The sequence below is a fragment of the Pseudomonas sp. stari2 genome (assembly GCF_040760005.1).
Classification (GTDB): domain Bacteria; phylum Pseudomonadota; class Gammaproteobacteria; order Pseudomonadales; family Pseudomonadaceae; genus Aquipseudomonas.
Map to the genome: position 1 here is coordinate 3,381,152 of NZ_CP099760.1, position 56,703 is coordinate 3,437,854.

Sequence of the window (56,703 nt, forward strand, 5' to 3'; positions counted from 1 at the left end):
GGACGGGGGCAAATTATTCTTCGCGATCCGGTCAGCGGCGTGTTGTGTGGCGGGACTGAGCCGAGGGCGGATTCGCATATTGCGGCTTGGTAAGGCTGAGAGTTTAAATGTAGCGAACTTCTTCGAATGTGGCGGTATTTTAGATTAACTACACTAAATGAGCCTTTAGTTGAGCTATACGAAAATCCGCTGCTTATTCAATGGAGAAGGTCATCAAATGAACGCCAAAGACGTCATTGCCGCCCTTGAGCTTGAAGCTCATGTCGAGGGCGGCTATTTCCGCAGGACATTTCAGGCAGATCATCGAGATATGCTCGAAACCCGGGCCGGCCCACGTTATTTGATGACGTCCATTTATTACCTGTTGACTGAGGAATCACCAATTGGCCAGTTCCATTTCAACCAGTCGGACATCCTGCATTATTTCCATCTGGGCGACGCCATCGAGTACAGCCTTATTCATGCTGACGGTTCGTTGCAGACGCTAGTGATGGGCAGCGACATTCTGGCAGGACAACATTTGCAAATGCACGTACCGGGCGGAATCTGGAAAGCCTCCAGGCTGCTCAATGGCGAAAGCGGATTTGGCTTGATCAGCGAAGCGGTTTCACCGGGATTTGATTTCGCGGATATGGAAATGGGGAATCGGCGGAAGCTCACAATGCAGTATCCACAGCATAGAGAGCTGATAGAAAAGCTGACGCGTCACGAGGATTGAGAGCCGTACATTTGAAATAGAGAGATCGCCGCGCATCAAAGGCAAGGTGCGTTGGAGAGTCACGGTGGAGATTGAAATCGGGTGCGCAACCGGACGGATCTCGTAATATTTTGTTACGTGTAATGTATATTATGTTAAACCAGATGCTATGTCAGAAATGTTCATGAGCAGCCTAAGGCCCTGATTCGACAATCCCGCTTCTGACGTCCACTCTCTCAACGGGCCATGTACGTTGTGTTCATGGTGAACCATTGTCAGTGCCGTTACGCTTCTGGTCAGCGTGTCCCGCTGCTCGTGCAGACCGGAGATGCGGCGCCTTTACCCAAGCTCGTTCCCTTCATCTATGTCCAGCTCAAGCTCAGGCATCGTGCATTTAACACTACCGCGGCGCACCTACGTGCTATCCAAGCTCACCGACAGGTCTTTACCCGAAGTGATGTCCTTATCTTTGGCATTGACCACGATCACCGCAGGTGACTGGTAATACTCGACCGGAAAATCGAACACCTCGGGACGCTGGGCAACCGCCTTGGCCACATCCACGTCGAACCCGTCCAGCTGATTTTGCTCATTGAGATCAGCGTCCGCGTTCCCGCTGGCGTCGTCATCACCCTCGTTGAAAAACGGGCGCTTTGCAAATACTCAGTTCATAGGTAACGTAACGCTCACTACAAAATAAATTTCTTTCTCTGCATGAAAAACTGGCTGGCGCTAATACTCGGTTTACCTACTGCCAATGCCACCGAACGCATGCGGGCGTGGCGTGCCTTGAAAGCATCGGGTGCAGCGGTGTTGCGCGATGGAGTCTATCTCTTGCCCGACATCGGCACCTGTCGTGAAACGCTGGCCGCTGTCGAACGCGACATTCTGGCCATCAATGGCACCGCATTTATCCTGCCCGTCGTCGACCCTGGCGGTGAGCGTTTTGTCCATTTGTTCGATCGCAGCGATGACTACGACAAGCTGCGCGCTGAAATCGAAGCGTGCGCGGGACTTCTCAATACTGAAAGCGTCTCGGCCATTACGAAACAGGTTCGCAAGCTGCGTAAAACTTACGAGCAGTTGACCCATATCGATTACTTCCCAGGCAGGCCGAGGCAGCAGACGGACCAAGCCTTGCGGGGGCTTGAAGTTGCCATCAGCCGCGCCCTGTCCCCGGACGAGCCACACAGCAGCAGCCAGCCTGTCACGGTGCTTAATTGTGATGATTACCGGGGACGTGTCTGGGCAACCCGCAAACGTCCGTGGGTTGATCGCCTGGCTTGCGCCTGGCTTATCCGCCGTTTCATTGACCCTGACGCCCGGATCCTCTGGCTGAACACGCCGCAGGATTGTCCGGCCGATGCCTTGGGGTTCGATTTTGATAACGCGGATTTCAGCCATGTCGGCAACCGCGTGAGCTTTGAAGTTTTGCAAGCCAGTTTTGAACTCCAGGACTGCGGCCTGAACCGCATTGCGGCGCTGGTGCATTACCTCGATGTTGGTGGTGTTCAACCTGAAGAGGCTGCCGGTATCGAGCGCGTGCTCACGGGGCTGCGCGAAACTATCCTCCATGACGACCACCTTCTTGCTGCTGCGAGTGCTGTCTTCGATGGCCTGCTCGCCGGGTTTGTGAACGATGACCAATCCAACGAGTAAAGTGATGGCACCCACGATTGAAAACCAATTGCCGAGGCCGCAAACCGTCAGTCTGCGTGAGGCGTTCTGGTTTTGGCTGAAGCTCGGCTTTATCAGCTTCGGTGGGCCAGCCGGGCAAATTTCGATCATGCACCAGGAGTTGGTAGAGCGGCGGCGCTGGATCTCCGAACGCCGCTTCCTGCATGCGCTCAACTACTGCATGCTGCTGCCCGGGCCTGAAGCCCAGCAGTTGGCGACTTACATTGGCTGGCTGATGCATCGAACCTGGGGGGGCGTGATCGCGGGGGCACTGTTCGTGCTGCCCTCCTTGTTCATTCTGATCGCCCTGTCCTGGATGTATATCGCATTCGGCGAAGTGCCCGTGGTGGCCGGGCTCTTCTATGGGATCAAGCCCGCCGTGACGGCTATTGTGGTGCAAGCGGCCCATCGGATCGGATCTCGGGCGCTGAAAAATAACTGGCTGTGGGCGATAGCGGCGGCGTCATTCACTGCGATTTTCGCGTTCAACGTTCCGTTCCCCTTGATCGTGCTGGGGGCGGCATTGATCGGTTATGCCGGCGGCCGCCTGGCACCCGAGAAATTCAGGACCGGAGGCCATCGCGCCGACAAGAAATCCTTTGGCCCGGCTCTGATCGACGACGACACCCCTCCCCCGGAACACGCCCGTTTCAGCTGGATGAAACTGACAGCGCTGGCACTCATCGGCGTCGGGTTGTGGGTACTACCGATGGGCGTGTTGACCGCCGTTTTTGGCTGGGAAGGCACCTTCACCCAAATGGGCTGGTTTTTTACCAAGGCGGCGTTGCTGACCTTTGGTGGAGCCTATGCGGTATTACCCTATGTGTATCAGGGCGCGGTCGGTCACTATGGCTGGCTGACACCCACACAGATGATCGACGGCCTGGCGCTGGGGGAAACCACGCCCGGGCCGTTGATCATGGTGGTGGCCTTCGTGGGGTTTGTCGGGGCCTATGTCTCACAGGTATTCGGGGCCGATCAGGTCTTCCTGGCCGGGGCTGTGGCCGCCACCGTAGTGACATGGTTCACGTTCCTCCCCTCGTTCCTGTTCATCCTCGCAGGCGGTCCATTGGTGGAATCCACCCACAATGAACTCAAGTTCACTGCGCCACTGACGGCCATTACCGCTGCCGTGGTTGGCGTGATCCTCAACCTGGCTTGCTTCTTTGGTTATCACGTCCTTTGGCCAAAAGGCTTCAGCGCCAGTCTCGACTGGCCTTCAGCGCTGATTGCGATATCCGCCGCCATTGCCTTGTTTCGCTTCAAGCGGGGCGTTATCCAGGTGTTGCTGGGCTGCGCGCTCGTGGGCCTGGCAGTGCATCTGCTGCGCTAGTGCTCTTTGACACTGGGAGCATCGATCAGCAGGTCGATGCCCCATGCCCGCAAAGTGTTTTCAGCAACGGCTCTCTTGGTCACGCGATTGGAGCGTGATGGCCTGCTGGCCCGGCACGAGTTCGGTGAAATTCCGCCTCGTGTCGAGTACGAACTGACGCCACTGGGCATGGGACTGTTGATCCGCATGTCTCCCATGTGGACCTGGGTAGTCGAACACGTCGAAGACTTCCGCAAGGCGCGGCGAACTTTCGATAGCCGGGGCGGCAAAAAGCCTTCGTGGCAAATCCCCACCGCCATTCCAGCAGATTCAGACGCCTCTCAATAATCGCCTGCACCATTATCTTCAGGCTGCCGTCCCTACCCTACGGCATGTCAACACCTTCTGGATGCAACCGGTACCGGTATAGATGATACTGAAGGCTCACGAGATGGCGACAACCGCCACCCTCTTGAACATTGCAGGATCGTGGCGCGGGCTACAGGGCCATGAGCCGGAGGATTCGTCCATGACCAAGCGCGTGCTATCAGAACCAGATTCCTCTTTTAAGCGTTTCCGGGTGCAGTGGGCACTGATGAATGCTTATGAGAAGTTCGAGCAGATAATCGTTTTCGCCCTGAGCCTTATCATCGCCAGTGTGATCCTCATGTCGATGCTCCAGCTCTGTCGGCATTTGTTCCCCATGTTGATATCGGGAACAATCGATCCGCTCGAGCATGATGTGTTTCAGTCGATTTTTGGCTCGATCTTCACTGTCCTGATTGCGTTGGAGTTCAAGCATTCAATCGTTCGCCCGGCGTTACGACGTAACAGCATCGTCCAGGTGAAAACGGTTCTGCTGATCGCTCTGTTGGCCCTCAGTCGCAAATTCGTGATTCTGGATTCAATGACCACACCCGCCCTGACTATTGCCGCGCTGGGTTTCGCTACACTCGTGCTTGGCATCGTGTGCTGGCTTCTCGGCAAGCAGGTTGCCGATTCAAAGGTAGATGGAGACTAAGTAGATACGCGCTTGACTCTGATGCCCAGGCTGGAGCCTGGGCATCAAAATGGCGAATTCGCGTTGGGCTTGTTGGAAAACATGGCGCATGATGAGGTAGTCCTTAAGGCAGGAGACACGTCATGGTCAAAGTAGCGTTGTTCGTTCGCCTGGAAGCAAAACCCGGGAAAGAGAAGGAGGTAGAGAGCTTTCTCTTGGGCGGCCTTTCAATAGTGGAGGAGGAGCCAGCCACAACAGCTTGGTTCGCTATCCGCTTGGGGCCTTCCACTTTTGGCATATTTGACGCCTTCCCGGATGAAGCAGGCCGGCAGGCTCATCTTTCGGGCAAGGTCGCAGCGGCGCTTATGGCGAGGGCTACCGAGCTGTTTGCCGAACCACCTGCCATCGAAAAAATTGACGTCCTTGCGGCTAAACTACCTGGCTAAGGATGCCCGACAATGCGCTCCAACCCACTTCCTTGGTGCTGCTTTGCAGCGTCAGGGAAGCGCCTGACGCAAGGTGGTACGTCAATGCTGCCGCCCACTGTCGCCATTCTCGCACTGCTCGCTTTTGTAATCGCACTGGCAGCGCTTTGCACACCTTCTGAGGATTATCAGGCACCTGGATTGGAGACCTGGATATAGATTGCCCAACCGGCAAGCAATACCCAGAATGCTGCAAATATCCACGGAGTACGTACTGAAAAAAGCAGTGCCTGACGGTATCCCTTATGGCTGGATTCACGCTCGCAAAACAAAGGCGACTCATCATAGGCCAGCCCCATCACCGGTTCACTCCTCAGCAGCTCGTTTTGCTTGTAATACCAATGATCGATGATGTCATACGCTGCGCGAATGCCGGGCCAGGCATTCAATGAACTGAGAATGCCCAGAAGCGCGAGGAACGGAGGCACCACTAGCGTAAACAACTTGCCCCACTCCGGATTGACGTTGGCCATGCAAGAGGCGAAGGCGATCACTAAAAAAGATTGCGCAGTCAGGTACGCGTTTGTTCGGTTGGACAAGATGGCGGTCTCGTACTGGATTTCTCGACGGTAGAAGTCCAGCCGCTCCTTGGGAGAACCAAACATCTTCGCATCGCGCGCAGTGAGCTCAGTGTCGCTCACTTGAGAGGTCAAAATTCTAGGCAAACCGGATTCGTCCTGCTGTGATGACTGGGTTAATTCCAAATGAAAAAAACGATGACGGCGACACATGTCGTGCACTGGGTTGATCCCAATCAGTTCCATTACAATGGATCAACCTGCCAGTAAAACTGGCCGTGCATGGAAACTGACTCACCTCAAAGGTTGATTTCAAAAACCTTCAATATCGACCAACGGGCGCTACTTATCCTTTGCTGTGTTCGGGCGACGATGGCCCTTCTTTGATTCCACGAGGCCCTGCAACACCCCAAACGATTAACCCGACAACCGGAAAGACGATAAGCCCAATAGCCCAGGCTGCTTTGGCCCCTACCGTCTTGTCGCTGCGAAACACGCTGACGATAGCCCACAGGTCAACCAGCAAAATGATCACCGCGACGGCAATCGCGAAATAGCTGAGCGCTTGCGACATGATTAACCCCTCCTCTGACTGATAACGCTTAGGCTCCACGCCGCCAGAGGTGTTCAAGTAATCTTGCAAATCGACACCGGCGAGTCAGCCCTCCTGGCCGATAACGGAAATCTTGCCATTGCCCAGCAAAGCTTGCTGGGGCGCCTCCCCATCAGCCCCAGTAGCACCAGTGAAACCAACACGTACCAGCCAACGGCTTTTGTCACAGGTAATGAACAGTGTCGTCGGCGATAGACATAAGCTGAATGACCTCAACGACAGTCGTCACCGTCGAGCAGGTCGAATTTGAAGTCATGAGGCAAATTAGTTTTCGCCGTCAATCTGATCTCTGGCGTAGTCAAAAACGGCACTTGCGTCTCGAACCAGTTGCCTCCACTCCTTGGCGGTGACAAGTCCTGTTTCTTCCATGTCGTCGGCCATCCTCAGAAGCTCGTCATACTGATCTTCAACAGACATTTGGGGTTCGGGATTTCTGGCCAGTTGCAACCACTGAGTCATTGCTTTTTTCTTTTTATCCGCGAACATCGCAGCTGTCCTGTTTTACCGTTGTTTACAGTGGACGAAGAGCACTTTCTCCTTGTTCCGATAGAGCGACTAGCGGCTATCCGCCATTTGACTTTTGCATGTGCACCTGGCGCTTCCGAACATCCATCATTTACCCTGCTCGGGCGCCTTGTCCTTTTGTATTTGCAAGGACGCCTTGCTTTTGTCGCCATCCTTGTTCGGCGCGTCATTTGAGCCTTCGAAGCAGCCCTGCAATAAAAACACCGAGCACAGTCCGATACAGACACAGATTCTTTTCATGATCCTCTCCCGAGCAATGATTCTTTGCCGCCAGCGTTCCGCCGGCATAAAGGTCTCTTCAGGTTCGGAAGGATTCACCCAAAGGGAGTTCACTTTGCTTTGTGTGTTCCGGATCAGCGGAACGGCGTCGGCAGCGATCGACAGATTGATAATCGAGCGGTCGTTACGCTCTCAACGTTGAGGCGGAGTACCGATCTTGCCACTGAAAACACGGAAACCGTAGGTGTTGTAGATCAAGGTGATCGGTACCAGTACTGTGAAGCCTGCCAGCATGAACACTTGGCTATTGGGGCTCGACGTCGCCACTTGCAGCGTCAGGTCAGGAGGAATGATCAACGGGTAAAGCGCCGCCAGCACCAGGCCAAACGCCAGGACAAAAACGCCCAACGCCGCGAACAGCGGCATGCAATCGAAGCGGCTCCGAAACCCCAGCGCAAAACCCGCAAACAATCCGCAAAGAATCGACAACGCAGGCAAACCAATCCACGGCGATGTCAGGCGTCGGGCATATTGCGCATGCAATGTCGTCGTCCAGACCACCAGAACGATCAGCAACCCTGCAGTCACCAACGCCAGCACCCGGGCCTGAAGCGCAGAGCGTTGCTGCAGCTCATCGACAGTGCGCCAATACAACCAGCACGCTCCGAGCCACGTATAACCAATCACTGAGCATGGCCAGGAAACCTGCCGGGGTCATGAGGATGCACATCCATAACCAACGGCGCGAGGTGAAAAGCCGCTTGCGCCTGCGCAGTACCAGACTGACCAGCCCCTGCCCCAGCATCAGTATTCCCAGGCCGACCATGAGCCGGAACGCGAAAAACACCGGCACGACCGGAGGGATATCCTGCGGTGCGAACTCGTCAAGCGCAGCGATGGTGCCGCTCAGGTCGTGGCGCAGGTATAACGAGCCGATACGCGGGATGGCCAGCTCCCAGTGATTGCGCCGCTCACTCATGTCGGGCCAGGCGAAAATACGCAGCGGCTCCCCCGCTCCCTCGGCTGGCCGCGTCCAGGACCCTTCAATAGCCGCTACTTTTTGTGGCTGTACCCGCACATGCAGATCCCCGACGACGATTTGTACAGGCGTCAGCAGGACAAGCACCCACAACGTCATGGAAAACTGCACCCTTGCGCGGGAATTTTGCGCGTTCTTGAGCAACTGCCAGGCACTGGCGCCCGCCACAAATGTCGCCGTGCCAAGCAATGCGGCAAGCGTCATGTGCGCCAAACGATAGGGAAACGAAGGATTGAAGATGATCGCCCACCAGTCCTCGGCGATGAACCGTCCATCCGCGCCCGTCGAAAAACCTGCCGGGGTGTGCATCCAGGAATTGGCTGAGAGGATCCAGAAGGCGCTGATCAGCGATCCGCAGGCCACCGCGCAAGTCGCAAAAAATGCAGGCGCGGGCCGACCTTCTTCAAGCCGAACAACATGATGCCGAGGAAACCCGCCTCGAGAAAAAACGCGGCGAGCACTTCGTAAAACATCAATGGCCCTAGGATATCTGCGGCCTTGACCGACAGACGCGACCAGTTAAGGCCGAACTGATACTCCAGAATCAGTCCGGAGGCCGTGCCTACCGCTATGGTCAAGGCAAACACCTTCAGCCAGTAGCGGTAGATATCCAGATAGAGGGGGCGTCCACTCCTGAGCCACAACGCCTCAAGCACCATCAGGAAATTCGCCAGCCCTATAGTGAAAGCCGCCAGCACGATATGAAAACCGATGGTGATCGCGAACTGGATTCGAGCGGCCATGAGCGCGGACTCGAGAGTGTCCATGAACAGAACTCGACCTCGCTATTTGGATTTGCCGGGCAATACCGCTCCCAGGACCTGTTTGGCCGTTTGCACGATGACGCCCACTTCGTCGGGGTCGCCCTTTAGCAAAGTGGTAGCGAATTTCTTCGCTTGTTCCAGCTTGATATGGGGTGGCAACGGCGGCACATTCGGGTCGGTCTTGAACTCGATGACGACCGGTACGTCCGAAGCCAGCGCCTGTTCCCAGGCAGCGGCCACATCTTCCTCGCGATCAACGAAGATGCCTTTGAGGCCGATGGAAATGGCGAACAGGTGGTAAGGCACATCCGGAATACTCTGCGAGGCTACGAATTTCGGATCGCCCTCCATCACACGCTGTTCCCAGGTGACCTGATTCAAATCCTCATTGTTGAACACGGCGCAGATCCACTTCGGGCTATCCCACTGTCGCCAGTATTTGGCGACCGTTATCAGTTCAGCCATGTTGTTCATCTGCATGGCACCATCGCCCACCAAGGCAATCACCGGGCGTTGCGGGAAGGCGAACTTTGCCGCGATGGCGTACGGCACGGCGGCGCCCATGGACGCCAGACCACCGGAAAGCGAGCACTTCATGCCCTTGCGGATTTTCAGGTCACGGGCGAACCAGTTGGCGCAAGAGCCGGAGTCGCTGGTGATGATGGCTTGCTCGGGCAAGCGCGGTGACAACTCATACACAACCCGTTGCGGGTTGACCGGGTCTGCTTTGGCCATGGCGCGCTTCTCAAGAGTTTTATCCCACGTCGCCCGCCAGCCTTCGATCTTTTTACGCCACTTGCGCAGCGGCTTGTGTTCGAGCAACGGCGCCAGTGCCGCCAGGGTCTCGGCCGCATCGCCGGTCAGGTTCACTTCCATCGGGTAGCGCAGGCTGAGCATGTCTGGCTGCAAGTCGATCTGGACACCGCGCGCCTGCCCTTCTTTCGGCAGGAATTCGGCGTAAGGAAAGCCCGATCCGATCATCAGCAAGGTGTCGCATTCAGACATCAGTTTGTAGCTCGGTTCTGTGCCGAGCAGACCGATACAACCCGTGACCCAAGGCAACTCGTCCGGCAACACGGCTTTACCGAGCAGCGCCTTCGCTACCCCGGCACCCAGTTTTTCGGCAATCGCGAACACTTGATCGCTGGCGTGCAGCGCACCGGCGCCCACCAGAATCGCAACCTTCTCCCCCGTATTCAGTACATCGGCGGCACGTTGCAGATCCGCGTCGTAAGGCAGCACCTTCGGCTTGCTGTAACCAATCCCCGAATGCGCGGTGCCGTGAGCCCGCGCCGGCGCTTTGTACTCGATATCCTGCAAGTCGTTCGGCAGTATCAGCGCCGTCACCCGCCGCTCGCCAACCGCTGTACGTACTGCGCGGTCCAGCAAGTGTCGAACCTGGGAAGCCGCCGAGGCCTGTTGCACAAATGCCCCGGCGACATCCTTGAACATCGAGACCAGATCGAGTTCTTGTTGATAATGGCCGCCCAGTGCCGTGCGCGCCTGTTGCCCGACAATCGCCAGCACCGGCATGTGGTCCAGCCGGGCGTCGTACAGTCCGGTGATCAAGTGGGAAGCACCGGGGCCGGATGTGGCGATGCACACCCCCAGTTCGCCGGTGAATTTGGCATGGGCGGACGCCATGAACGCCGCCATTTCTTCGTGCCGTGCCTGAACGAATTCGATCTTGCCGCCCGCCCGGCTCAACGCACCGAAGACACCGTTGATACCGTCGCCCGGATAACCAAAAATTCGCGTCACACCCCATTGGCTGAGACGCTCGATCAAAAAATTACCCACTGTCACCGTCATGTCCAACCTCAATTTTTTCATTGCGTATGACATCCCGGTGCGCCGACATTTACAGCGCATACGGGAGATGTAAAGGTCTGGACAGCCCGGCGGACAGCGAAGTTTCGATTAGTTTCGAGTCACCGTCAGCAGCGTCACGGCGATACGCTCGACCTGTTCGTAGCCAGGTTTGAGCAGTTCTTCACCAAAGACATCCGGATCGAGCTCTGCATAAGTCCAACTGAAATCATTGCCGGGCAACGATTCGATCATGGCCAGAAAAGGGTCAGCGCCGCGCACCATGGCGACGCCGGTGTACAGCAGCAACGTTCCACCAGGACTCAAACGCGGCAACGCCTCACGCACGATGCGCACTGATAAGGCTTCACCCAGCACCCCGCCGCCGTGCCGATAGGCGCGTTGTTGTTGGTCGTTCATGTACGGAGGATTGGCTACCACCAGGTCAAACTGCCCTTCGACACTGGCGAGCAAATCACTATGGTAAATGGCGATATTGTCCGTGCCGGCCAACTCGGCGTTGACGGCCGTCAACCGTAACGCACGCGGGTTGATATCCACTGCAACTGTCTGAGCCTGCGGCTGTGCCCTTGCAATCAGCACCGCGCCGACGCCGGCGCCACAGCCGATGTCCACCGCACGCTTGACGGGTGCCGTTCGCTGTTGCAGGTGTGCCTCGATCGCATGGGCAAATCGATAAGTGTCCGGCCCAAAAAACACCGCGTCATTTTGCGTAGTCGGAAAAGACGAGTGAACGAACAACAGGTCGTTCAGCGATGACCAGCGAACGGTGCTTCGCCACTGCCCGTCTTGCTGCTCGAGAATGCCCGCGCGTTCCAGTGCCTGAAATTGCTCGGTCCCGAAAAGCCGTTGATCGAACGGCATCGACCACCCGAAAACATCGCGCTGATCCTTGGCCATAAGCCTGTCCGCCCGTTGCATGACCCGCTCATGCGTCAACGGTGTCGGGGTGATGAATCGGTAACCGTTCTGGCGCAAGCGCACGCCCAGCTCGATCAATTCACGGTCGACTCGCTGTTGTATCGACATGAAGCCTCCTGAAAAGTCAGCGTATGAGTTTGCGCAGTTCAATGAAGCGGCGGGTGGCAAACAGTCCTGCCGGACGCCAATGGTGTTGCGGCGCGAGCCATGGGATCAGGGTTTTCATCTGTTCGGCCGGTGACTGCGCTTGCAGAGACTTCTGCAAGGCCTCGGTCTCGCTATCGCTGGCCTCTTCAACTCGATCACCCACAGACTTGAGTGGCACCCGTGCGCGTTTTCCAAGGTCCTGCCAGCCGACGGCGATCCAGTCGTGCATCAGTTGTTTTTCGTAAGGACTGAACACACCGAACATCACCGCGTGGCTACCGTCGATCAGTTGCCAGAAACGGCTTTCGGCTGGATCCTCACCCCGCTTGATCCAGCCTTTGTGGATCAACGCATCCAGAAAGGCGTCCATCTGCCCAGGTGTCGCCAGCCATTGATTGATGGTGCGGTTTTCGATTCGGCAGTAGTCCGAATGCATATGGCGCCCGAACACGGCTTTGCGTTCCAGCATCGTCAGCACCTCGTGCTGCAAGTCGAAACCCTGAATGACGGCTGTCGAACCTGATCCAAGATCGTTCAAGCGATAGCCCTGGGTCACGCGTCTGTAGAATGCAGCCCGCTGCTGCCCCGGCGGCAACAGATCGTGCAGCGCCCGCACCGCACGGTGTGCATGCCCGGTGCTGGCGTTATCGATGGTCACATGCAGGCGGAAGTAATGCGGGTCGATGCCCAGCTCACGCAGTTCGTAAGCGCTGATCAGCAGATGCAGCGGCAGTTGCTCATAGCCAAGGTTGTACCCGATGACCTCAGGCAGCATCGAATCGGTGCAACGGCCCAGCGCCAGTTGTAGCGCGCCTTGCAGAAAATATTCATCACCCAGGTCAGACAGGTCGTCGCAGGTATGCCCGGCCAGCAGTTGACGGTAGATCCGCACATGATTTTGGCTTGGTACGCCATCACCCAGTTCTTCGAGATAGATCTCCAGCAAGTGATCGAAGCGGACGTCCTGCCAGTGTTGCAGCCCCCCCGCCAACCAAGCGCCATCGACCAGTTTCGTCGGGCCGACATGCTTCAAAAAATACAGCGCATGGGATGTGCTCTGGAAGTATTGGCGCCCTGCCCCAGCCTGACGTGATGCCAGATAGCTTGCGTACTGTTCAGCAACGGCGGCGCAACGGTTTTGCGACCATGCGAAAAGTTGCTCCGGATCTTCGGGCAACTCATTGGCAATGTTGTGGGTACTCGCTAAATGTCGCTTGAGAAACGCGGAGGCAATGGCATCGGCCTCGGGTTCCTCCTTGAGCAGGCGTTCATAGACCTCGCGATTTGGTCGGGTCAACCCCTCGCGGGGCGCTACTCGTGTTTCGCTCAGGCACTCTATTGATGTCATGAAGCTCTCCCCGTAAGAACCGTAGATGGGTCATAGACAGAAGAGGAAATGCGTGAGGGAAAATTCCTTTTATTTTCGCAGTAACGAGCGCGGCTTGAGATGACATTCCTTGAAAATCAAAAGCCCGGCATGAGCCAGGCTTTTGATGCTTTGCAGATCCGACTATGGACTCAGGCCGCCATATTCGACCCGCTGAGACTTTTCTTGAGAGAAGCCTTCATCACTTCCATTTCCTTACCCAGCTCTTCGAGCTTTGCCTTGCCCAGAAGCTTTCTGGCTTGGGGAAACATCTCGGTTTCCTCTTCTTCGATATGGTGTTCCAGAAGTTCTTTGACCACTTTCACACGGCCGGCGAATTCGGGTGTGGAGGGGTCAGTGGATTTCAGGTCAGGCAATACCAGTGAATCAACGGTGCGATGTTCCTCCTTCGCCTCGTAGTACATCTCATCCTGCTCTTTACCCCCTGCTTCCTTGAAAGCCGGATACAGAATCTGCTCTTCGAGCTGAGTATGGATCGTAATTTCAAGCTCCAGCTTGTCCAGCAAATCGGCGCGTTTTTTTAACGCGCGATCCGTGGAATCACTGAGTTGGTTAAGGATGCCTTTTACTTTTTCGTGGTCTGTTTTGAGAAGGTCGATGGCGTTCATTTAAGGCCTCTTTCACGGATGGTTGTTCGCCGATCTTCATCGGCAATCCTTGCAATATTCCACTTAGGCCTCGCATATTGTGTGCCAGTCACTCGCCTCTAAAATGACCTTGAAAATCAAATGGTTAAGTAGAGTGGTGGCCAAATAGAGGCATGCACTCTGCATGAGTAGGGGGTTGAGGTTCTTGCAAAATTCATTCGGTGCAGGTGGTATCACGGTGACGTTCCCATGCTGGCAGTACGACGGCCCGGCATTCACCGAAACCGATCGAGCCAACCCCGTCACGTTCGCAGCGCGCCTTGAGGATGATCTCGTCACCGTCCTCCAGGAAGATGCGCGTCTCACCGTTCGGCAGTGTAATCGGATATTTGCCTCCCTCGGTCATTTCAAGCAACGAACCCAGCGACTCCGGTGTTGGACCTGACAGCGTTCCCGTGCCGAAAAAATCACCAGGATTGAGCTGGCAACCGTTCACCGTGTGATGTGCAACCAACTGTGCGAATGTGAAGTACATGTTCAGTGTATTGCTGAGGCTAAGGCGGAACGGGGTAGCGCCCTCCTCTCGCATTCGAGCGGTGAGGATCAATACTTCGAGCTGGATATCGAAGGCACCGCTGTTCTGGTCTTCCACGTCATACAAATATGGTAACGGGTCAGGGTCGCCCGCCGGTCTCAAAGGCTGGGCACAGCGGAATGGCTCCAACGCTTCAGCCATTACGACCCAGGGTGAAATGGTCGAAGCGAAGCTTTTCGACAGGAACGGGCCCAGTGGCTGATATTCCCAAGCCTGGATATCACGTGCCGACCAGTCATTGAGCAGGCACAGTCCGGCGATGTGCTCGCGTGCATCACGAATATCGATGGGCTCGCCCAGCTCATTTCCGGACCCGATCCAGAGTCCGACTTCAAGCTCGTAGTCCAGGCGCCGGCTTGGCGAGTAGATCGGCAGCTCGTTGTCGGGAAGTTTGATCTGCCCGCAGGGGCGAACGAACGCCTGGCCAGAGGCAATGATTGTCGAGGCGCGACCGTGGTAACCGATGGGTACGTGTTTATAGTTGGGCATCAACGGGCTGTCGGGTCGAAACAGCTTGCCGACGTTCTCGGCATGATGGATGCCAACGTAGAAGTCGGTGTAGTCCTGAATACAGGCCGGCACATGCAACTGGCAGTTGGCGGCCGGCACCAACAGGACCTCTGCCAGCCGCTGTTGAACCTGAATGTCCTGGGCGTCCTCACGAAGCAGTGTGGTCAGACGATCGCGCAATGCTTTGCGGTCTTGTCTTGAGCGCGCGAAAAAACCGTTGAGAGAACCGCCCACTGCCGCCGTGGCAACCTCTTCGGCTACACCGGTGAACAAGCCTGCCTGTAGCGCAACCTGAAGGTCATAGATCCGGTCACCGATCGCGACACCCGTACGGCGTTCACCTCCAGCAACACTGAATACACCGAATGGCAGGTTGGCAAGTGAAAAATCAGGATGGCCGTTGGCCGAAGATACCCAGCTATTCATGTGCATCGTTCTCCATAAACAATCTTGCTTGAAAATGGGCGAAGCCGCCCTTCTCCATCCAGATCATGATTTCAACCGGCGCGCTCGCAAGCGCCCGCCAATGCTGACCATCAGATAGAGCAGTAAAATTCCTCCGGCAATACCCAGCGTGGCCGGTGCTCCAAAATGCGCGGCGACCAGGCCTGCCAACATCCCGCCTACCGCTTCGAATCCGAAGCGCATGGCGATGTAGAAAGCGACAACTCGCCCCCGAAGCACGCCTGGCGCCCCGCTCTGCAGTTGCATGTTCGTACTGACGTTGCTCAGCGTGATGCCGAAACCCAGCAGGACCAAGCCTGTCAGTGCCATAGGAAGGTTCGCAGCGAGGAACACGCCCAGCAACGCGAAGCCGCACACAAGCGCGCCGCCGTCCATGAAGTATCGCAACCGTGACAGCGTTCCATTGAAGGCTAAAACCAGGGTAGCTACGAAGGCACCGGCGCCGGCGGCTCCCCATAACCAGCCGAGAATCCTTGCATCACCGGCATAAACAGTCTTGGCAAGAATGGGTAAAAGCGAGGCGTAGCAAGATGCCAAAAGGTTCACCATGATCACGCTGATCATCAGTTGCCGGACGCTCACCGTACGCCAGAGGTACGCCAGCCCTTCGCGGAAAACCTGAGAGGTCGAACCGCTCGCTTTGGGTGACACCGTCGCCCTGACGTTGATCAGCCCGAACATCAGGGCCAGATAGGCAAATGCCGTCAGGAGAAAGCAGCTCGCTTCGCTGGTCATCGCGATAAGGGTGCCCGCCAGAGGAGGTCCTGCAAATCTCGCCGCGTTGATCAACATGGCATTGAGCACCAACGCATTGGGCAAATCGGCCGGATCATCAACGAAGCTACCGATCAACGCCTGTCGCAACGGCGTTTCTACAGCATTCAGCAACCCCAGCAGCAATGCCATGCATGCAATGGAGGTTCCATCGTTCCAGCCGAACTGAGTCATGACGGCAAGTGTGAGCGATTGGGCTATCAGCATTATCTGGACGCCGATCAGTAGTCGTCTTTTGTCATGACGATCGATCCAGGCACCCGCGAGCGGTCCGATGAGAAGTTGAGGTGCGAGGGAAAGAAAAGTGATCAGACCGAGCAGTACCGCCGAGCCGGTCAGATGATAGGCCAGCCAGGCCAGAGCGACCTGCTGCACCCATTTGCCCAACGTCGAAATGCCTTGCCCGACGAAATAGATCTGGAAATTTCGACTGGCCAGCGCCCTGACCGGAGCCGGCCAGCGTGCAGAGCGGGAAGAATGCGGGTTGGACAAGAGTACGTTCCTTAAAAGGCCCCGCGACACTCCTGGCACAAGGTCTACCGCGCATCGCAGGGCTGGATGCGCGGTAGTCGCATGGATCAGAGCGGCAGTTGGCAGCCTTTCTTTTTCAAAGATTCCAATACCCAAGAGCGATCGTTTTTGCCTTGGGCGATTTGCTCCATCTGTTTGTGCTCGGCTGCGTATTTCGCCGTCGCACGTTCAAAGACTTCATCGACATGGTCAAACGGTATGCACAGCAAGCCGTCCTCATCGCCAATGACCAGGTCGCCCGGTTCGATCACCATACCATCGATAGCAATCGGCACGTTGATTTCCCCAGGGCCGTCCTTATAAGGGCCTCGATGCGATACGCCGGCAGCGAACAGCGGAAAGTCACCGCTACCAATGTTGGCTGCATCACGAATGGCACCATTGATGACGATCCCGGCGATGCCGCGTTTTACCGCGTAAGCGACCATCATTTCACCGATCAGCGCATTGGTTAAATCGCCACCCGCATCCACCACAATCACATCGCCAGGTTCAGCGATATCGATCGCGTAATGCACCATCAGGTTGTCTCCCGGACGCGCCTTGACAGTCACTGCGGGACCAGCAAGCACGCCTTCGCGGTGCATGGGACGCAGGCGAGAACCGCCTGCCGTCATGCGATTCATGGAGTCGCTGACGTTGGCTACCGGCAGCTCACGATAGCGTGCAACCCATACTGCGCTGACTTTGCGTGCGCGCTCCAGCACCTGAAATCCAATGCTCATGTGACATACCTCTGTTTGATTTTATTCGATCACATCGAATGGCGCCGATGCGTATTTTTAGAATTGCATTTCATTTTAATAAGCGCAACGGTGATTTTCACGGCCAAAGCAAGATTTGAAGAACGCTCAAATATCTATATTGAAACGTCGTTTCATTATGCTAGGGTTGTCACGTCGCAATCTCTGCACACGCCAGCGTTTGTCTCCACGATAAAAACAAGGTAATGACGATGTCCCTGACCCTTCTGCTGACCGGCCCTGAACTTGCCCCGGAAGCCATGAACCTGGCCGCCGCCTCTGGCGTGCGGGTTATTCCAACCACGCCCTATCTGCCGGCCGAAGAGCTGGAAGCCATCATTCGCGAGCAGCAACCTGATGCGATCATCGTCCGCCAGGGGCAACTGACCGGGTCGATGATCAAAGCCTCGAAAAACTTGAAAGCAATTGCCAAACACGGCGTCGGCTACAACACCATCGACATCGAAACCGCTGCCGCTTGCGGTATTCCGGTCAGCATTGCCGTTGGCGCCAATGCCCAGTCAGTGGCCGAGCACGCCTTCGCCTTGATTTTCAGTGTCGCTAGACAAACGGCGCTGCTGGATGCGCGGATGCGCGACGGTCATTGGGACAAGACCGAGGCGAACGGTGTGGAGTTGTTCGGCAAGACACTGGGCCTTGTCGGGCTGGGCTCGATCGGCAGCATCCTGATGGATTTGGTCGCGCCCCTGCGTATGAAGGTGAAGGTCTTTGACCCCTACCTCAAAGAGCTGCCAGCGCGCGCGCACGTGGAACGCGAAGAAGACTTCAATCGTTTACTGGCCGAGAGCGATGTCATCAGCCTGCACTGCCCGCTGACCGAGACCAATCACAATCTGATCGGCGCGGCGCAACTCGAACTCATGCGTCCCGGCAGTATCCTGATCAATACCGCAAGAGGTGAACTGATTGATACCCAGGCACTGGTGCAAGCACTGAGCGAGCGTAAAATTGCCGGTGCCGGACTGGATACTTTCAATCCCGAGCCACCACCTGCAGATAGCCCTTTGTGGGGTCTGCCTACGCTGGTGGCGACTCCCCATGTCGGCGCCAACACCTCGGAGGCCCGTGATCGCGTCGGTGTTGTCGCGTTGCGCCAGATCCTGGACGTCTGCGCAGGTCGGCCATTGGAGCCACGCAGCGTGGTCAACCGACACCTGCTCAACTGCTGATTGATTGCGTGCTCCTTTGCAGTCAGAAGGAGCCCATCCGTAACGCGACACTCCACAAAAAGAACAAATGGAGAGCCTTATGACTTCCACCGCTTCCACCGTGAGCGAACTCGAACGCAAAACGATGCATCGGGTTGCCTGGCGCTTGCTGCCCTTTTTGATCATCTGTTATCTGATCGCGATCATTGACCGCGGCAACATCGGCATGGCCTCGCTACAGATGAACGAAGACCTCGGCCTGACTGCAAAAGTCTTCGGTTTTGCCAGCAGCCTGTTTTTCTTTGCCTACTTCCTGGTGGAAGTGCCCAGCAACCTGGCGATGCAGAAATTTGGTGCCCGGATCTGGATCGCGAGAATCATGATCACCTGGGGCATCATTTCGGCGGGTACCGCTTTCGTCACAGGGGCCAACTCTCTGTACGTCATGCGTTTTCTGCTGGGTGCGGCGGAGGCCGGTTTTTTCCCGGGTGTGCTTTTGTACCTCACCTACTGGTTGCCGTCGGCCTATCGTGCCCGCATGGTTGCACTGTTCATGGTGGCCATTCCGGCGGCCAACTTCATCGGTTCTCCGCTTTCCGGGCTTTTGCTCAGCCTCGATGGGTGGATGGGCATGCGGGGCTGGCATTGGTTGTTCATCATCGAAGCGATTCCGGCCGTGATGCTGGGCATCGCTTGCCTGTTCGTACTCACTGATCGTCCCGAGCATGCCAAGTGGTTGACCGATGAACAGCGCAACTGGCTCACCCGGCGACTGGCAGAGGAGTCGTCGAAGAAAACCGCCATCGGCCATATCTCGTTGTGGAAGCTGTTGCGCCACAAGGATATCTGGGTGCTGGCACTGATCTATTCCGGAGCTTCTGCGGCCGGGAGCACCATGAGCGTGTGGGCGCCTCAATTACTCAAGACTTTCGGTCTCAACTCCATGGAGATCGGCCTGGTCAACGCCATTCCGTACGGCGTCGCGTCGGTGCTGATGATTCTTTGGGGGCGCAGTTCTGATCGTACAGGCGAGCGTCGCTGGCACACGGCAATGACCTTGTTGCTGATTGCGGCAGGCTTGCTCATGACCCTGTTCACTTCAGCTTTGCCGGCCACTATCGTCATGCTGACCATGGTTTTGGTGGGTGCCTATTCGATGAAGGGGCCGTTCTGGGCGCTGGTGTCAGGCTGGTTGTCGTCATCTACTGCAGCAGCTGGACTGGCAGCCGTTGGCGCCATGGCCAACCTGATCGGTGGCGGACTGATGGTGAACGCCTACGGTGCTATTCATGATGCGACAGGCAGCTATGCATTGGCACTGATGCCGTTGGCGTCGCTGTGCACGTTGGCTGGCGTCATGGTTCTGTTCATCGGTCGCAAACGTCAGCGTGAGCGAGGTGATCTGGCAGTCAGCGTCAAATAGAGACGGCTCTGCCTTACGACGATGCCCATTTTCCTTTGGGGGGGACATGGGCATCGTTGTTTCAATCGAAGACCAATAGACGCCCCGTTGGACCTGCTTGAAGTTTGGAAGTCGGACAAGAACAAACTCACCTTGATCCTTCGCGACAACGCCGTCTTACTTCAAGGGCGCTGATTCGTCCGCTGGCTTCAGGCCCAGGCTGCGCATCAGTTCACGGGCGGTATCGAAAAAGGTCGTTTTTATGCTTTCAGCGGCTTCTTCAGTCAATCGGCTCGAGGGGCCGGAGATGACCAGCGCGCCCATCAGCTCTTTCTGAGCGCCATATATCGGCAGTGCAATGGAAGACGCATGGGGATCCGTCGCGCCGCGCGAGTAGTACGGTTTTTCCAGCGCGATGCCAACCTGAAACGGTGCCCGCAATGCCTGTGCTCCCGCCGCTTCGTCCATGGGACGCATATCGCCTGGCTGCATGTTGAGTCGCAGTCGATGGGAGGAATTCACTCGGTACTGGCACATCCGATAGGCGCCATGGCGCACATAAAATGATGCGGTTTCGCCGGACTGCTCGGAAAGATACTGGAGCCGTGGCATCACATGACGCTCAAGATCCAGGGCTTCCTGATAAACAGCATTAAGCCTCATGACTTCGCTGGCCAACTGATAACGGCCATCGGCCATTCGGTTGATCAGTCCATGATTTTCCAGCGAGACCATCAAGCGCATGACAGTGCTTTTAATCAGCCCGGTACGTTCAACCAGCTCCACCAAACTCAATGCCGTATCGCCGACCTGAAAAGCCGTGAGCACGGTCAAGACCCGGTCAGCCGAAGCCACACCGTTTACCGCTGGACGCGGCCGCGCATTCGCCATCAGAAAAAACCTCTACTATTGGGACCGTTATACAAATCATTGTGAGGGCCGGAAATCCGATTATCCGGCAAGGGCGGTTTTCTAGCCATCCTTGTGGCGAATGTATTCGCAAGCTGATGCGCCCATCCTGCGCTGCGAAGCCTTCATCTGCGCTACAGCTGGATTGATCGCCTGATTCCACTACAGCTTACGCGGCAACGTTCATCCGCTCGAGCAACCTGTACAGGGGAATAATTGTGAAGCTACCTGAGATCAGTACGTTTATTGCCCGATGGTCCCTGCTGGGCTCGCTACCACCAGTTGCTTGGCTGATTACTCATGACTGCGAAAATCAGATTCTGGCCTTGCTTGATCGCCTCGGTGCGGGTTATCGACGCAACGGTAACTGTGCGATTCACGAAAGTGCCTTTGTGGAAGACGGGGCAGTGCTTAAGGGGCCGATCATCATCGGAGAAGGATCATTTGTGGCGGCGGGAGCTTACCTGCGTGGCGGAGTTTATCTCGGCGACAATTGTATTGTTGGCCCAAGCTGCGAAGTTAAAAGCAGCATCCTGCTTGCAGGAAGCAAGCTTGCACACTTCAACTTCGTCGGCGACTCACTTATTGGCGAGCGCGTAAACATTGAAGCAGGTGCAATTATTGCCAACTACCGCAACGAACTGGACGGCGTGGATATCAAAATCCGTTACGCAGACAGTGTGATCGAGACGCGGGTCAACAAATTCGGTGCCTTGGTAGGTGACGACTGCAAAATTGGGGCAAATGCAGTCATAGCTCCCGGAGCAATACTACACCCCCACACCCATGTTCCACGCCTGGGGCTGATTGACCATTTCGCCTACGATTGAACCCGGCCAGAAGTCGATAGCGCGCAGTCGCGCCTGATCGAGGCGCCCTCTTCAAAACCGTTGAACTGCATCTGTCGTTGGCTGTTCAGGATGCGAGTACTGTTCATTACCCGCCACGGGAACCCAGTCTTTTAGAGGTGTCAGGTAATGGAGTTCAAAACGTCTTGATTTGAACGCCCATTTGCCATCACGGCGTTCGAATTTGTCGTGGTACAACCCGCTGACTTGAACCGGACCTTTTTCAATGTCATGGAACAGGCAATTCGCGGCTACGGTTCCCGTTGCATTATCACCTTCGATTTCGAGCATAGGGTTGGCCATCCAATGGTGCATATGCGGCATTTGCCGCCAACTATTTTCAGCCATCGCCAAGATTTCATCTCGATTCAAAGCACTTCCGAAGCCTGGTAAATCCAGCGATGAATCTGCGTGCCAGATTTCCTTCAAGAGAGACGCATCAATGCGGTCAAATGCGTTTGCGTAAGCGGCTATAAGCGTCTCTATGGCGGCACGACTTTCCAATGCTGCAAGTCGTGCGATTAAAACTTCAATATTCATGATGATGTTTCCTGTTTGATCACACCGGGTGCCAGTTGACCGGTTACAAGCGATGGTTAACGGACGATGCACCTGCGCATAAGCACAACTCCCTATCTGAAAATTGCACCGGGGTTGAACCTGAACAGCCCTCGACGAAGGCTGATCAGGTCAAACAACCATTCAGATCTGCGAAAGGCCGCCATCGACCATCAGCTCTACCCCGTTGACATACCTGGCATCGGCAGATGCCAGGAACAGTGCTGACGTGGCGATTTCTTCGGGCTGGGCCATGTAGCCAAGCGGCGTGATCTGCTCGACGTGTTGGCGAAGCGCTGCAATGTCGCTTTCGCTCATCTTCAAGCCGTTGTCCATCAGAGGGGTGCGGGTGAAGCCCGGACTCAATACGTTCGCTCGAATTTTTCGGCCTTTGAGTTCGTTGGCCCAGGTTCGTGCGAAGGACCGCACCGCTGCCTTAGAGGCGTTGTAAAGGCTCAGCCCTTCCATGCCGTTGCTGGAGCAGATAGAAGCCGTCAATACGATTGACGAGCCGTCTTTCATCAACGGCATAAGCGTTTGAACAGTAAAAAAGACACCCTTCACGTTTATGTCAAACATGGTGATGTATGCGGTTTCGCTGGTCTCGCCAACAGGGTTTTTTTCGCAAATTCCCGCATTGGCAAACACTGCATCCAATTGATCATTTCGAGCTTCTATTGTCGCCTTGAGCTTATCAAGATCCCCTTGGCGCGAGACGTCGGAAACGACTGCGACCGCCTTGGTGCCCAGTTTGGCCACAGCAGCCTTCAGCGTGCCCGTTGAACGGCCAGTGATGTAAACACGTTTGGCGCCCTCGGCAATTAAACCCTGCGCAATCGAAAATCCGATTCCGGTGGATGCACCTGTGACAACTGCGACTTGATTAGCGAATTTACCTGACATGTCTGACTCCTCGGTCCTCGATTTGGATCGTTTGAAACCACGCCGGGACCATTGTGAGAGTTACCGGGGAGACAGCGGCACTGCCATAAATGAACGTTGGTCGTTCATTTATGTGAGGCGTAAGACGGAGTTGAATCGTTTAGTTTGAAGGTGACCGATTCAGTCCAGCTCCATTCTCAGGAAGCCAGATCAGCGCCCCTCAACGGGCCAGTGTGTCCGCAGACGTTTGAACTGGAAGTGGCATCCGGAATGTGATGAACGCCTGTGGGGTTCGACTGATTTCTAACATACAGAAACGTTGGGACCGAACGGCCCCGTATAGGACTTCCGCATGAACAAGAACGAAGTGGTGCCCCTCGAACGGCGACGCTGGTTGATGTTCGCAATACTTCTGGTCGGCGCGTTTCTCCCGCCTCTGGATTTTTTTATCGTTAACGTTGCCCTGCCCTCAATCCAGGCGTCATTGGGTACGTCCTCTTCCGCTGAACAGTTAATCATCTCCTCTTACGCAGCACTTTATGCCGTGACACTGATCACCGGTGGACGGCTTGGCGACCTTTACGGTCGCGTAAGAATGTTTTTCCTGGGACTGGTGGGTTTTGCAGTCGCGTCACTGCTCTGTGGCCTCGCGTCGACGCCCTGGGCGTTGGTTGCCGGGCGCGCGCTGCAAGGCATCACAGCCGCCGTAATGGCGCCTCAAGCGCTGGCCTCGGTGCAAACCATTTTTCCCGAGTCCGAAAAATCTTTGGCGCTCAGCCTGTATGGGGCGGTGTTTGGGCTGGCTGCCGTAGTCGGACAGGCGCTCGGCGGAGTTCTGATTTCGCTGAATCTGATGGACATGGGTTGGCGGGCTATTTTTCTGGTGAACTTGCCAATTGCTTTGCTGGTGATTGTGTTCGGGATTCCTGTGATAAAGGAGACCCGCGCGCAACAGACCATCAAGCTTGACCTTGGCGGGACCGCGCTGTCGATGGCAATGATTGGCGCATTGATTGTGCCATTGATTGAGGGGCGTGAGACGGGCTGGCCTTGGTGGGCCTTGCTTTCGCTTGCCGCGGCACCGTTGTTGGCGTGGCTGTTCTGGCGGTACGAAACCCGCTTGCATATGGCCGGCGGTGTGCCGTTGTTCAACCCTGCCGCATTGCGGGCGCCAGGCATCGGCCGAGCGTTGGTGGTCGCCCTGACTTTCTATGCGATCGGCGTGTTTTTCTTGCTGCTTTCGATCTATTTGCAGTCGGCCCTGCATATGAGCGCACTCGATGCAGGTCTTGTGTTCCTGCCTTTCGGTGCCGGATTCCTGCTGGGACCACTGTCGATTCGTCAATTCGCACGCGTGTTCGGTGCTTACGTGAATCCCGTTGGCATGACACTGGAGGTCGTGGGGTTCCTGCTTATGGCCTGGCTGATAACCGTGACGCCGACAGCCGCCCCTCCAGCGCCCCTGCTGCTTGCCGTCATCCTGTTTCTGATTGGTTACGGGCAAGGACTGGCCCTGCCGACATTGATGAGAATGATCACAGGGCGAGTCGCGCCAGCCTTCTCTGGCATGATCGCCGGCATTACCAGTTCCACGCTGCAAATCAGCACATCGCTGAGTGTCGCGATAATCGGCGGAGTTTTTTATACCCTGCTCGGAACTCAATCTGATGCAGCTACGATCACACGCGCTTTTACCGCTTCCATACTCTGCATCGCCGCGAGTCTGGCTCTGGGCGCTGGACTTAGCCTCACAGTCGTGCGCCAGCCCACCGTGCCTCGTGAAGCATCAGCCATAAGCCCGACCTGAGCCGATCATGCTGGACGCAAGATCTGCAAGAGCGCGAAGACTGTCCATCTGCCGCATGTCCTGGTGATATCCCATCCATATATCGCGCCCCGGCGGTTCTTCTGTATCAAGCATCCGCAGCGCCGGTAGCTGGTCTCCCAGGACGCGCGGCAATACAGCGACGCCTTGGCCTTTCGCACATAGGTGAGCCTGTACCGTGCGGCTGCTGCTGGTGAACACAGTACGCGCCAGCGGGTAACGCTGCTGCAACCACTGCACATCAGGATAATGGGCCTGGGCAACGCTCATGGTGATCAAGCCGAGACCTTCACCCTGGGGATGAGGATCAGGTGCTTCAAGGCCTGCGTATACGCCATAACTCAGCGTGGTCAGTTTGCGGTGAACGATGTCGGGCTCGGTGAATGGAATGATGCGAAAGGCAATATCGGCGTCGCGACGAGAAAGGTCAGACAGGCGATGCCCGGCGATTACCTCAGGCACGATCAACGGGTAACGCCGTCCGAGCTCGCTAAGGACCGGAGACAATACGTAGCAGGCGAACCAGTCAGCCGATGAAATCCGCAACAGGCCCTCCGGCTGGGCGCTGTCGCCCGCAAGACGCCGCTCGATCGCCAACGCACTTTGCTCCATCTCTTGCGCCAGGCTGAGGATCTTCTCACCGCTGTCGGTCAGAACCAGCCCTTGAGCCGTGCGCAGAAAGACGGGCTGGCCACTGGACTGTTCAAGCACCTGCAGGCGCCGCCCCACGGTCGGGTGGCTGACTCCCAACTGCTTGGCAGCCGCCCCCAGCGAGCCGCTTCGAGCAATAGCCAAAAAGACCCGCATATCACTCCAGTCCATGCTGTACCCCGTACAAAAATGAACGATGAGAGTGCAGCAATGGCACTGCCGTAGCAATCCCGCGCCCTACATACTCGATTGCATATATAACCGTGTCACATAGCAAGCGGGGGACTGGAAAATGAATATCGGCTTTATCGGTGTGGGAAGCATGGGACGAGCGATCATTCCTTTGCTCGTCCGGGCCGGCCATCGCGTATCTGTCTGGAACCGTAGCCGTGATGCGCTTGCCGGCCTTGAAGGTATTCACATCCTTGAGTCTCCGGCCACGGCATTTCAAGAAGCGGTCGTCATCAGCATGCTTGCCGATGACACTGCCGCAAGAGAAGTGTTGCTCTCCTCCACTGTGCTGGAGCGTGCAAACAAGGCTTGCGTTCACATCGTGATGTCAACGCTGTCACCCGTGATTATGGAGGAGCTGCAAGCCGCCCATGATGACTTGGGCGTCGCACTCGTCGCCGCGCCGGTTTTTGGCGTGCCGGCAGTAGCCGCGAAAGGCGAACTGAATATCCTGACGGCAGGACCACAGTCCGCCATCGCGATGGCACAGCCGCTCTTTGACGTGCTGGGGAAAAAACACTGGCCCCTGGGCGATCATCCCATCCAGGCGTGTATCGCGAAAATCGCCGGCAACATGATGATCACTCAAGCTATACAGTCATTGGGCGAAGCAACCGCACTCGTCCAACGCTATGGCATGAGTTCGGGGGCTTTCGTCGAACTCATGACACAAACCCTGTTCGCTTGCCCGAGCTATCAACGGTATGGGAAGAACATCATCAACGGCAGCTTTGAACCGGGTTTCAAACTGTCTCTGGGTCTCAAGGATATAAATCTGGCCATCGATGCTGCCCACATCAAGGATCTGGAATTACCTGCCGCCGATGCTGTGCGATTAAGGATGATGGCAGCCGTGGCCCGGGGTGCCGGGAACAAGGACTGGTCTGTTTTTGCCTCGGAGACAGTCATCCGCTCAAATGGGAATGCCCGGAAACCCTGACTAACGACGCCGGCGACACGCTCTCGCCGTGGCATTGTGACGCTACCTTCGAGGTAGTCAGTCATGGCTAAACCGTTGTGTGAGCGCAAAACGTTCAGGAGCGGGATCGTGAGCTATCAGACAAAGACGATTTGTACAGCCCGTTACGAGGACATTGTCCAGCGTCACAGGCAAATCGCGGCAAGGCTTGAGTCTTGCTCTCCGACCGGTACCTGTGCATCAAGCGACTTTTGATGTTTTGCATAGCAATCGAACAACCTAACGATGAGAACAACTGCATGAGATGGCCAACGATCGATCAGGTACGCAGCTTTACCGTTCTGCCCTCTGGCTATACGTGGGATTACCTGTCTCACGATGAAATCGATGTCGCGACAGTCTTTTTCAAGACCTGGTTTCCCTCCATCTCGGTCGGGTCTGCAAGCTCATTCATGGAGATGCCGTCGGTGCAAAATCTTACCCCGACCGTCGCACGGCTCTATGCAGAAATTTTCCACAGTGAAAAACAGACAACCTTGGTGGATTGAAAACAGGCGAAGGCATTCTGCTCCATAAATACGTTTATCGTTTATCCAGCCATGTTCCCGCTCAGACTGGTGGGTGAGCGAGAACACTGCCTTACTGACTCAACGTTTAAATGTCGCGGCTCAGGACTTGCGTTCGAACCGGGCAATGCATGTGCCTTTCGTCTCTCTACGCAGCGCGAACATCTGGGCTATCACTCCTACAACCAGCACGAGCGCTATCAGGCCCAGAACGCCTTTGAGCAATGGCGAATTCGGATCAGTCACGATGGGGTGGCCATCCGGAACCCGGCGCAATGTCTCCGAGACGGCCGGAACCATCAGGAAGAAGGCGGTCAAGCTCAACAGGATCGTTTCAAGGTACACCCCTGCCCGCCCCAACCAGTTAGCGAATCCAATTCCGTAACCGGCGAGAAGCAATACAAGGGTTATGCCACCGATCACCGGGCTGATCGGCTGATGAGCCACCAAAAACACCGTGCAACTGCCGATCAGCATAAAAATGAAATACGCAAGCCCCGCCCGCGACCGAGGTACGATGCGCCCGTGTTTGATGAACATATAAGCGGCCAGCGGAATGGCTGGCAGGCTACCTAATGTGTGTACCCAGCCAAGGGCAGAGATCCCGAACATGCTGTGGTTCCTTATGTGGTCGGATGATGTGTTAAATACAGTCCACGCTCTGGAAAGCTGATTGATCGCTTCGAAGCGTTTTGATTTACGGGCTCAGACTATTAAAGGAATGACCGTACCGACATGACCGATTCACTGGAAAACTTGACCATTCTTCCGGAAATGAAACTGGAGGGGCTGGCCACGGGGGATCTGCTGTCGCAGGTATTGGCCAATATCCGCTTGACGGGGGATCGCTTCTATTCGGTAACACTTGCCCAGGGCGAACGCCTGAAACTGGATGCGAAAAGCTCACACATCTGCGTCTTGAAACTGGGCAAGGTTCATATCGAAGGTGCCAACGGCCAGACCGTCAACATCGATCAGGGGGACATTCTCCTGCTACCCCACGCCCCGTCGTCGATGGAAATCACGGCTTCCCTGGGATCCGCGACCGTCATCCTTTGCCGCTTCTGGTTCGATGCCAACAGTTTCCAGGCGATGCTGTTCGCCCTGCCATGGCTGATTCATATCAAGCGGATCGAAGCGGCGGCCTGGGCGGAAAACATTCTGCATTTCATGCAGATTGAGTCCAATGACACACAGCCAGGTGGTGCATTGATGATTTCGCGCCTGATTGACCTCATCGTCATTCGCATCCTCCGTACCTGGGTTCAACAGGGCATGGCCTCGGGTTGGCTCGGAGGCTTGTCTGACGAGCGTATCGCACGAACCCTGCGAGCCATACACGAAAAACCGGGGAAACAGTGGCGGATCGATGCACTTGCGACGGTCGCCGGGATGTCACGCTCCAGTTTCTGCGAGCGATTCAGCGCATTGGTCGGGCGCTCACCGCTGCGCTACCAGAATGAGTGGCGTCTGGGCCTGGCGAAGTCGATGCTGGCCAAAAAGGACAGCCGTATAGGCGAAGTGGGCTTCGCAATAGGCTATGAATCCGAGGCTGCTTTCAGTCGCGCCTACAAAAGTCATTTCGGCCGTTCGCCTCGAGACGATAAAAATCAGGACTGAGCTTACGCTGCCAGTTCTTGTCAGGCTGTCACGTTCGGCCAGTGCGATGGCCGCCATGATCAGCGGGATGACTGTCAGCGTGCGGTAAACACCGCCAACGATGAATCGTTCCATCAGAAAGATGCCGATAAAACCTGCAAGTCCGAGCCCCAGCAGCATGAAAGACAATAGCGTTGCCACCATTGACGATGGCCAGCGCGCGGGAAACCTGATCAGGCGGCACCAGACGCATTGCAGTCGCCGTCGACAATGACCAGAAGCCACCAATTGCAATCCCGATCAGTGCACGTCCAAACATGAATGACGGGTAGCCCGGCGCGATCGCGACGACCACCCTCGGCCAATAGCAGCCGATCGGAGCAGTGTAGTGTGCGGGAAATTTCTTGAGGGAAAACCCTCATTGCCGGGCCTGCGTCACGCTACTAGCATTGACCTCGGCAATCTGCCCATTCATAGGAGAAACCCATGACTACCTTGCAGAGTGACGACAAGCGCCCCACTCCGGATCAGGCGGAGGACAATGCCTTTTTTCCCTCCCCATACTCGCTTAGCCAATTTACCTCGCCAAAATCTGATCTAAGTGATGCGGATTACGCTGATCCCTATAAAGGTGGCCGCTGGAAGCTTTTGCTGATCGGCGCCGATGAGCGCTATTTACTGACCGACAATGGAACAATGTTTTCCACCGGTAATCACCCGGTCGAGACGTTGCTGCCCATGTATCACCTCGACAAAGCCGGTTTCGCGTTCGACGTTGCGACCCTTTCAGGCAATCCAGTGAAATTCGAGTTCTGGGCCATGCCTTGCGAAGATACCGAGGTAAAGGATTTCTACGCCAAATACCGGGAGCAGTTCAAAAAACCTTTGAAGCTGTGCGAAGTGGTTGAGAAGGCGCTGGGCCAGGACTCGGATTACATTGGTGTTTTCATACCTGGCGGGCACGGCGCGCTGATTGGACTGCCGGAGAGTGCCGACGTGAAAGCGGCTTTGCATTGGGCAATCACCAACGACAAATTTGTGATTTCCCTATGTCACGGCCCAGCAGCAATGCTCGCGGCTGGCATTGGCGAGTCGAGGGACTCCTACATTTTCAACGGCTACAAAATCTGCGCATTTCCAGACAGTCTCGACGCAAAGACGCCCGACATCGGTTATATGCCTGGGCATCTGACCTGGAAGTTTGGTGAGCAATTGAAAGCCCTCGGAGTTGAAATCGTCAATCAGGATATTACGGGTGCAACGCTCCAAGACCGCAAGCTGCTGACCGGCGACAGCCCATTGGCAGGCAATAATTTGGGCAAGTTGGCAGCTGAAGCATTGTTGAAAGAGGTCGCATCGAAGTGAGCGACGGGCCGGCCGAAACAGCGATGCGAGCGGCTCTGGAGATAGAGACGGCGCGTACGCTTGAATCAATCAAGAAAGCCGTCAGGGGTTTCGCCACACCCTACGGCTATGATCGATTCGTGCTGTTTTCTGCATCGACGGCAAGTGAAGAAGTGGTTGAGCATATCTACTGGGTCGAAGGCGATTGGTTCGATAATGGTCAAGCGGTGGACGCCGAGACTTATGTTCGACATTGTCCGGTGACTCGCCACCTTCTGAATGCTCGGCAATCCTTCTTCTGGCAGAAAGAACAGGTCAAGGGAGAAGAACGCTACCGGGTGATTCGTTCTCCAGGTGACCCAGGAATTCAGGGGTTGCAGGTACCAGTTTTCGGCCCGCTGGGGCTTGAGGGTGCGATGAGCTTGGGGGGTGAGCCGGTGGATGGAAGCGCGCGGGTTCGCTTGGGACTCAGCCTGGTTGCGACGGCCGCTTTTTTCGCGGCTCGGCGGTTGCTTGAGGCGCCACTGGACGAAGCGTTAAGAAGCCTTTCCCCGCGAGAGCGCGAAGTCATGGAATGGACGGCTGCCGGAAGACGGCAAGCGGATATTGCAGCAACTCTCGGTTTGTCGGAACGTACGGTTGAAAATCACCTGCGCTCAGCGCGCCGACGTCTGGGCGTGACAACGACAGCACAAGCCATCAGGATGGCCATTCGTAACGGCGAGATCGATGGCTAAGGACGAGGCGAGATCGAGTGCGGGACGGTTTGGACCTCCAAGTAATTTCCTCAATCGGCTGAGCTGAATGTCGGCTATTGGCTGTGGATTCAACCGGTCGATGCAACACAACTAAATTCTGCACGCTGAAGACTGAGCGCTCCTCATCTTGAGACAAGCTCTCATGGATAGGTTGCAGTGAGTCACCATGTCTGACCGCATTACCGGCCGGCTCGCTTCGACCAAATCCCGGGACTGGCTGGCCAGGACGAAGATATCTCCGTCCTGACTCGTCCGTCGCCGTTACACCTGATCAACGTTGCGCGCAGCGACGGCAACGGTGGTCGGTGAATCAGAAAGCTTAACGAAGCGTCGAGTGGCGCCATCCAGCGCATCGATACAACCCGCCTCGATGTCATAGACCCAGCCATGCAGATTCAAGCGCCCCTGCTCGAGTGCCAGTGCCACCGATGGATGAGTCCGCAGATTGGCCAGCTGTGCGATCACGTTTTCACGCACGAGGCCGTCGAGCTTGTCACGTGGCGTATCGAATTCATGCGCAGCATTGATCGCTTTCGCGGCGTCCGAGTGGCGAAGCCAGTTGGCAACGGCCGGAAGATGATCCAGGCACGTGCAGCGTGAAATCGCGCCCATCGCCCCGCAATCCGAGTGGCCACAGATCACGATGTCCTTTACGCCGAGCACGGCAACCGCATATTCGACGGTGGCCGAAACACCACCTGGTTCAGGACCGTACGACGGCACGATGTTGCCGGCGTTACGGATCACGAACAGCTCGCCAGGTTCGCGCTGTGTGAGAAGTTCAGGCACTACACGACTGTCCGAGCAGGTGACGAACAATGCCTTTGGGTTTTGTTCTGTCGCGAGCTGCTTGAAAAGCTCGACACGTTGCGGATAGACCTCGCGCTGGAAACGCAGAAAGCCATCAATGATGTCACGCATGGAATCCTCCAAATCAAAATGCCGGATACCGACACGAGCACTCGACATGCCCTCGCGCCGCAATGGTGGTCATTATTGCAGACGTCGTGCGCGTTAGGTGTACTTGATCGTGGGCTCGCCCCGGCTCAGGCCGAGAAAAAGCCTAACGACGTGTCAGCCAAACAATTTACGGATCTCGGTAACCACCTGCATCGTTGCGTCTTCGATCGTGCCTTCATTTCGGCATAAAACCCAGCCGTGATCGAAAGCCGCTTGCTCGAACATCTCCGTACACGCGACATGTTCAGCGTGCTTCTGGATCACCGTACCGCCCAGTCCTCTGGACCGTGCCTTTGCCCTGGCCCATGAAATATCCGGCGCGGTGACGACGCCAACATGCAGGTCAGGCACCCGCACATTACGTTCGATATTCAACTGGAGAATCTCCGCAAACGGGACGGTCTGACGAAACGCGGCGTCAGACGGATACCAGCGATCAATCAAGATAATGCTGCCCGGCGGTTGTTCCGTCAGCACGTGCCGGGAGATCCAACGACGGCTATCTGCAAAGCGCTGACAAACCGCCCACTCCAGATCCCGGGAGTGATTTCTGGCGAGTTCGTTGACGAGGGCCATGGTGGCACCCCGGCCCGGATCGCTTTTTCTCTCGCAAAGCCGGATGACTTTCTTGTTGTCGGCCCTCAGTACTGCCGTCACCGCTTCCAGTAATGTGGTTTTGCCGGTTCCTTTTGGCCCATCCAGAGAAACAAACAGCGGACGATTCATTTTTCACACAACCATTGAGGCATTGATGACCACTCTATCCTCATTTCTGCATTTTCTGCATTTCACTCAGCTCATCCCTGCCCTTTGCCTAAACTTGCTTCCCGATGATGTTCGCCAGACCTTTTGACTGCCAGGGAATCACAGAAGGAGTCACCCCATGTCAAAGCTATACCCCAGTATCGATCCTGAGGGGTTGGTCGAGTACTCCGTGGTCTACACCGACCGCTCGCTCAACCACATGTCGCAGTCATTTCAAGCGGTGATGAAGAACATTTCCAGGACCCTGAAACAGGTCTACAACGCCGAGGCGGTTGCGGTGGTTCCGGGCAGCGGCACCTTCGGCATGGAAGCGGTGGCGCGACAGTTCGCCACCGGCCAGCAATGTCTGGTGATACGCAACGGCTGGTTCAGTTATCGCTGGAGCCAGATCCTTGAGACGGGCAACATCCCGGCGGCTACTACGGTGCTGAAAGCCCGACCGGTCGAAACGGGTCGCCAGGCTGCCTACGCCCCGCCCCCTCTGGACGAAGTCCTGGCAGCCATTCACACGCACAAGCCGCAGATTGTCTTCGCACCCCACGTTGAAACCTCATCAGGGATTATCCTGCCCGACGAGTACCTGCGGGCCGTCGGCGACGCCGTGCATGCGGTCGGTGGCCTGTTTGTGCTGGACTGCATCGCTTCCGGCACGCTTTGGGTTGATATGCACAAATGTGCCGTCGACCTGCTGATCAGCGCACCGCAAAAAGGCTGGAGCGCCTCCCCTTGCTGCGCCCTGGTGATGTTCAGTTCTTTGGCCCTCGAGCGCATCGAGCAGACGCAAAGCAGCAGCTTCGCCTGCGACTTGAAGAAGTGGCTGCAGATCATGCAGGCCTACGAACAGGGCGGACATGCCTACCACGCGACCATGCCCAGTGATTCCCTTGCACGGTTCAATGACGTAATGAAAGAGACGCAAGCCTACGGTTTAGACAAGATCCGCGACGACCAGCAGGTTCTGGGGGATCGGGTGCGCGCCATGTTGACCGGCAAAGGCTTCAAAAGCGTGGCCGCAGCCGGTTTTCAGGCCCCAGGCGTCGTGGTGAGCTACACCGATGATGCTGATATCAAAAACGGTAAGAAGTTTGCCAGCCACGGCCTGCAGATCGCCGCCGGGGTGCCGCTGCAATGCGACGAACCGGCTGACTTTCAGACCTTCCGTATCGGTCTGTTCGGACTGGAAAAGCTGCATAACATCGAACGCACGGTCAGCACGCTTGAGCAGGCACTGGATGAGGTGATGGCTCACTAAGTCCACTTCACGCCCGTAGCCAATAGCGTTCCCGCCGATCCTGTTCGGCGGGAACTACTAAGCCGCGATCAACCTGTCATAAATTCCATATCTGCTGGCGAATAAAAGACTTTCCCACCCTTTCAATTGTCCCTGAGGATCTGCGTGGACAAGGCCAGCGTCGATTCGTCGCACCATTGAGCGCAAAAAACCCTTTCATTCTGAATTAGTGATTTAACTAGGTAGTTACCTAACGATATAATGCCCCCCTCATTTCAACGGGACATTCAACGTGAAGCAGAGTCAACGCCTCTCGGGCATATCAACATTCATTCTGGTCGGGCTCGGGGTGATCATCGCCCTGCTCGGCCTGGCACTGGCCGCTGGCGGTGTGAAATTGGTCAGCCTGGGAGGCTCCTGGTACTTCCTGGTGGGTGGTCTGGTCATGACCCTGTCCGGTCTGCTGATCGCTCGCCGCAAGCCTGCCGGTGCGTGGCTGTTCGCTGCGTTTCTGGTGGGGACGGCAATCTGGGCAGTCAGTGACGCAGGCTTGGTGTTCTGGCCGGTGTTCTCGCGTCTGTTCATGTTCAGCGCCGTAGGTCTGGCGGTTGCTCTGGTCTACCCGATGCTCAAGCGTGCCAATGGCGGCGTTGCTGGGCGCGGTGCCTACGGCGTTGCCGCTGTTCTGGCAGTTGGCCTGGCCGTGGCTGCCGGCAACATGTTCGTTGCGCATCCGACTGTCGCCCCAACCGGCACCGGCCCGGGCCTGACGCCGGTCGAGCCGGAAAAGGCGCAGAAAGATTGGGCGCACTACGGCAATACCGAAGGTGGCAGCCGCTTCGCCGCGCTGGACCAGATCAACCGCACCAACGTCGACAAGCTGAAAGTCGCCTGGACCTACCACACCGGCGACATCGCCGAGAGCGATGGCAATGGCGCTGAAGACCAGCTGACCCCATTGCAAATCGGCAACAAGGTGTTCATCTGCACCCCGCACAACAACCTGATTGCGCTGGATGCCGACACCGGTAAGGAACTCTGGAAAAACGCGATCAACGCCAAGTCCAAAGTCTGGCAGCGTTGCCGTGGCATGGCCTACTTCGACGCCAGCGCCGCTGTCGCCAAACCGGCGAGCTCACCGGTTACTGAAACCCCGGCCGCTCCAGCCGCAAACTGCACACGTCGTCTGCTGACCAACACCATCGACGCCCGCCTGATCGCGGTCGATGCCGACACCGGCGAGTTCTGCCGTGGTTTCGGCAACAACGGCCAGGTTGATCTGAAGGCCGGTCTGGGTGATGTCCCGGACAGCTACTATCAACTGTCCTCCGCGCCGCTGATGGCCGGCACCACCGTGGTCGTTGGCGGTCGCGTGGCGGACAACGTGCAGACCGACATGCCGGGCGGCGTGATCCGTGGTTTCGACGTGATGACCGGTGCGATGCGCTGGGCGTTCGACCCGGGCAATCCGCAGGACAAAAAGGCACCGGCCGATGGCAAAACCTATGTCCGCAGCACGCCGAACAGCTGGGCGCCGATGTCTTACGACTCGGCAACCAACACAATCTTCCTGCCAATGGGCAGTTCGTCCACCGACATCTATGGTGTCGAGCGCAGCAAACTGGATCACACCTACGGCGCCTCGATCCTGGCGCTGGATGCCAACAGCGGCGAAGAAAAGTGGGTCTACCAGACCGTGCACAACGATCTCTGGGACTTCGACCTGCCGATGCAGCCGAGCCTGATCGACTTCACCAAGGACGGCAAAACCGTACCTGCGCTGGTGATCGGCACCAAGGCTGGGCAGATCTACGTACTGGATCGCGCCACCGGCAAGCCACTGACCGAAGTCAAAGAAGTACCGGTCAAGGCTTCGAACATTCCAAACGAACCGTACTCGCCAACCCAGCCAAAATCCGTGGGCATGCCGCAGATCGGTGCCCAGCACCTGACCGAATCGGACATGTGGGGGGCCACGCCGTACGACCAGTTGCTGTGCCGGATCGATTTCAAGTCGATGCGCTACGACGGGCTGTACACCGCGCCGGGTACTGACAAATCCCTGAGTTTCCCAGGTTCACTGGGCGGCATGAACTGGGGCAGCATCTCGACTGACCCGGTGCACGGTTTCATCTTCGTCAACGACATGCGTCTGGGCTTGTGGATTCAGATGATCCCGTCGCAGAACAAGGGTCAGGCCACCTCCGGTGGCGAAGCGCTGAACACGGGCATGGGCGCTGTGCCGCTGAAAGGTACGCCGTACGCGGTCAACAAGAACCGCTTCCTGTCGGTCGCCGGCATTCCCTGCCAGGCACCGCCGTTCGGCACCCTGACCGCGATCGACATGAAGACCCAGAAAGTCGCCTGGCAAGTGCCGGTCGGCACCGTTGAAGACACCGGTCCACTGGGTATTCGCATGCACCTGCCGATCAAGATCGGTCTGCCAACCCTCGGCGGCACCCTGTCGACTCAAGGTGGCCTGATCTTCATTGCCGGCACCCAGGACTTCTACCTGCGCGCCTACAACAGCGGCAACGGTGAAGAAATCTGGAAAGCTCGTCTGCCGGTCGGCAGCCAGGGCGGCCCGATGACGTATGTGTCGCCGAAAACCGGCAAGCAGTACGTGGTCATCACCGCGGGTGGCGCCCGTCAGTCGACCGATCGTGGCGACTACGTCATGGCGTACGCCCTGCCGTAAACCGCTGCGCCCTCCTTCATTTCACTGCGCGCGACACCTTCGGGTGTCGCGCCGTTTTATGTCCTTCGTTCTGGATTTAAGCAATGTCATTCGTTGTTCGCTTTTCCCACACTGGAGTACTGCTCGCTCTTGCGTGCAGCACCGCTCTGCCCGCTTTCGCTGACACCGATTCGAACGTGTTCACCCGCAACACCCTGACCGGCGACTGGGGCGGCCTGCGCCACCAACTCGACGAAGATGGCGTCAAGTTCACCGGCGACTACACCGGCGAAACCGCCTACAACGCCGACGGCGGCCTGCACCGATCCGCCCGTTACTCGCAGAACATCAAGCTCGGCGCGCAATTTGATCTGAGCAAAATCTATGGCGTCGACAACGCCGGCAAGGTCCAGCTGACCATCAACGACCGGCGCGGCAACAGCGCCTCGGAAGATCTGGTCGGCAACCGTCTGCCGATCCAGGAAAACTACGGCGGCCTCTATACCCGCCTGACCGAATTGAGTTACGAACGCACCCTGTTCACGCCGGCGCTGAACGTCAAACTCGGCTACATGGCCATGGGCAACGACCTCGGCGGCCTCGACAGCGGCATTCTCTGCAACTTCATGAACGCCGGTTTCTGCGGTCATCCGCTGAACATGTCCGGTGGCAGCGGCTGGACCAACTACCCCAACGCGCACCTGGGCGTGCGGGTGAAATACGACCTGTCGCCGGAATGGCAACTGCGCGTGGCCGCGTTCAACGTCGATCCTGAAAGCAACGGCAACTCCAGCCGCGCCTGGCACCTGGGACCGAAACACACCACCGGCACCGTGGTGCCTGTCGAACTGGTCTACAAACATGCGGGCACCCTGCCTGGCGAGTACAAGCTCGGTTATTACTACGACAGCTCCGACGTGAAACGCATCGGCAGCGATAAAGAAGTGTCCGGTCGCGGCGGCCATTACCTGCTGATCGATCAGGCCGTGTGGAGTTCGCCAACGTCCGAAGGCCGCAGCCTGCACGCCTTCGGTCAGTACTCGGCAGCCAGCGAAGCGGCTTCGCCGTTCAGCAAGTGGTATGGCGCAGGCGTGGTCCTGTATAAACCGTTCGAAGGCCGCCCGCGTGACACCGTCGCCCTGGGTTACGGCCGCGCCGTACAGAACCCGCGCAGCCGCGACGTGCAACAAGACGCCGCGCTGGCCAACGGCACGCCGCTCCCGGGCCTGGACAGTGGCGAACAGTTGATCGAACTCGGTTACGGCTATCAGGCCACGCCATGGCTGACCTTGCGGCCGAACCTGCAGTACATCATCGAACCGGGTGCGTTTTCGGGTCAGGACATCGACAACGCACTGGTGGTGGGACTGCAGGTGAAAGCGGCGCTTTGACGTTCGCTTAACAGTGCGAACCCTACCGGGCCCAGCCGCGGACAAGCATTCGTTCAATGCATTGCCCGCTGTTGGGCCTGGCGAAAAACTCGTCCCCTCAAATCAAGTAGCAGGTGTTATTCACGGGTCGTTACGACGCTGACAGAAAAAGCGGCGGCCGATTAACGGAGCGCAACCCCTCAATCGTTTTTGATTTAGCTCAATGTCCGTTGGCTGCTCAGGCGTAGAAACAGAAAACGGGCGTTGGTGGCCCTTGTGTTTCAGTCATTGAGAACAGGACACGATCATGAACGACTTGAGCTTGCGCAATACCATTCTGGATGAGCTTGATTTTCAACCTGATATTGATGCTGCCCACATTGGCGTGAGCGTCGATAACGGCGTGGTCACGCTCTCCGGCTTCGTGAAAACTTACGTCCAGAAGGTCAATGCCGAGCGTGCAGTCAAAGCCGTCAGAGGCGTGCGCGGCGTGGCTGAAGAAATCGAGGTCCGGCCGGACAAAGACGCTGGCACGGCGGACGACACCATCGCCAAACGCGCTCTGAGCATCATCGCATGGCGCTCGGACACTCCCGAAGGCGACATCAAGGTCGTCGTGCAGAAAGGCTGGGTAACGCTTGAAGGCCAGGTGGACTGGCAGTATCAGAGGGAAGTCGCCGAGAGCGCCGTGCGCAAGTTGTCCGGCGTGGTCGGCATAAACAACCACCTCCTCCTTCGCACGAAAGTCAAAGTCGTCGATATCCAGCAGAGCATCGAGGACGCTCTCAAGCGCAATGCCGAAATCGATGCCAAAGGCATCCACATCAAGGTCGAAGGCGGTGTTGTGAAGCTTGAAGGCAAAGTCCACTTCTGGCATGAGCGGCAGATCGCGGAACGTGCTGCCTGGTCGGTGCCGGGTGTGAGCAAAGTGGATGATCAACTGCTGATCGCTTGAATCATCGCCCCGGGGAACACCTGCTTCCCCGGGGCGACTCTTTATGCGCTCAAGGCCGACTTCCGAGTGTCGCCATGTACCGCGCGACGGATTCGGCATCCGCCCAGAACAGAGCGTGATCATCCGTTTTTATCGGAGCGCCATGAGGGCGTGGCGCACTTTGCTGCAACAACAGGATCTGGCGATACATATAATCTGCATGCTGTCCCGCCACCCGTGGAATGTTCCCTTTGCCCGCGCCATCCTTGCCATGACAGGCACTGCACGCCGTAATGCCGGTCTCGGGAAGGCCTTGGCTAAAAATCAGTTCACCACGCGCATCGGGCGTTTCGGTTTCGGCCTTCATAGCTTTCTGCCGGGAAAAGTAGTCGGCCAGTTCGGCAACCTGGGTTTCGCTCAAGTGGGTCAATCCGCCCATGTATCGGCTGTCGATCGCATCACTTCGCGCGTGTAGTTTGAAATCGGTCAACTGTGACGTCAGGTAGGCTTTTTGCTGGCCAGCCAGTTTTGGAATGACCGCAGAGACAGACTCGCCCGTCAGTCCGTGGCACAGCGAACACACAGTGTCCGCTATGGCGCTACCCGACATGGCGGACGTTGCTTGCACGTTGTCTTCGTGAGTACCGGTGCAACCCATGAGCGTGACGAGGCAAACAGCCAGCACCTGGTGTGACCAGTGATCAGTACGCGGCATACCCTTAACGTTCATGGTCTGTAATCCCGGGGTTGCGCTGACCGTCATTTTCTCCTGCGCGATGGCCCGTTTTATTGATAAACCTCAATCAACCTGCCGGGACGCGGTGTAGGAATGACCGAACAGACGACCTTTTTGGAGGACGATGTTCATGCTTTCTCCTTCGCAAAAATGGCTGGAAAAACTGCACGGCCAGCAGCATCAGGTTGAAACGAAGCAGATAGCGTCGCTGTTGCATCGATACGCCGAGCCTTTGCCTGAACCGGACACCCAGGCTTTTGGCGATATGTTCGACCGTTACGCCGATGCACGGATCGTGATGATCGGCGAGGCAAGTCACGGAACCGGCGACTTCTACCGAACCCGGGCGGCGATTACCCAAAGGCTCATCGAGCGGCACGGGTTCAATATCGTAGCGGTCGAAGCCGATTGGCCGGATGCCGGCCACGTCGATCAATACGTCCGGGGGCTGGCACATACGGCGTGGAAGCGCCACATTTTCAGTCGGTTTCCGACCTGGATGTGGCGCAACAGTGAGGTGAAGGCCTTCGCCCACTGGCTGCATCAGTACAATCACCAACGGGACCCGGAGCAACGCATCGAGTTTCGTGGCCTGGATATTTACAGCTTGCGCAACTCGATTCATGAGGTATTGGCCTATCTGGACCGGGCGGACCCGCCGCTCGCCAATGAGGCCCGGCGCCGCTATGGCTGTCTGACGCCCTGGCAGGATGATCCGGCGTTGTACGGCCATTTTGTCGAACGCGGTGGCGTCATGCCGTGTGAGCAACCCGTGGTCGATCAGCTCAATGCCATGCTGGCAGAACAGTTGGCCGGGTTTATCCGTGATGACGAAGCGTTCTTCAACGCGGCGCAGAACGCCCGAGTAGTGATGGCGGCGGAGCAGTATTACCGCGCAATCTATCGAGGGTCGACCGCTTCCTGGAACCTGCGAGACCGGCACATGTTCAACACCCTGCAGGCGCTGCTCGAACACCGGGGCCCGCAAGCCAAGGCGGTGGTCTGGGCCCATAACTCGCACATCGGCAATGCCGGCGCCACGGAAATGGGCTGGAAAGGGCAGTTCAATATCGGACAACTGTGCCGTAACGCCTTTGGCCGCGATGTCGTACTGATCGGCATGGCCACTGATCGCGGGCAAGTGGCGGCCGCCGATGACTGGGACGGCGAGATGTTGATCAAGGATGTCCGCCCTTCCCGGCCGGATAGCTGGGAACATCAGTTCCTCAAGGCCGGCGTTGCAGCCTCCCTGACCGACTGGCGGGACCCACTACGAAAAGAGCTGCGCAGCGTCCTGTCCACGTCGTTGCTGGGAAGGGCTATCGGGGTGATATACCGTCCAGAGACCGAGCGGTTCAGTCACTATTTCGAGTCGGTGCTGGCGGAACAATTCGATGCCATGATCTGGATCGAGCAGACCGGCCCGGTCACCGCACTGCCATTGCCGAAGAGCCAACATCTGGAAGCGGAAGACGAAACCTATCCGTTTGGCGTGTGAAGACCCGCTCATGCCCCCGGTGATCCGGGGGTATTCAGGTGCGTTTCAAACCAGTCGCCAGCAAGTCTGGCGACTCTTTCAAGCGCACCGGGCTCTTCAAAAAGGTGCGTGGCGCCCTCCACCACTTCCAGTCGTTGCTCACACCGCAGGGCCTGGCTGCTTTGACGATTCAAACCCAGCACCACTGGGTCCCGGCCACCGACAATCTGCAAGGTCGGCGCCTTCACTCGGGGCAGCGCCGCGCCCGCAAGGTCAGTTCGCCCGCCCCGACTGACCACCGCTGCGACCACTTGATCGCGTTCGGCTGCCGCCACCAATGCCGCAGCAGCCCCGGTACTGGCGCCGAAAAGACCGAATCGCAGCGATTGCAATTGACGATCCCGACCGGCCCAGTCGATCACGTCAATCAAACGCCGGCTCAACAAGGGAATATTGAAACGCAACTCCCCGCTCAGATTGTCCAAGCGCTGCTCCCGTTCCGTGAGCAGGTCGAACAACAACGACCCCAGCCCACGCCGGGCCAGAGCATCGGCCACGTATTGATTGCGTGGGCTCAACCGGCCACTACCGCTGCCGTGCACAAAGATAACCAAGGCCTGGGTGTCCGTCGGTAGACGCAAATCGGCAGACAGTTCAACCCCCTCCAGATTCAGGGTCCGAGATTGTAGTTCAGACATCAGAATGCTCCCTAGGGGCGCCTGTCGAGGACTCTCGCTGCCAGGCCCTTTGCATGAGCGTGATGACCTCTTCGTCCGAAGTCTGGGAAAAATCCCTGTACCAGTAACCGATCGAGATCATCCATTCGGGCACCCGTGTGCAGATCACTTCGTCCACTTCGTAGCGCAAGGCCTCAACCGTTTCGTGAGGGGCGACCGGCACCGCCACAACGATGCGCGCCGGTGCCTGCGCACGCACGGCCTGGATCGCCGCCATCATCGACGAACCGGTTGCCAGGCCATCGTCGATCAGGATCACCACCTGGTCCTTGAGTGGCGGCAGCGGACGGTTGCCCCGGTAAGCTTTTTCGCGTCGCGACAGTTCCTGCGTTTCCCGGGCGACCACGGCATTGAAGCTGGCTCGGTCGATCCGGTGCCCTCGCAACGCCTCTTCATTGAGGATTTGTATACCCCCGCTGGCGATTGCGCCCATGGCGTATTCCTCCTGCGAAGGGACGCCAAGCTTGCGCACCAGCATCAGGTCCAGGCGCACATTCAGGGCAGTGGCGACTTCATAAGCCACCGGCACCCCGCCACGGGGCAAGGCGAGAATGATGACATCAGGCCTGTTGGCGTATTTGAGCAAGGGCTCCACCAGGCCCCGGCCGGCATCGACGCGGTCGAGCAAGGTAGTTTGCAATGAAGGACTCTGCATCATGGGAACCTCCTCAGGCATTGAGGCCTGGCATTTCGTATTCGGCTGCCCTGACCGCATCGCGCTAGACAGCCAGAATGCTGCAAGGCACCTGATACAGGGTGTGTTCGGTGGTACTGCCCAGGAACTTGTCCAGCCCCTGCGACTGGACCCTGCCCATCACAATCACATCCACCTGATGCTCAGCGGCGAAAGCATGCAGCACGGCAACCGGGTGTCCCTCAATGAAATGTCGCCGGTCAGAAGGCACGCCGTATTGGTCCGCCAGCTCGATGAATGACTTTTCATGGCCCTTGCGCAATTGCCTGCCAAGTGCGGGAAGCGTTAGTCCACCACCGCCCATATCCCCCAGGAATAAAGTCGAAATGTCACAGGCGGACAGCAAGTGCAGTTCAGCCCGGCATTGCAAGGCGAGACTGGACGCCTGCCGGATGATCCGTTCATTGAGCGCATTGCCCTGTTCCAGCACATCGGAAACGTCAATCGCAGCCACTACCTTGCGCGGCAGTCGAAGATTGCCTTCGCTCAGCAGGTAGACCGGGATCGGACAGTGACGCAACAAACGCCAGTCCAGCGGCGTGAAAAATGCCCGTTTGAACGATGACTCGTGTTGCACCAGTTTGATCAGCAGGTCCGGCTGCAATTCCGCGACGTAATCGAGGATGTCTTGCTGCAGGTCATCGGCCCAGTTCGCCTGTGCTGTCGCGTCGATCCCCCTGTCGCGCAGGAGACCGACCTGGTATCCGATCCAGTCGCGCTGGTCTTGCAAAAAGTCTTCGCGAGCCTTTTGCCGATCGCCTTCTTCCAGCAGCGACAAGAGTTTCCAGGAAGGGATCAGCGCGGCAATGTGCAGTTGTGCACCACTGGCCGCGGCAAGGGCGCCGGCATGTTCAATGGCTTGGGACTGACGCTGGGCCGGGTTGATGATCAGCAATAACCGTTGGTACTGGCTCATGATCGGACTCCATGCACTTGCACCTGATCGCGACGGCGTGCCACTGATCAGATACTTCTGTGATGAATTCAGAATCCTCCCCAGAGACAGCCCTGGCGTTGATTTTTATCAAGTGCCTGCGCAAGCCAGCCAGTGGCCCCCGCAGATTCAGGTTCATCGAGAGGCGTTTTTTCAGTTGATCGCGTTTGATCAATATCAATTTCACCCGTGCCAGACGGCCTACATTGACCCGACACGCAAGCGAAAGAGGCGCATGGCTGAGGACTGATGGATCTACATGTCACGACCTGTGCGTGAGTCGGAAGGTCTGTCAGTTGCCAATCCGGGCCGACATCGTCGAATGTCACGTACCGCCCTTCGAACAAGACTTCGGCATCGAAGTCGTCCGGCATGGCGTCGGGCTCTGACGGCATCGGATCAGGCGACTCGCCAGGGCTCGACGGCTTGGCCTCCGGCCTGCCCCGGCCACTGTAAAGGAGACTCGTATGCTTGCCCTGCCCGCGCTTCTCTTTGCACTCCAAGGCAGCGAACGCTATGCCGCGCGTGTCGCCCAGCGGCTGGGTTGTTCATTGGCGCGGCATGAGGAGCGAGACTATGAAGACGGAGAACATAAATGTCGCCCGCTGGATTCGGTCAATGGTCGCGACGTCGTCGTTATCCATGGATTGCACGGGGATGCCCTGCAAAGTGCGAACGACAAGCTGTGTCGCCTGCTGTTTTTCTGCAGTGCCCTGAAGGACGCCGGTGCCCGCCAGGTGCAAGTGGTGACGCCCTACCTCTGCTACGGGCGCAAGGATCGTCGCAGCCAGCCTCAGGACCCGACCATCACGCGTTATGTAGCCGCATTCTTTGAGGCCAGTGGCGTGGATCGCCTGATCACTCTGGACGTGCACAATCCTTCCGCGTTCGACAATGCCTTCCACATCCCGACGTGGAACCTGTCGTGTACCGAACTGTTTGCCGAATATTTCGCTTCGCTGGTTGGCGACTCGGACGTGGTTGCCGTGTCTCCGGACTCGGGAGGCCTCAAGCGTGCCGAGCAGTTTCGCCAGGCGCTGGAGCGCAGACTGGGACGCCCGGTCGGCAGCGCCCTGATGGAAAAACACCGGGCCCACACCACACTGACGGGCACCCTGTTGATCGGCGATGTCGGCGGCAAGAGCGCCATCATTTACGACGACCTGATCAGCACCGGGGAAACGCTCAAACACGCTGGTCTTGCCTGCCAGAAGGCGGGAGCCGGTCGGTTGTTGGCAGCCGCCACCCATGGGTTGTTTACCGCAGGCAGCCAATTGTTCATCCCGCCGATCTTTGAGCAGATCGCGATCACAGACACCGTGCCGCCGTTTCGCCTGTCTTCCGATTGCGTAATGCGGCACCTGCACATACTCGACAGCACGGCCCTGCCTGCCACCGTTCTGAAGGAAACCGGCGCGTTCGATCACAACTGAGCCGATTGTCAGGGACGTCTGCGTCCGGTGGTCGCTGTTGTATCAGACCGGTGATGAACGGGCGCCACCAGCTCAGCACATCCGCTCAATCCTTCCGGTGCTGCGGCGAGGGACGATTGGCGGACTTTTCATCATTGGCCACCTCCCCATGAAGGCGTTACCGTACTCCTGCATCGCCCCGCTGATCGTGCTCGCCGGTCTGACCGGCCCCGCATCCGCCAGCGGTTTCCTCGACGACGCAAAGACCCAGGTACTCAGTCGCAACTTTTTCCTGAGCAACGATTACCGCTCGCCCTCGTCCAGCGGGACAAACTACAAACAGGAATGGGCTCAAGGATTTATCGGTACTTTCTCATCGGGTTTCACGGACGGAACAATCGGATTCGGCCTCGATGCACACGCTTTTTATGGTCTGAAACTGGATGGCGGCAAGGGCCATTCCGGCACCGGCTTACTCCCCGTGGACAGTGATGGTCGCAGCGAAAGCGATTATTCCAGCGCCGGCGGCGCCTTGAAACTGAAAGCCTCGCGCACCACCCTCGCCTTCGGCGAAATGACCGTCGAGACGCCGGTGTTCGACACCTCGGACAAACGCCTTCAACCGGAATACGCCACCGGGTTTTTGCTCAACAGTCGGGAAATCGACAACGTTAACCTGGTGGCCGGGCATTTCACCGCGTTCAAGAATCAGGACAGCTCATCCGGCCAAGGCGACTTTCAGGGTTATGGCGCCAACACCAAGGCCGGCGGAATCAGCTTCATTGGCGCAGACCTGTTCAGTGACAGTCCGGTCGGCGGCGCGCTGTACGCTTCCGACCTCAGCGAAACCTGGCACCAGTACTACGCCAACCTGCATTTCAAACAGTCCGGCGTGCTGCTCGACGCCAACGTCTACCACACCCGCGACACCGGGCAGGCACTGGCCGGGGAGATCGATAACACCGCGTTCAGTCTCTCGGGCAAATATGCCTTTGGCCCTCATGCGGTGATGCTCGGTTGGCAACGCATTAACGGTGACACACCGTTCGATTTCGTCGGTGGCGATTCGATCTATCTGGCCAACTCGATCAAATACGCCGACTTCAATGGCGCCCACGAGCGCTCGTGGCAAGCCCGCTATGACCTCGATCTCGGCGCGTTTGGTATTCCGGGACTCAACTTCATGACCCGCTACGTCTCCGGCAGCCACATCGACGGCACTCACGCGCCCAAGGGTGGCGCCTACAACCCGTTCGACCCGGACAGCGGCCAGTACCAGCCACAGCAAGGGGACGGCGGCAAACACTGGGAGCGCGATATCGACCTGCGCTACATCGTCCAGTCCGGCGCGGCCAAGGACCTTTCGGTGCAGCTGTCCCACGTCTCGCATCGGGCCAACAGTGCTCAGGCGGGTGATGACATTGACCGGATCTACGTGGTGATTCAGTACCCGCTGGGGTTCTGAATGCAGAAAAGTGGCGGAAGGCAGCCGGAGTCGAACCTGCCCGGGAACGGATGCCGTCCCCAACCGGGTTTGAAGCCCGGCCGCGCCACCGGGCGCGATTGCCTTCCTTGAACTCAGTCGGCGCCGGGGTTGGCCAGCGCGTTGTCGAAGCGGATCTGCCGACCCTCGCCGAGACGCCGGGTCAGGCCGAGGCGGTCGAAGTATTCGAGGATCTGGATACTGCGTTTGCGTCCCAAGCCTAGCGCATCACGGAACGCCGTGACTTGAATCGGCGGATTTTCTTCACCCAGGCGCAACAACACCGACGCCATCTGCCGCAAGGTGATGTCGGTGAAGAACAGATCTCGCACTACCTGATGCATCACGCCCAGTCGCGCCAATTTGCGTAGCAACAGCCGGACAGTGGCGTCCTCCTGGTTCACGGCTTTGGCCACATCGCGCACCCAGGGCGGATCGAAACCGGCCTGTTCAAACAGCGGCTGCAACGCCTGCCACAGGGTTTCGTCGTCGGCATTCAGGCGCACCTGATGGTCCGGCAAATGCAGCCATGGACCGCTGGCGGTGAGCGAGCCGGCGCTGCGCAGTTCTTCCAGCAGACTGATGAAGGTCGAGTGCTCGATGTTCAAGCCGCTGAAACGCCGCAGACGATCACGATCCGGGCCCATCTGGTCGGGTTCCAGTTCATGGAAACGCGCCAGTTGTTCCAGCAGGATGAATTTGAGAATTCCCCAGCGCTGGGCGTTGAACAGTACCTGGCCCTGACGGGTTTCGATCAGACGGACGTTGTCCGGCAGGGACCAGCCCTCACGCGGACGGTTGAACTGACGCTCCAGACGCTGCGAATCAATGCCGCTTTCGCTGTTCTCCAGTAGCGTTGGCAGTGCTTGCTCCAGGCTGGAGCTGATCGCCAGCGCCCGCAATTGCGCCAGACGGCCAGGGCTGCGTCGTTGCCGGGCCGGGCCGAACGGGTCGAGCAACTGACCACCGCCGAGCGTACGTTGCGCACTTGGATCGCGCAGGATCAACCGATCCCCTTTCACGCCGTGTACCGGGACATTGGTCAGCATTTGCGCGAGCATGCGTTCGCCCGGATGCAGTCGTGGTCCTTCGAGCAATGCCACGCGGGCGATCACATCTTGTGTGCCGAGGTGCAGATGCACAGGCTGAAAGTGTTCGAAGGTGCGCGTTTCATCAGGCAGCAGCTGGAAGTCGATGTCCAGGCGTTGAGTCGGTGCGAACAATCCTTCGGCGAGCAGCCATTGCCCGCGATGGATTTGCCCGAGTTCCAGGCGTTCAGCGCTGATGTTCAGGGCTACACGCTGGCCGGCAAACGCCAGCTCTGCGGGTTGATTCTGCGCGTGAAGCCCCCTCACCCGCACCGTTTTGCCCGACGGCCCGAGGATCAGTCTGTCACCCACCGCGACCATTCCCGACAGCGCCGTGCCCGTCACCACAATCCCGGCGCCAGACACACTGAACGCCCGGTCGATGGCCAGACGAAATCCGCCCTCGCGACTGCGCTTCAACACCTCACTTTGCGCCCTTAGCAACGTTTGCCGCAGGGCCTCGACGCCCTCACCCGTCACGCTTGAAATCGCGAGCATCGGCGCACCTGCAAACGGACCGGGCGCCAACAGGTGTTCGATTTGCCGGCGAACCTCCACCAACCTGTCCGCCTCGACCCGATCACATTTGGTAATCGCCACCAGCGCTCGGGGAATGCCCAGCAATTCGACAATCGCCAGATGCTCGCGTGTTTGCGGCATCACGCCGTCATCCGCCGCGACCACCAGCAACACCAGATCAATGCCCTGGGCGCCGGCGAGCATGTTGTGGGTGAATTTCTCGTGGCCCGGCACGTCGATGAATCCGGTCAACCCCGCTCCGGGCGCCAGTTCGGCATAGAGATAACCGAGGTCGATGGTCATGCCCCGCTCGCGCTCCTGCGGACGGCGGTCGCCGGATTGCCCGGTCAGGGCCTGGAGCAGCGAGGTCTTGCCGTGGTCAATGTGCCCGGCGGTGCCGACGATCATGTCTGCAACAGCCCGAGTTGCGCGAGCCACGCCGGTTCGTCGTCGAGTTGCCGCAGATCCAGCCATAGCGCGTCATCGTCGAGGCGTCCGAGCACCGGGATCGGCAACTGGCGCAACGCGGTCTGCAGATTCAACAGCGAGCGCCCGCGCAGGCGTTTCGACACTTGAGGGCGGGCACACAATGCCGCGCTTGGCAGCCGCGCCACCGGTTGGCTGCCGCTGCCGATCATGCCCAGTGTTTTCTCCGCCGTCACAGTCCAGGGTTCGCCGAGCACCTTGGCCAATGCCGGTTGCAGACGTTCAGCCTGGGCGAAGATGTCATCTTGCGGACGGGTCAGCAGGCGCAAGGTCGGCAACCGCTCGGCCAGACGATCCGGATCGCGATACAGCCCGAGCACCGCTTCCAGCGCCGCCAGTGTCATCTTGTCGACCCGCAAGGCGCGTTTCAGCGGGTTTTTCTTGATCTTCGCAATCAGATCCTTTCGCCCGACAATCACCCCGGCCTGCGGCCCGCCAAGCAGTTTGTCGCCGCTGAAGGTGACGATGTCCGCGCCATCGAGCAGAGCCTGACGCACCGTTGGCTCCGCCGGCAGGCCCCAGCGGGTCAGGTCCAGCAGGCTGCCGCTGCCTAGGTCTTCGAGCAGCGGCAAGTCATGCCGATGGGCCAGCTCCGCCAGTTCTGCTGTCGGCACCCGGGCGGTAAAACCCTCGATGCTGTAATTGCTCGCATGCACGCGCATGATCAAGCCGCTGCGCGGGCTGATCGCTGCTTCGTAATCCCGGGCATGGGTGCGATTGGTGGTGCCGACCTCGTGCAGACGCACGCCGGCCCGGGCCATGATGTCGGGAATACGGAACGCGCCGCCGATCTCGATCAGTTCGCCGCGAGAGATGATGCCGTCTTTGCGCACGCCGAGGCTGTTGAGGGTCAGAAGCACCGCCGCCGCATTGTTATTGACCACGGTCACGGCTTCGGCACCGGTGAGTTCGCGGATCAGGCCTTCGATCAGGTCATCGCGGTCACCGCGCTTGCCGCTGGCCAGGTCGAATTCGAGGTTCAAGGGATAGCGGGCCGCCAGCTGCACGGCGTCGATGGCTTCTTCCGGCAACAGCGCACGGCCCAGATTGGTGTGCAGCACCGTGCCGGTCAGGTTGAACACCCGTCGCACCTGACTGCGCTGTTGCAGCGCCAGACGTTCGGCAATCCTGCCGGCCAAGGCTTCAGGGCTGATCTCGACGGCGGAGAGCTGCCCCGCCACGACCGAATCGCGCAAGTCGTCGAGCAACTGACGCAACATCGCCAGCAGCGCCTCGCGCCCGTGTCGCTCGGCCACGGGCTGAAAGGCGTTGTGACGCAACAGACTGTCGATGGAAGGCAAACGCTGGGCAACACTGGCAGGCATCAGACGCTCCGGATTAAAAGCCGTTGCGCCAGAGTGTAGACGCTCGGCTCATTCGTCTCCGGGTGCCAGCAACAGATTCGGTGCCAGGCGCTGATAACCGTCCTGGGCCAGGCGCATGTCGAGCAGCAGACTGCCCAGATCCGCCGACAGCGCCTCGCCCTCCCCGTCGTTTTCCAGATACAGCAACTTCAGATAGCTGTTGCAGCCGGGACAGACTTCGGCCCTCAGCGGTGCCTGATTGGCAGCGTGACGATCATCCTCAAGGCTCAGGTATTCAAGGCCCTTGCTCTGCTCGCAATACACGCACTTGACCCGCACCACATGCCATTCGCAGGCGCACAGCGAGCACACCAGATAACGCAAGCCGTTGTGCTTGCCACGATGGCGGATCACTCCGGCCATGGCCGGCGAACCACAGGCCGGGCACTGGCCGAGGCTGTTGCCGGGCGCCAGTTTCAGGTGCGGTGCGCTGAGCAGCCAGTGGCTCCAGGCCGTTTGCAGCGCTGCGCCGAGAAACGGCACCAATGCCGCCGGCACCAGCGAATACTGGCCGCTCACCAGCGCCACCGCCCAGGCCCGCAACTGGCCGGAACTGGCAACCCGCAACGACGTGACCGCATCGGCAACGGCGTGTTGTTCCGGTGTACCGTAGCGTTGCAGCAAGGCATCGAGATACGCCTGCCAGCCGTCCTCGCGGATCAGGGTGTCGGCGGCGAACGGCGGCATGCCGTGTTGCCGGCAGACTTCAAGCCGTTGCTCATCAATCGGGGCGTTTGAAGGCGGATCGTCGAGGACTTGCTGTTGCACGCGGCACAATCCGGCGATCAGACGCAGGTAATCGGCCAGCGGATGCCCGATCGCCAAATGTTCCAGACGTTCGGCGCGCAGCGTGAACAGGTTGCGCGGCGGCAAGTGCAGAAACGGCGGCGCACTGGCCGCCGCTTCGATTTCCCCGGGTTCAAGAATGGTTGGCAAATGTCAGCCCTTTTTGGTGATCGGTCGCTCTGGCGGATCCTGGGATTCCACTTCGCGATACCAGAGTGCGTGATGTTTTTTCGCCCAGGCGCGGCTGACCCAACCGTGCAGCATCGCGTCCACCGAGCCTTTGATCCAGATCCCGGCATAGATGTGCACGATGATGCTGAGGATCAGCACAAACCCGGCCAGTGCATGCAGCAACATCGCCCAGCGAATCGTGGTGATGCCGAAGTAATGACTGAAGTACGCGCGCCAGATCACCAGCCCCGTGAACAACAGCCCCAGCATGCACAGCAGTAAAGTCCAGAACAGCATTTTCTGCCCGGCGTTGTACTTGCCTACCGGCGGCACCGTTTCCTCGTCGTTGACCAGCACCCGGTCAATGCGCCGCAGCCACTTCCAGTCATTGTCGATAAAGAAGTTCGAGCGCCAGAAACGGAACACCAGGCCGAGGAAAAACACGAACATCAGCACGCCCATGAACGGGTGCAGAATCCGCGTCCACGGCCCGCCACCGAACAGGTTGGTCAGCCAGAACATCGACGGATGAAACAGCGCCAGTCCCGAAAGCCCGGCCATGAAGAACAGAATCGCCACCAGCCAGTGGTTGGTGCGCTGGTTGGCGGTGTAGCGCAGGATCGTCTTGTTGCTCATGGCCGGCCCTCCCCGCGTGGATCGAAGGTGTGCACCGCCGGGTCGACCACGTGTACCGAGGTGTCGGGCGGTTCCGGATGGTCATCCTCTTCGGTGCGATTCGGGCCGATCCGCACGTAATGGAAGAACCCGGCCAGCACCGCCGCGCCCATGGCCAGCAGGCCAAGCGGTTTGCTGATGCCTTTCCAAAGGCCCACCAACGGGCTGATCGCCGGATTCTCCGGCAGCCCGGCGTAGATCTTCGGCGTGTCCGCATGATGCAGCACGTACATGACGTGAGTGCCGCCGACGCCTTCGGGATCGTAGAGGCCGGCGTTGTCGAAACCACGGCTCTTCAGGTCAACGATGCGTTCGGCCGCGTGGGTCTTCATGTCCTCTTTGGAGCCGAAGACAATTGCCCCGGTCGGGCAGGTTTTCACGCAGGCCGGCTCCAGCCCCACCGCCACGCGATCCGAACACAGTGTGCATTTGTAGGCCTTGTGGTCCTTCTGCGAGATGCGCGGAATGTTGAACGGGCACCCGGTGATGCAATAACCGCAACCGATGCAATGGTCCTGATCGAAATCGACGATGCCGTTGGCGTGCTTGATGATCGCCCCCGGGCTCGGGCACGCCGCCAGACAACCGGGCTCGGCGCAGTGCATGCAGCCGTCCTTGCGGATCAGCCATTCGAGATTGCCGGTGTCGGTTTCGTGCTCGGTAAAGCGCATCAGCGTCCATGACTCCGCGCTCAAATCCTGCGGGTTGTCGTAGGTGCCGTGGTTGTGGCCGACCTCGTCGCGCAGCTCGTTCCATTCCGAGCACGCAACCTGGCAGGCCTTGCAGCCGATGCATTTGGTGGTGTCGATCAGCTTGGCGACTTCCTCCTGATTGCGCACCGAGGGTGCCGGCGTTGTCGTGGCCGAGCGGGCAATGATGTCTTGGCTGGCCATTTATAGTTTCTCCACGTTGACCAGGAATGACTTGGATTCCGGGGTCTGTGTATTGCCATCGCCGAGGAACGGCACCAGGGTGTTGGTCAGGTAGCCGTGACGCGTCAGGCCGGTGAAGCCCCAGTGCAGCGGGATGCCGATCTGATGCACGACCTGACCGTTGACCTGCAACGGCCGGATCCTTTTGGTCACCACTGCCACCGCTTCGATGAACCCGCGTTTGCAGCTGACCCGTACCCGATCACCGGCAGCGATGCCCTTCTCTTTCGCCAAGACTTCACCGATTTCCACGAACTGCTCCGGTTGGGCAATCGCATTCAACCGGCAATGTTTGCTCCAGAAGTGGAAATGCTCGGTCAGCCGGTAACTGGTGGCGGCGTACGGGTAATCCTTGGCCACGCCGAGGCTGTCCCACACCGAATCGAAGATCCGCGCCGCCGGGTTGCTGGTGGCTTTCTTGTTTTCGGGATGCAGCGGGTTGATGCCGATCGGCGTTTCGAACGGCTCGTAGTGCTCGGGGAATGGCCCTTCGTTCATCTTGTCGACGGCGAAGAATCGCGCCACGCCTTCGGGGTTCATGATGAACGGGTTCATTCCGGCTTCCGGCGGCACGTCGGCCTTGTAGTCCGGCACGTCGGTGCCACCCCAGGCCTTGCCGTTCCACCACACCAGACGTTTTTTCGGGTCCCAGGGTTTGCCCTGCATGTCCGCCGAAGCGCGGTTGTAGAGAATCCGCCGGTTGGCCGGCCAGGCCCACGCCCAGCCTTGGTGCTGATGCATGCCGTACGGATCGGCGTTGTCGCGCCGGGCCATCTGATTGCCGGCCTCGGTCCAACTGCCGCAGAAAATCCAGCAACCGGAGGCGGTGCTGCCGTCATCCTTGAGCTGGGCGAAGGCGGCCAGTTGCGAATTGCCCTTGATCGCCGCGCCCGTGGCGTCGGTGAAGTCAGTGGTGGCGTAGCCGTTGACCTCCTTGGCGATTTCTTCCGGCGACGGTTCTTCCGGGATCTTGTACGGCCAGGAGAGTTTGAGGATCGGATCGGGATAGGCGCCGCCCTCGGTCTGATAACGCTGACGCAGGCGCATGAACAGCTCGGTCATGATCCGCACGTCGGTGCGTGACTCGCCCGGGCCGTCGGCGCCTTTCCAGTGCCATTGCAGCCAGCGACTGCTGTTGACCAGCGAGCCGTCCTCTTCGGCAAAGCAGGTGGTCGGCAGGCGAATGACTTCGGTCTGGATGTCGGCGCTTTTCACATCGTTGTACGGCCCGACGTTTTCCCAGAACTGCGAGGTTTCAGTGGCCAGCGGGTCCATCACCACCAGCCATTTCAGTTTGGCGAGAGCAGCCATCACCCGGTTCTTGTCCGGCAGCGCGGCAATCGGGTTGAAGCCCTGGCACATGTAGCCGTTGACCTTGCCCTGCCCCATCAGATCGAACACCTTGAGGATGTCATAGTTGGGGATGTCGAGTTTCGGCAGGTAATCGTAGGCCCACTGGTTTTCGGCGGTCGCGTTGGCGCCGTACCAGGCTTTCATCAGGCTGACGTGGAACTTGCTGTAGTTCTGCCAGTAGGACAACTGGCCCGGCCGCAACGGCAATTGCGTGCGTTTCTTGATGTAGGCGTTGTAGTCCTGCTCGGCGTCGGTGGGCAGGGTCAGGTAACCTGGCAACGAGTTCGACAGCAACCCGAGGTCGGTCAGGCCCTGAATGTTCGAGTGCCCGCGCAAGGCGTTGACCCCGCCGCCGGGCATGCCGACGTTGCCCAGCAACAGTTGCACCATCGCCGCGCTGCGGATGATCTGCGAGCCGATCGAGTGCTGGGTCCAGCCCAATGCGTAAAGGATGGTCATGGTCTTGCCCGGTTGCGAGCAAGTGGCGATTTCCTCCCAGATTTTCTTCATCGCATCGACCGGCATGCCGCAGATCTGGCTCGCCAGGTCGATGTTGTAGCGGCTGTAATGCTGCTTCATCAATTGATAGACGCAGCGCGGGTCCTGCAGGGTCGGGTCGACTTTGGCAAAGCCGTCCTCGCCCAGCTCGTAACCCCAGCTGGATTTGTCGGTGTAGCTGCGTTTGGCCGCGTCATAACCGGTGAACAGTCCGTCCTCGAAGCCGAAACCGGCTTTGACAATGAACGACACGTCGGTGTAGTTGCGCACGTATTCGTGCTGGATCTTGTCCTCGGTCAGCAGGTAATTGATCAGCCCGCCCATGAACGCGATGTCGCTGCCGGTGCGAATCGGCGCGTAGTAATCGGCCACGGACGCGGTTCGGGTAAACCTGGGGTCGACGACAATCAGCCGCGCCGCATTGTGCGCTTTGGCTTCGGTCACCCATTTGAAGCCGCATGGATGCGCTTCAGCGGAGTTGCCACCCATCACCAGGATCAGATTCGCGTTGGCGATATCGGTCCAGGTGTTGGTCATGGCTCCACGGCCGTACGTCGGGGCAAGACTTGCCACCGTCGGGCCGTGTCAGACACGCGCCTGGTTATCGAACCCCAGCATGCCGAGACTGCGCACCACCTTGTGGGTGATGTAGCCCGCTTCGTTGGACGCCGCCGACGCTGCGAGGAACCCGGTGGTCAGCCAGCGGTTCACCGTTTGCCCCTGGGCGTTCTTCTCGACGAAATTGGCGTCGCGGTCGGCCTTCATCAGGTCGGCGACGCGGTCGAGGGCTTCATCCCAGGTGATCCGGGTCCATTCGCTGCTGCCGGGCTTGCGCACCTGCGGGTACTGCAGGCGGCCCGGGCTGTGAATGAAGTCCAGCAGGCCGGCGCCTTTCGGGCACAGGGTGCCGCGGTTGACCGGGTGGTCGGCGTCGCCCTCGATATGGATGATGTTTTGCGCAACGTTCTTCGCGGCATCGCCCTGGCTGTACATGATCAAACCGCAACCGACCGAGCAATACGGGCAGGTGTTGCGGGTTTCATGGGTGTGGGCAAGCTTGAAGTGGCGCACCTGCTCGGCGAAGGCCAGCGTCGGGGCCATGCCCAACGCGCCCAGGCTTGAGCCTGCAAGGCCGATACCGGCGACCTTGAAGAACTGACGACGGCTGAGATCCATCGTGCACTCCTGATCAGGTGGAACCCGGTACTTGAGCCGGGTTTTTTCTGGACATTCACGGTGGCGGCAAGCGAGTGCCGACTTTTTCACTGTAGACAACGGCGCCGTGGTCTGTGTGAAAACCGACCGTCGGCCATTCGTCGGTCACAAGTTCGCGCCCGCAGGGGCTGGAGGTTTATCATCGCCGGCACGACCCATCTCCGCCCTCAGAGACCGCGCATGACTTTCGATTTTGATCAGGTATTCGACCGCCACGACACCGGCAGCACCAAGTGGAGCCGCTATGCGGCCGATGTGTTGCCGATGTGGGTCGCTGACATGGATTTCGCGGCGCCGCCGGTGGTCATCGAGGCGCTGCAACAGCGTCTGCTGCACCCCTTGGTCGGCTACAGCGTCGCCCAGGACAATTTGCGCGAGGCCATCGTCGCCGACCTCTGGAACAAGTTCGCCTGGCGGGTCAAACCGCAGGAGCTGATCTTCCTGCCGGGTGTCGAGTCGGGTTTCAACATGGCGCTCAAGGCGCTGGTGCAGCCACAGCAGAATGTCGTGGTGCAAACCCCGAACTACCCGCCGCTGCGCCATGCACCGGGCCATTGGGGCCTGAACAAGGTCGAGCTGGAATTCAACGCCCGGGCCGACGGCACCTACGCCACACCGCTGGATGCCTTGCGTGAATCCCTGACCGGTGGGGGCGCCTTGCTGCTGAGCAACCCGCACAACCCGATCGGCAAGGTCTTCGATCGTGAAGAACTGCAAGCGGTGGCCGACATCTGCGTGTCGCAGAACGCCTGGATCATCTCCGACGAAATCCACGCCGAGCTGTGCTACGACGGTCGCGTGCACATTCCGACCGCGTCCCTGAGCCCGGAAATCGCTCAGCGCACCATCACCCTGATGTCGGCGAGCAAGGCCTACAACATTGCCGGCCTCAAGACCTCGTTCATGATCATTCAGGACACCGCCCTGCGCGAGCGGGTCAACCACGCCCGCTGCGGCATGGTGGACAGCGTCAACCCGCTGGGCATGGAAGCCACCCGCGTGGCGTACAGCGAAGCCGGGCCGTGGCTGAAAGAACTCAAGCACTACCTGCAAGCCAACCGTGACTGGCTGGTGGACGCGGTTCGCAGCCGCCTGCCGGGTGTGACGATCAACGTGCCGCAGGGCACTTATCTGGCGTGGCTCGATTGCTCGGCCCTTGGGCTGGACAATCCGCAGCAGTTCTTCCTCGAACAGGCTCGCGTCGGA

At 58.2% G+C, this 56,703-nt stretch carries 53 protein-coding genes, 1 tRNA gene and 5 pseudogenes (2 of these 59 only partly in view); 26 read left to right on the forward strand and 33 right to left on the reverse strand.

Annotation, left to right across the window (positions count from 1 at the left end):
• A protein-coding gene (locus NH234_RS15205) for a gamma-glutamyltransferase family protein (protein WP_367253258.1) crosses the window boundary here: on the forward strand, positions 1-93 show its end. Its footprint begins 1,518 nt before the window's first position; the window shows 93 of its 1,611 coding nt (coding positions 1,519-1,611); the start codon falls outside the window, past its left edge; its stop codon occupies positions 91-93.
• A gap of 124 nt (positions 94-217) precedes the next feature.
• Entirely contained in the window at positions 218-718 is a 501-nt protein-coding gene (locus NH234_RS15210) for a cupin domain-containing protein (RefSeq protein WP_367253259.1), read from the forward strand.
• A gap of 414 nt (positions 719-1,132) precedes the next feature.
• On the opposite strand, the pseudogene NH234_RS15215 reads toward NH234_RS15210, so the two are convergent.
• Positions 1,133-1,276 (reverse strand): annotated as a pseudogene (locus NH234_RS15215) (amino acid ABC transporter substrate-binding protein); the annotation flags it as partial.
• A gap of 135 nt (positions 1,277-1,411) precedes the next feature.
• Between NH234_RS15215 and NH234_RS15220 the strand changes: the two are divergent.
• The 5 genes and pseudogenes from NH234_RS15220 (at position 1,412) to NH234_RS15240 (ending at position 5,132) form a co-directional block, all read left to right on the forward strand.
• The gene (locus tag NH234_RS15220) at positions 1,412-2,356 is read left to right on the forward strand and encodes a chromate resistance protein ChrB domain-containing protein (RefSeq protein ID WP_367253260.1); all 945 of its coding nucleotides are present in this window, start codon (positions 1,412-1,414) and stop codon (positions 2,354-2,356) included.
• A 4-nt stretch (positions 2,357-2,360) separates the two neighbouring features.
• Positions 2,361-3,707: a chromate efflux transporter gene (gene chrA / locus NH234_RS15225; protein WP_367253261.1), complete on the forward strand. Its 1,347-nt coding sequence runs from the start codon at positions 2,361-2,363 to the stop codon at positions 3,705-3,707.
• 75 nt (positions 3,708-3,782) lie between these two features.
• A pseudogene (locus tag NH234_RS15230) lies at positions 3,783-4,034 on the forward strand (winged helix-turn-helix transcriptional regulator); the annotation flags it as partial.
• 181 nt (positions 4,035-4,215) lie between these two features.
• Positions 4,216-4,707 carry a phosphate-starvation-inducible PsiE family protein gene (locus NH234_RS15235; protein ID WP_085731263.1) on the forward strand — a complete coding sequence of 164 codons (492 nt, stop codon included), beginning with the start codon at positions 4,216-4,218 and terminating at the stop codon, positions 4,705-4,707.
• A 122-nt stretch (positions 4,708-4,829) separates the two neighbouring features.
• Positions 4,830-5,132, forward strand: coding sequence for a putative quinol monooxygenase (locus NH234_RS15240; RefSeq protein ID WP_367253262.1), 303 nt, complete (start codon positions 4,830-4,832; stop codon positions 5,130-5,132).
• Positions 5,133-5,299: 167 nt separating this feature from the next.
• On the opposite strand, the gene NH234_RS15245 is transcribed toward NH234_RS15240, so the two are convergent.
• The 13 genes and pseudogenes from NH234_RS15245 to NH234_RS15305 form a co-directional block, all read right to left on the reverse strand.
• Positions 5,300-5,836 carry a hypothetical protein gene (locus NH234_RS15245; RefSeq protein WP_367257185.1) on the reverse strand — a complete coding sequence of 179 codons (537 nt, stop codon included), beginning with the start codon at positions 5,834-5,836 and terminating at the stop codon, positions 5,300-5,302.
• Between the two features lie 199 nt (positions 5,837-6,035).
• Positions 6,036-6,263 (reverse strand): PLD nuclease N-terminal domain-containing protein, encoded by a 228-nt coding sequence (locus tag NH234_RS15250; protein WP_085731265.1) that lies wholly within the window; start codon positions 6,261-6,263, stop codon positions 6,036-6,038.
• Between the two features lie 303 nt (positions 6,264-6,566).
• Complete coding sequence (locus tag NH234_RS15255) at positions 6,567-6,788, reverse strand: hypothetical protein (protein ID WP_085730949.1); 222 nt, start codon at positions 6,786-6,788, stop codon at positions 6,567-6,569.
• 126 nt (positions 6,789-6,914) lie between these two features.
• Positions 6,915-7,145, reverse strand: coding sequence for a hypothetical protein (locus NH234_RS15260; RefSeq protein ID WP_139832876.1), 231 nt, complete (start codon positions 7,143-7,145; stop codon positions 6,915-6,917).
• 93 nt (positions 7,146-7,238) lie between these two features.
• Entirely contained in the window at positions 7,239-7,700 is a 462-nt protein-coding gene (locus NH234_RS15265; protein ID WP_256575979.1) for a cytochrome d ubiquinol oxidase subunit II, read from the reverse strand.
• A pseudogene (locus NH234_RS15270) lies at positions 7,678-8,852 on the reverse strand (cytochrome ubiquinol oxidase subunit I). Before NH234_RS15270 ends, NH234_RS15265 begins: the two are co-directional and overlap by 23 nt.
• A gap of 18 nt (positions 8,853-8,870) precedes the next feature.
• Positions 8,871-10,661 carry a thiamine pyrophosphate-requiring protein gene (locus NH234_RS15275; RefSeq protein WP_367253263.1) on the reverse strand — a complete coding sequence of 597 codons (1,791 nt, stop codon included), beginning with the start codon at positions 10,659-10,661 and terminating at the stop codon, positions 8,871-8,873.
• A 108-nt stretch (positions 10,662-10,769) separates the two neighbouring features.
• Positions 10,770-11,708: a methyltransferase gene (locus tag NH234_RS15280; protein ID WP_367253264.1), complete on the reverse strand. Its 939-nt coding sequence runs from the start codon at positions 11,706-11,708 to the stop codon at positions 10,770-10,772.
• Positions 11,709-11,724: 16 nt separating this feature from the next.
• Positions 11,725-13,095 (reverse strand): iron-containing redox enzyme family protein, encoded by a 1,371-nt coding sequence (locus NH234_RS15285; protein ID WP_367253265.1) that lies wholly within the window; start codon positions 13,093-13,095, stop codon positions 11,725-11,727.
• Positions 13,096-13,265: 170 nt separating this feature from the next.
• Complete coding sequence (locus tag NH234_RS15290) at positions 13,266-13,742, reverse strand: hemerythrin domain-containing protein (protein ID WP_085730956.1); 477 nt, start codon at positions 13,740-13,742, stop codon at positions 13,266-13,268.
• Between the two features lie 193 nt (positions 13,743-13,935).
• The gene (fahA, locus tag NH234_RS15295) at positions 13,936-15,258 is read right to left on the reverse strand and encodes a fumarylacetoacetase (protein ID WP_367253266.1); all 1,323 of its coding nucleotides are present in this window, start codon (positions 15,256-15,258) and stop codon (positions 13,936-13,938) included.
• Positions 15,259-15,315: 57 nt separating this feature from the next.
• Positions 15,316-16,557, reverse strand: a complete 1,242-nt coding sequence (locus NH234_RS15300) for an MFS transporter (protein WP_367253267.1) — start codon at positions 16,555-16,557, stop codon at positions 15,316-15,318.
• Between the two features lie 86 nt (positions 16,558-16,643).
• The gene (locus tag NH234_RS15305) at positions 16,644-17,321 is read right to left on the reverse strand and encodes an RraA family protein (protein WP_085730960.1); all 678 of its coding nucleotides are present in this window, start codon (positions 17,319-17,321) and stop codon (positions 16,644-16,646) included.
• Positions 17,322-17,551: 230 nt separating this feature from the next.
• Between NH234_RS15305 and NH234_RS15310 the strand changes: the two genes are divergently transcribed.
• Together NH234_RS15310 and NH234_RS15315 are read left to right on the forward strand one after the other, a co-directional pair.
• Positions 17,552-18,529: a hydroxyacid dehydrogenase gene (locus NH234_RS15310; RefSeq protein WP_085730962.1), complete on the forward strand. Its 978-nt coding sequence runs from the start codon at positions 17,552-17,554 to the stop codon at positions 18,527-18,529.
• 79 nt (positions 18,530-18,608) lie between these two features.
• On the forward strand, positions 18,609-19,931 hold the full coding sequence (locus tag NH234_RS15315; protein ID WP_085730964.1) for an MFS transporter: 1,323 nt from the start codon (positions 18,609-18,611) through the stop codon (positions 19,929-19,931).
• Between the two features lie 156 nt (positions 19,932-20,087).
• Here the strand turns inward: NH234_RS15315 and NH234_RS15320 are convergent, their stop codons facing one another.
• Positions 20,088-20,801, reverse strand: a complete 714-nt coding sequence (locus NH234_RS15320; RefSeq protein ID WP_085730965.1) for a helix-turn-helix domain-containing protein — start codon at positions 20,799-20,801, stop codon at positions 20,088-20,090.
• Between the two features lie 236 nt (positions 20,802-21,037).
• Between NH234_RS15320 and NH234_RS15325 the strand changes: the two genes are divergently transcribed.
• Complete coding sequence (locus tag NH234_RS15325; protein WP_367253268.1) at positions 21,038-21,649, forward strand: DapH/DapD/GlmU-related protein; 612 nt, start codon at positions 21,038-21,040, stop codon at positions 21,647-21,649.
• Between the two features lie 51 nt (positions 21,650-21,700).
• Here the strand turns inward: NH234_RS15325 and NH234_RS15330 are convergent, their stop codons facing one another.
• Together NH234_RS15330 and NH234_RS15335 are read right to left on the reverse strand one after the other, a co-directional pair.
• Positions 21,701-22,207, reverse strand: coding sequence for a nuclear transport factor 2 family protein (locus tag NH234_RS15330; RefSeq protein WP_367253269.1), 507 nt, complete (start codon positions 22,205-22,207; stop codon positions 21,701-21,703).
• 162 nt (positions 22,208-22,369) lie between these two features.
• Entirely contained in the window at positions 22,370-23,128 is a 759-nt protein-coding gene (locus NH234_RS15335; RefSeq protein WP_367253270.1) for an SDR family NAD(P)-dependent oxidoreductase, read from the reverse strand.
• 331 nt (positions 23,129-23,459) lie between these two features.
• Here NH234_RS15335 and NH234_RS15340 point away from each other — a divergent pair, with 331 nt between their 5' ends.
• Positions 23,460-24,914: an MFS transporter gene (locus NH234_RS15340; protein WP_367253271.1), complete on the forward strand. Its 1,455-nt coding sequence runs from the start codon at positions 23,460-23,462 to the stop codon at positions 24,912-24,914.
• Here NH234_RS15340 and NH234_RS15345 read toward each other — a convergent pair.
• A complete protein-coding gene (locus NH234_RS15345) occupies positions 24,894-25,754 on the reverse strand; it encodes a LysR family transcriptional regulator (RefSeq protein ID WP_085730970.1) in 861 nt (286 codons plus the stop codon). The genes NH234_RS15340 and NH234_RS15345 overlap by 21 nt on opposite strands.
• Positions 25,755-25,875: 121 nt before the next feature.
• Between NH234_RS15345 and NH234_RS15350 the strand changes: the two genes are divergently transcribed.
• Both NH234_RS15350 and NH234_RS15355 read left to right on the forward strand, forming a co-directional pair.
• A complete protein-coding gene (locus tag NH234_RS15350) occupies positions 25,876-26,754 on the forward strand; it encodes an NAD(P)-dependent oxidoreductase (RefSeq protein ID WP_367253272.1) in 879 nt (292 codons plus the stop codon).
• 278 nt (positions 26,755-27,032) lie between these two features.
• Positions 27,033-27,281 (forward strand): hypothetical protein, encoded by a 249-nt coding sequence (locus tag NH234_RS15355; RefSeq protein WP_367253273.1) that lies wholly within the window; start codon positions 27,033-27,035, stop codon positions 27,279-27,281.
• A 120-nt stretch (positions 27,282-27,401) separates the two neighbouring features.
• On the opposite strand, the gene NH234_RS15360 is transcribed toward NH234_RS15355, so the two are convergent.
• Positions 27,402-27,911, reverse strand: coding sequence for a hypothetical protein (locus tag NH234_RS15360; protein ID WP_085730973.1), 510 nt, complete (start codon positions 27,909-27,911; stop codon positions 27,402-27,404).
• Positions 27,912-28,034: 123 nt separating this feature from the next.
• Here NH234_RS15360 and NH234_RS15365 point away from each other — a divergent pair, with 123 nt between their 5' ends.
• Positions 28,035-28,919 (forward strand): AraC family transcriptional regulator, encoded by an 885-nt coding sequence (locus NH234_RS15365; RefSeq protein WP_367253274.1) that lies wholly within the window; start codon positions 28,035-28,037, stop codon positions 28,917-28,919.
• On the opposite strand, the pseudogene NH234_RS15370 reads toward NH234_RS15365, so the two are convergent.
• A pseudogene (locus tag NH234_RS15370) lies at positions 28,908-29,250 on the reverse strand (MFS transporter); the annotation flags it as partial. The gene NH234_RS15365 and the pseudogene NH234_RS15370 overlap by 12 nt on opposite strands.
• Positions 29,251-29,384: 134 nt before the next feature.
• Between NH234_RS15370 and hchA the strand changes: the two are divergent.
• Together hchA and NH234_RS15380 are read left to right on the forward strand one after the other, a co-directional pair.
• A complete protein-coding gene (gene hchA / locus NH234_RS15375) occupies positions 29,385-30,263 on the forward strand; it encodes a glyoxalase III HchA (protein ID WP_367253275.1) in 879 nt (292 codons plus the stop codon).
• On the forward strand, positions 30,260-30,979 hold the full coding sequence (locus NH234_RS15380; RefSeq protein ID WP_085730976.1) for a PA1136 family autoinducer-binding transcriptional regulator: 720 nt from the start codon (positions 30,260-30,262) through the stop codon (positions 30,977-30,979). The genes hchA and NH234_RS15380 overlap by 4 nt, the downstream gene beginning before the upstream one ends.
• A 282-nt stretch (positions 30,980-31,261) precedes the next feature.
• Here the strand turns inward: NH234_RS15380 and NH234_RS15385 are convergent, their stop codons facing one another.
• Both NH234_RS15385 and NH234_RS15390 read right to left on the reverse strand, forming a co-directional pair.
• Positions 31,262-31,921, reverse strand: a complete 660-nt coding sequence (locus tag NH234_RS15385; RefSeq protein WP_085730977.1) for a carbonic anhydrase — start codon at positions 31,919-31,921, stop codon at positions 31,262-31,264.
• A 153-nt stretch (positions 31,922-32,074) separates the two neighbouring features.
• Positions 32,075-32,686 (reverse strand): dTMP kinase, encoded by a 612-nt coding sequence (locus NH234_RS15390; protein ID WP_367253276.1) that lies wholly within the window; start codon positions 32,684-32,686, stop codon positions 32,075-32,077.
• Between the two features lie 157 nt (positions 32,687-32,843).
• Between NH234_RS15390 and NH234_RS15395 the strand changes: the two genes are divergently transcribed.
• From NH234_RS15395 to NH234_RS15410, 4 genes are all read left to right on the forward strand, one after another.
• A complete protein-coding gene (locus NH234_RS15395) occupies positions 32,844-33,977 on the forward strand; it encodes an aminotransferase class V-fold PLP-dependent enzyme (RefSeq protein ID WP_367253277.1) in 1,134 nt (377 codons plus the stop codon).
• Positions 33,978-34,248: 271 nt separating this feature from the next.
• The gene (locus NH234_RS15400) at positions 34,249-36,654 is read left to right on the forward strand and encodes a glucose/quinate/shikimate family membrane-bound PQQ-dependent dehydrogenase (RefSeq protein ID WP_367253278.1); all 2,406 of its coding nucleotides are present in this window, start codon (positions 34,249-34,251) and stop codon (positions 36,652-36,654) included.
• An 83-nt stretch (positions 36,655-36,737) separates the two neighbouring features.
• Complete coding sequence (locus tag NH234_RS15405) at positions 36,738-38,024, forward strand: carbohydrate porin (RefSeq protein ID WP_367253279.1); 1,287 nt, start codon at positions 36,738-36,740, stop codon at positions 38,022-38,024.
• A gap of 286 nt (positions 38,025-38,310) precedes the next feature.
• Positions 38,311-38,958: a BON domain-containing protein gene (locus NH234_RS15410; protein WP_367253280.1), complete on the forward strand. Its 648-nt coding sequence runs from the start codon at positions 38,311-38,313 to the stop codon at positions 38,956-38,958.
• A 49-nt stretch (positions 38,959-39,007) separates the two neighbouring features.
• Here the strand turns inward: NH234_RS15410 and NH234_RS15415 are convergent, their stop codons facing one another.
• Complete coding sequence (locus tag NH234_RS15415) at positions 39,008-39,667, reverse strand: cytochrome c (RefSeq protein WP_367253281.1); 660 nt, start codon at positions 39,665-39,667, stop codon at positions 39,008-39,010.
• Between the two features lie 136 nt (positions 39,668-39,803).
• Here NH234_RS15415 and NH234_RS15420 point away from each other — a divergent pair, with 136 nt between their 5' ends.
• On the forward strand, positions 39,804-41,171 hold the full coding sequence (locus NH234_RS15420) for an erythromycin esterase family protein (RefSeq protein ID WP_367253282.1): 1,368 nt from the start codon (positions 39,804-39,806) through the stop codon (positions 41,169-41,171).
• 8 nt (positions 41,172-41,179) lie between these two features.
• On the opposite strand, the gene NH234_RS15425 is transcribed toward NH234_RS15420, so the two are convergent.
• The 3 genes from NH234_RS15425 to NH234_RS15435 form a co-directional block, all read right to left on the reverse strand.
• Positions 41,180-41,848 (reverse strand): dienelactone hydrolase family protein, encoded by a 669-nt coding sequence (locus tag NH234_RS15425; RefSeq protein WP_367253283.1) that lies wholly within the window; start codon positions 41,846-41,848, stop codon positions 41,180-41,182.
• Entirely contained in the window at positions 41,841-42,545 is a 705-nt protein-coding gene (locus NH234_RS15430) for a phosphoribosyltransferase (protein WP_367253284.1), read from the reverse strand. Before NH234_RS15430 ends, NH234_RS15425 begins: the two co-directional genes overlap by 8 nt.
• 61 nt (positions 42,546-42,606) lie before the next feature.
• Entirely contained in the window at positions 42,607-43,497 is an 891-nt protein-coding gene (locus NH234_RS15435) for a universal stress protein (protein WP_367253285.1), read from the reverse strand.
• Here NH234_RS15435 and NH234_RS15440 point away from each other — a divergent pair.
• The 4 genes and pseudogenes from NH234_RS15440 to NH234_RS15455 all read left to right on the forward strand — a co-directional run bounded on the left by NH234_RS15440 (position 43,466) and on the right by NH234_RS15455 (position 46,392).
• A complete protein-coding gene (locus tag NH234_RS15440; protein ID WP_367257272.1) occupies positions 43,466-43,765 on the forward strand; it encodes a hypothetical protein in 300 nt (99 codons plus the stop codon). The genes NH234_RS15435 and NH234_RS15440 overlap by 32 nt on opposite strands.
• Positions 43,766-43,784: 19 nt before the next feature.
• Positions 43,785-43,904: pseudogene (locus tag NH234_RS15445) on the forward strand (phosphoribosyltransferase); the annotation flags it as partial.
• A 78-nt stretch (positions 43,905-43,982) separates the two neighbouring features.
• A complete protein-coding gene (locus NH234_RS15450; protein WP_367253286.1) occupies positions 43,983-44,948 on the forward strand; it encodes a ribose-phosphate diphosphokinase in 966 nt (321 codons plus the stop codon).
• 148 nt (positions 44,949-45,096) lie between these two features.
• Complete coding sequence (locus tag NH234_RS15455; protein ID WP_367253287.1) at positions 45,097-46,392, forward strand: OprD family porin; 1,296 nt, start codon at positions 45,097-45,099, stop codon at positions 46,390-46,392.
• Between the two features lie 11 nt (positions 46,393-46,403).
• Here NH234_RS15455 and NH234_RS15460 read toward each other — a convergent pair.
• The 7 genes from NH234_RS15460 to fdnG form a co-directional block, all read right to left on the reverse strand.
• A tRNA-Sec gene (locus tag NH234_RS15460) sits at positions 46,404-46,499 on the reverse strand.
• 6 nt (positions 46,500-46,505) lie between these two features.
• A complete protein-coding gene (selB, locus tag NH234_RS15465) occupies positions 46,506-48,425 on the reverse strand; it encodes a selenocysteine-specific translation elongation factor (protein WP_367257187.1) in 1,920 nt (639 codons plus the stop codon).
• Positions 48,422-49,828: an L-seryl-tRNA(Sec) selenium transferase gene (gene selA, locus NH234_RS15470; RefSeq protein ID WP_367253288.1), complete on the reverse strand. Its 1,407-nt coding sequence runs from the start codon at positions 49,826-49,828 to the stop codon at positions 48,422-48,424. The genes selB and selA overlap by 4 nt, the downstream gene beginning before the upstream one ends.
• 48 nt (positions 49,829-49,876) lie before the next feature.
• Complete coding sequence (fdhE, locus tag NH234_RS15475) at positions 49,877-50,803, reverse strand: formate dehydrogenase accessory protein FdhE (protein WP_367253289.1); 927 nt, start codon at positions 50,801-50,803, stop codon at positions 49,877-49,879.
• 3 nt (positions 50,804-50,806) lie between these two features.
• Positions 50,807-51,460, reverse strand: coding sequence for a formate dehydrogenase subunit gamma (locus NH234_RS15480; RefSeq protein ID WP_085730992.1), 654 nt, complete (start codon positions 51,458-51,460; stop codon positions 50,807-50,809).
• A complete protein-coding gene (gene fdxH / locus NH234_RS15485; protein ID WP_367253290.1) occupies positions 51,457-52,392 on the reverse strand; it encodes a formate dehydrogenase subunit beta in 936 nt (311 codons plus the stop codon). Before fdxH ends, NH234_RS15480 begins: the two co-directional genes overlap by 4 nt.
• On the reverse strand, positions 52,393-55,458 hold the full coding sequence (fdnG, locus tag NH234_RS15490; RefSeq protein WP_139831707.1) for a formate dehydrogenase-N subunit alpha: 3,066 nt from the start codon (positions 55,456-55,458) through the stop codon (positions 52,393-52,395).
• A gap of 219 nt (positions 55,459-55,677) precedes the next feature.
• On the opposite strand from fdnG, the gene NH234_RS15495 reads away from it, so the two are divergent.
• Positions 55,678-56,703, forward strand: the 5' portion of a protein-coding gene (locus tag NH234_RS15495; RefSeq protein ID WP_367253291.1) for a MalY/PatB family protein. The gene runs 129 nt beyond the window's last position; the window shows 1,026 of its 1,155 coding nt (coding positions 1-1,026); its start codon is at positions 55,678-55,680; the stop codon falls past the right edge of the window.

Excerpts from the sequence above, each read along its gene's own strand:
- NH234_RS15210 (WP_367253259.1), top strand. The coding sequence starts at position 218 with ATGAACGCCAAAGACGTCATTGCCGCCCTTGAGCTTGAAGCTCATGTC.
- NH234_RS15220 (WP_367253260.1), top strand. The coding sequence starts at position 1,412 with ATGAAAAACTGGCTGGCGCTAATACTCGGTTTACCTACTGCCAATGCC.
- chrA (WP_367253261.1), top strand. The coding sequence starts at position 2,361 with ATGGCACCCACGATTGAAAACCAATTGCCGAGGCCGCAAACCGTCAGT.
- NH234_RS15235 (WP_085731263.1), top strand. The coding sequence starts at position 4,216 with ATGACCAAGCGCGTGCTATCAGAACCAGATTCCTCTTTTAAGCGTTTC.
- NH234_RS15240 (WP_367253262.1), top strand. The coding sequence starts at position 4,830 with ATGGTCAAAGTAGCGTTGTTCGTTCGCCTGGAAGCAAAACCCGGGAAA.
- NH234_RS15250 (WP_085731265.1), bottom strand. The coding sequence starts at position 6,263 with ATGTCGCAAGCGCTCAGCTATTTCGCGATTGCCGTCGCGGTGATCATT.
- NH234_RS15255 (WP_085730949.1), bottom strand. The coding sequence starts at position 6,788 with ATGTTCGCGGATAAAAAGAAAAAAGCAATGACTCAGTGGTTGCAACTG.
- NH234_RS15275 (WP_367253263.1), bottom strand. The coding sequence starts at position 10,661 with ATGACGGTGACAGTGGGTAATTTTTTGATCGAGCGTCTCAGCCAATGG.
- NH234_RS15280 (WP_367253264.1), bottom strand. The coding sequence starts at position 11,708 with ATGTCGATACAACAGCGAGTCGACCGTGAATTGATCGAGCTGGGCGTG.
- NH234_RS15285 (WP_367253265.1), bottom strand. The coding sequence starts at position 13,095 with ATGACATCAATAGAGTGCCTGAGCGAAACACGAGTAGCGCCCCGCGAG.
- NH234_RS15290 (WP_085730956.1), bottom strand. The coding sequence starts at position 13,742 with ATGAACGCCATCGACCTTCTCAAAACAGACCACGAAAAAGTAAAAGGC.
- fahA (WP_367253266.1), bottom strand. The coding sequence starts at position 15,258 with ATGCACATGAATAGCTGGGTATCTTCGGCCAACGGCCATCCTGATTTT.
- NH234_RS15305 (WP_085730960.1), bottom strand. The coding sequence starts at position 17,321 with ATGAGCATTGGATTTCAGGTGCTGGAGCGCGCACGCAAAGTCAGCGCA.
- NH234_RS15310 (WP_085730962.1), top strand. The coding sequence starts at position 17,552 with ATGTCCCTGACCCTTCTGCTGACCGGCCCTGAACTTGCCCCGGAAGCC.
- NH234_RS15315 (WP_085730964.1), top strand. The coding sequence starts at position 18,609 with ATGACTTCCACCGCTTCCACCGTGAGCGAACTCGAACGCAAAACGATG.
- NH234_RS15320 (WP_085730965.1), bottom strand. The coding sequence starts at position 20,801 with ATGGCGAATGCGCGGCCGCGTCCAGCGGTAAACGGTGTGGCTTCGGCT.
- NH234_RS15330 (WP_367253269.1), bottom strand. The coding sequence starts at position 22,207 with ATGAATATTGAAGTTTTAATCGCACGACTTGCAGCATTGGAAAGTCGT.
- NH234_RS15335 (WP_367253270.1), bottom strand. The coding sequence starts at position 23,128 with ATGTCAGGTAAATTCGCTAATCAAGTCGCAGTTGTCACAGGTGCATCC.
- NH234_RS15340 (WP_367253271.1), top strand. The coding sequence starts at position 23,460 with ATGAACAAGAACGAAGTGGTGCCCCTCGAACGGCGACGCTGGTTGATG.
- NH234_RS15345 (WP_085730970.1), bottom strand. The coding sequence starts at position 25,754 with ATGGACTGGAGTGATATGCGGGTCTTTTTGGCTATTGCTCGAAGCGGC.
- NH234_RS15350 (WP_367253272.1), top strand. The coding sequence starts at position 25,876 with ATGAATATCGGCTTTATCGGTGTGGGAAGCATGGGACGAGCGATCATT.
- NH234_RS15355 (WP_367253273.1), top strand. The coding sequence starts at position 27,033 with ATGAGATGGCCAACGATCGATCAGGTACGCAGCTTTACCGTTCTGCCC.
- NH234_RS15360 (WP_085730973.1), bottom strand. The coding sequence starts at position 27,911 with ATGTTCGGGATCTCTGCCCTTGGCTGGGTACACACATTAGGTAGCCTG.
- NH234_RS15365 (WP_367253274.1), top strand. The coding sequence starts at position 28,035 with ATGACCGATTCACTGGAAAACTTGACCATTCTTCCGGAAATGAAACTG.
- hchA (WP_367253275.1), top strand. The coding sequence starts at position 29,385 with ATGACTACCTTGCAGAGTGACGACAAGCGCCCCACTCCGGATCAGGCG.
- NH234_RS15385 (WP_085730977.1), bottom strand. The coding sequence starts at position 31,921 with ATGCGTGACATCATTGATGGCTTTCTGCGTTTCCAGCGCGAGGTCTAT.
- NH234_RS15390 (WP_367253276.1), bottom strand. The coding sequence starts at position 32,686 with ATGAATCGTCCGCTGTTTGTTTCTCTGGATGGGCCAAAAGGAACCGGC.
- NH234_RS15395 (WP_367253277.1), top strand. The coding sequence starts at position 32,844 with ATGTCAAAGCTATACCCCAGTATCGATCCTGAGGGGTTGGTCGAGTAC.
- NH234_RS15405 (WP_367253279.1), top strand. The coding sequence starts at position 36,738 with ATGTCATTCGTTGTTCGCTTTTCCCACACTGGAGTACTGCTCGCTCTT.
- NH234_RS15410 (WP_367253280.1), top strand. The coding sequence starts at position 38,311 with ATGAACGACTTGAGCTTGCGCAATACCATTCTGGATGAGCTTGATTTT.
- NH234_RS15415 (WP_367253281.1), bottom strand. The coding sequence starts at position 39,667 with ATGAACGTTAAGGGTATGCCGCGTACTGATCACTGGTCACACCAGGTG.
- NH234_RS15420 (WP_367253282.1), top strand. The coding sequence starts at position 39,804 with ATGCTTTCTCCTTCGCAAAAATGGCTGGAAAAACTGCACGGCCAGCAG.
- NH234_RS15425 (WP_367253283.1), bottom strand. The coding sequence starts at position 41,848 with ATGTCTGAACTACAATCTCGGACCCTGAATCTGGAGGGGGTTGAACTG.
- NH234_RS15430 (WP_367253284.1), bottom strand. The coding sequence starts at position 42,545 with ATGATGCAGAGTCCTTCATTGCAAACTACCTTGCTCGACCGCGTCGAT.
- NH234_RS15440 (WP_367257272.1), top strand. The coding sequence starts at position 43,466 with ATGATCAGCAATAACCGTTGGTACTGGCTCATGATCGGACTCCATGCA.
- NH234_RS15435 (WP_367253285.1), bottom strand. The coding sequence starts at position 43,497 with ATGAGCCAGTACCAACGGTTATTGCTGATCATCAACCCGGCCCAGCGT.
- NH234_RS15450 (WP_367253286.1), top strand. The coding sequence starts at position 43,983 with ATGCTTGCCCTGCCCGCGCTTCTCTTTGCACTCCAAGGCAGCGAACGC.
- NH234_RS15455 (WP_367253287.1), top strand. The coding sequence starts at position 45,097 with ATGAAGGCGTTACCGTACTCCTGCATCGCCCCGCTGATCGTGCTCGCC.
- selB (WP_367257187.1), bottom strand. The coding sequence starts at position 48,425 with ATGATCGTCGGCACCGCCGGGCACATTGACCACGGCAAGACCTCGCTG.
- selA (WP_367253288.1), bottom strand. The coding sequence starts at position 49,828 with ATGCCTGCCAGTGTTGCCCAGCGTTTGCCTTCCATCGACAGTCTGTTG.
- NH234_RS15480 (WP_085730992.1), bottom strand. The coding sequence starts at position 51,460 with ATGAGCAACAAGACGATCCTGCGCTACACCGCCAACCAGCGCACCAAC.
- fdxH (WP_367253290.1), bottom strand. The coding sequence starts at position 52,392 with ATGGCCAGCCAAGACATCATTGCCCGCTCGGCCACGACAACGCCGGCA.